This is a genomic window from Pseudomonas imrae, from assembly GCF_046352735.2.
Lineage (GTDB): Bacteria > Pseudomonadota > Gammaproteobacteria > Pseudomonadales > Pseudomonadaceae > Aquipseudomonas > Aquipseudomonas imrae.
The window spans coordinates 1,036,123-1,092,747 of the sequence record NZ_CP110853.2 but is presented as its reverse complement, the minus strand read 5'-3'; the positions used below and the strand labels follow the sequence as shown (position 1 = coordinate 1,092,747).

At 59.3% G+C, this 56,625-nt stretch carries 53 protein-coding genes and 1 pseudogene (2 of these 54 cut by a window edge); 25 read left to right on the top strand and 29 right to left on the bottom strand.

Annotated features, from left to right (window positions below; all coding sequences use genetic code 11):
• The 6 genes from OQ460_RS04865 to OQ460_RS04840 all read right to left on the bottom strand — a co-directional run.
• On the bottom strand, nt 1–1,964 hold the 5' portion of the coding sequence (locus OQ460_RS04865) for a TonB-dependent siderophore receptor (protein WP_410020753.1). 469 nt of this gene lie to the left of the window's left edge; the window shows 1,964 of its 2,433 coding nt (coding positions 1–1,964); the start codon lies at nt 1,962–1,964; its stop codon lies beyond the left edge, outside the window.
• 120 nt (nt 1,965–2,084) lie between these two features.
• On the bottom strand, nt 2,085–3,074 hold the full coding sequence (locus OQ460_RS04860) for a FecR family protein (RefSeq protein ID WP_410020752.1): 990 nt from the start codon (nt 3,072–3,074) through the stop codon (nt 2,085–2,087).
• Nucleotides 3,071–3,646 carry an RNA polymerase sigma factor gene (locus OQ460_RS04855; RefSeq protein WP_410020751.1) on the bottom strand — a complete coding sequence of 192 codons (576 nt, stop codon included), beginning with the start codon at nt 3,644–3,646 and terminating at the stop codon, nt 3,071–3,073. Before OQ460_RS04855 ends, OQ460_RS04860 begins: the two co-directional genes overlap by 4 nt.
• An 11-nt stretch (nt 3,647–3,657) precedes the next feature.
• Nucleotides 3,658–3,984, bottom strand: a complete 327-nt coding sequence (locus tag OQ460_RS04850; RefSeq protein ID WP_410020750.1) for a DUF3325 domain-containing protein — start codon at nt 3,982–3,984, stop codon at nt 3,658–3,660.
• Entirely contained in the window at nt 3,984–5,558 is a 1,575-nt protein-coding gene (locus OQ460_RS04845; RefSeq protein ID WP_410020749.1) for a PepSY-associated TM helix domain-containing protein, read from the bottom strand. The genes OQ460_RS04850 and OQ460_RS04845 overlap by 1 nt, the downstream gene beginning before the upstream one ends.
• Nucleotides 5,555–5,857 (bottom strand): DUF3649 domain-containing protein, encoded by a 303-nt coding sequence (locus OQ460_RS04840; protein WP_410020748.1) that lies wholly within the window; start codon nt 5,855–5,857, stop codon nt 5,555–5,557. Before OQ460_RS04840 ends, OQ460_RS04845 begins: the two co-directional genes overlap by 4 nt.
• Before the next feature lie 158 nt (nt 5,858–6,015).
• On the opposite strand from OQ460_RS04840, the gene OQ460_RS04835 reads away from it, so the two are divergent.
• The 3 genes and pseudogenes from OQ460_RS04835 to fecA all read left to right on the top strand — a co-directional run bounded on the left by OQ460_RS04835 (nt 6,016) and on the right by fecA (nt 9,869).
• The gene (locus OQ460_RS04835; RefSeq protein WP_410020747.1) at nt 6,016–6,504 is read left to right on the top strand and encodes a sigma-70 family RNA polymerase sigma factor; all 489 of its coding nucleotides are present in this window, start codon (nt 6,016–6,018) and stop codon (nt 6,502–6,504) included.
• Nucleotides 6,501–7,434, top strand: a pseudogene (locus tag OQ460_RS04830) (FecR domain-containing protein). Before OQ460_RS04835 ends, OQ460_RS04830 begins: the two are co-directional and overlap by 4 nt.
• 89 nt (nt 7,435–7,523) lie before the next feature.
• A complete protein-coding gene (gene fecA / locus OQ460_RS04825; protein WP_410020746.1) occupies nt 7,524–9,869 on the top strand; it encodes a TonB-dependent Fe(3+) dicitrate receptor FecA in 2,346 nt (781 codons plus the stop codon).
• A gap of 89 nt (nt 9,870–9,958) precedes the next feature.
• Here the strand turns inward: fecA and OQ460_RS04820 are convergent, their stop codons facing one another.
• Both OQ460_RS04820 and OQ460_RS04815 read right to left on the bottom strand, forming a co-directional pair.
• Complete coding sequence (locus OQ460_RS04820; protein WP_410020745.1) at nt 9,959–10,366, bottom strand: HPF/RaiA family ribosome-associated protein; 408 nt, start codon at nt 10,364–10,366, stop codon at nt 9,959–9,961.
• A gap of 212 nt (nt 10,367–10,578) precedes the next feature.
• Entirely contained in the window at nt 10,579–11,526 is a 948-nt protein-coding gene (locus OQ460_RS04815; protein ID WP_410020744.1) for a LysR substrate-binding domain-containing protein, read from the bottom strand.
• Nucleotides 11,527–11,663: 137 nt separating this feature from the next.
• Here OQ460_RS04815 and OQ460_RS04810 point away from each other — a divergent pair, with 137 nt between their 5' ends.
• From OQ460_RS04810 to OQ460_RS04800, 3 genes are all read left to right on the top strand, one after another.
• Nucleotides 11,664–13,040: an L-serine ammonia-lyase gene (locus tag OQ460_RS04810; RefSeq protein ID WP_410020743.1), complete on the top strand. Its 1,377-nt coding sequence runs from the start codon at nt 11,664–11,666 to the stop codon at nt 13,038–13,040.
• A gap of 59 nt (nt 13,041–13,099) precedes the next feature.
• Nucleotides 13,100–14,386: a serine/threonine transporter gene (locus tag OQ460_RS04805; RefSeq protein ID WP_410020742.1), complete on the top strand. Its 1,287-nt coding sequence runs from the start codon at nt 13,100–13,102 to the stop codon at nt 14,384–14,386.
• Between the two features lie 164 nt (nt 14,387–14,550).
• A complete protein-coding gene (locus tag OQ460_RS04800) occupies nt 14,551–14,868 on the top strand; it encodes a DUF3509 domain-containing protein (protein ID WP_410020741.1) in 318 nt (105 codons plus the stop codon).
• Between the two features lie 4 nt (nt 14,869–14,872).
• Here OQ460_RS04800 and OQ460_RS04795 read toward each other — a convergent pair whose 3' ends face one another.
• Entirely contained in the window at nt 14,873–15,319 is a 447-nt protein-coding gene (locus OQ460_RS04795; protein ID WP_410020740.1) for a phosphate-starvation-inducible protein PsiE, read from the bottom strand.
• A gap of 353 nt (nt 15,320–15,672) precedes the next feature.
• On the opposite strand from OQ460_RS04795, the gene OQ460_RS04790 reads away from it, so the two are divergent.
• Nucleotides 15,673–15,945 (top strand): YebG family protein, encoded by a 273-nt coding sequence (locus OQ460_RS04790; protein WP_410020739.1) that lies wholly within the window; start codon nt 15,673–15,675, stop codon nt 15,943–15,945.
• A 24-nt stretch (nt 15,946–15,969) separates the two neighbouring features.
• Here OQ460_RS04790 and OQ460_RS04785 read toward each other — a convergent pair whose 3' ends face one another.
• A complete protein-coding gene (locus tag OQ460_RS04785) occupies nt 15,970–18,198 on the bottom strand; it encodes an LTA synthase family protein (protein WP_410020738.1) in 2,229 nt (742 codons plus the stop codon).
• A 218-nt stretch (nt 18,199–18,416) separates the two neighbouring features.
• On the opposite strand from OQ460_RS04785, the gene nhaA reads away from it, so the two are divergent.
• A complete protein-coding gene (gene nhaA, locus OQ460_RS04780) occupies nt 18,417–19,592 on the top strand; it encodes a Na+/H+ antiporter NhaA (RefSeq protein WP_410020737.1) in 1,176 nt (391 codons plus the stop codon).
• Between the two features lie 52 nt (nt 19,593–19,644).
• On the opposite strand, the gene OQ460_RS04775 is transcribed toward nhaA, so the two are convergent.
• Entirely contained in the window at nt 19,645–20,664 is a 1,020-nt protein-coding gene (locus OQ460_RS04775) for a Leu/Phe/Val dehydrogenase (protein WP_410020736.1), read from the bottom strand.
• A 186-nt stretch (nt 20,665–20,850) separates the two neighbouring features.
• Here OQ460_RS04775 and OQ460_RS04770 point away from each other — a divergent pair, with 186 nt between their 5' ends.
• Both OQ460_RS04770 and OQ460_RS04765 read left to right on the top strand, forming a co-directional pair.
• Nucleotides 20,851–21,654 (top strand): SirB1 family protein, encoded by an 804-nt coding sequence (locus OQ460_RS04770; protein WP_410020735.1) that lies wholly within the window; start codon nt 20,851–20,853, stop codon nt 21,652–21,654.
• Between the two features lie 42 nt (nt 21,655–21,696).
• Nucleotides 21,697–22,521, top strand: coding sequence for a class I SAM-dependent methyltransferase (locus OQ460_RS04765; RefSeq protein WP_410020734.1), 825 nt, complete (start codon nt 21,697–21,699; stop codon nt 22,519–22,521).
• Here the strand turns inward: OQ460_RS04765 and OQ460_RS04760 are convergent.
• The 4 genes from OQ460_RS04760 to hmgA all read right to left on the bottom strand — a co-directional run bounded on the left by OQ460_RS04760 (nt 22,441) and on the right by hmgA (nt 27,144).
• Nucleotides 22,441–23,838, bottom strand: coding sequence for an MFS transporter (locus OQ460_RS04760; protein WP_410020733.1), 1,398 nt, complete (start codon nt 23,836–23,838; stop codon nt 22,441–22,443). The two genes, OQ460_RS04765 and OQ460_RS04760, sit on opposite strands and share 81 nt — an antisense overlap.
• Before the next feature lie 64 nt (nt 23,839–23,902).
• Nucleotides 23,903–24,538, bottom strand: a complete 636-nt coding sequence (maiA, locus tag OQ460_RS04755) for a maleylacetoacetate isomerase (protein WP_410020732.1) — start codon at nt 24,536–24,538, stop codon at nt 23,903–23,905.
• Nucleotides 24,539–24,550: 12 nt separating this feature from the next.
• Nucleotides 24,551–25,849, bottom strand: coding sequence for a fumarylacetoacetase (gene fahA, locus OQ460_RS04750; protein ID WP_410020731.1), 1,299 nt, complete (start codon nt 25,847–25,849; stop codon nt 24,551–24,553).
• A gap of 2 nt (nt 25,850–25,851) precedes the next feature.
• Complete coding sequence (hmgA, locus tag OQ460_RS04745; RefSeq protein WP_410020730.1) at nt 25,852–27,144, bottom strand: homogentisate 1,2-dioxygenase; 1,293 nt, start codon at nt 27,142–27,144, stop codon at nt 25,852–25,854.
• Nucleotides 27,145–27,308: 164 nt separating this feature from the next.
• Between hmgA and OQ460_RS04740 the strand changes: the two genes are divergently transcribed.
• The gene (locus OQ460_RS04740) at nt 27,309–28,097 is read left to right on the top strand and encodes an IclR family transcriptional regulator (RefSeq protein ID WP_410020729.1); all 789 of its coding nucleotides are present in this window, start codon (nt 27,309–27,311) and stop codon (nt 28,095–28,097) included.
• On the opposite strand, the gene OQ460_RS04735 is transcribed toward OQ460_RS04740, so the two are convergent.
• The 5 genes from OQ460_RS04735 to OQ460_RS04715 all read right to left on the bottom strand — a co-directional run bounded on the left by OQ460_RS04735 (nt 28,094) and on the right by OQ460_RS04715 (nt 35,988).
• On the bottom strand, nt 28,094–30,634 hold the full coding sequence (locus OQ460_RS04735; RefSeq protein ID WP_410020728.1) for a LuxR C-terminal-related transcriptional regulator: 2,541 nt from the start codon (nt 30,632–30,634) through the stop codon (nt 28,094–28,096). The genes OQ460_RS04740 and OQ460_RS04735 overlap by 4 nt on opposite strands.
• Before the next feature lie 174 nt (nt 30,635–30,808).
• A complete protein-coding gene (locus OQ460_RS04730; RefSeq protein ID WP_410020727.1) occupies nt 30,809–32,176 on the bottom strand; it encodes a DUF1329 domain-containing protein in 1,368 nt (455 codons plus the stop codon).
• A gap of 26 nt (nt 32,177–32,202) precedes the next feature.
• Nucleotides 32,203–33,993: a DUF1302 domain-containing protein gene (locus tag OQ460_RS04725; RefSeq protein WP_410020726.1), complete on the bottom strand. Its 1,791-nt coding sequence runs from the start codon at nt 33,991–33,993 to the stop codon at nt 32,203–32,205.
• A gap of 493 nt (nt 33,994–34,486) precedes the next feature.
• The gene (locus tag OQ460_RS04720) at nt 34,487–35,398 is read right to left on the bottom strand and encodes an SDR family oxidoreductase (RefSeq protein WP_410020725.1); all 912 of its coding nucleotides are present in this window, start codon (nt 35,396–35,398) and stop codon (nt 34,487–34,489) included.
• Between the two features lie 134 nt (nt 35,399–35,532).
• Nucleotides 35,533–35,988: a flavodoxin gene (locus tag OQ460_RS04715; RefSeq protein ID WP_410020724.1), complete on the bottom strand. Its 456-nt coding sequence runs from the start codon at nt 35,986–35,988 to the stop codon at nt 35,533–35,535.
• Nucleotides 35,989–36,138: 150 nt separating this feature from the next.
• Here OQ460_RS04715 and OQ460_RS04710 point away from each other — a divergent pair, with 150 nt between their 5' ends.
• Together OQ460_RS04710 and OQ460_RS04705 are read left to right on the top strand one after the other, a co-directional pair.
• A complete protein-coding gene (locus OQ460_RS04710) occupies nt 36,139–36,606 on the top strand; it encodes a PAS domain S-box protein (protein WP_410020723.1) in 468 nt (155 codons plus the stop codon).
• 58 nt (nt 36,607–36,664) lie between these two features.
• Nucleotides 36,665–37,270, top strand: a complete 606-nt coding sequence (locus tag OQ460_RS04705) for a hypothetical protein (protein WP_410020722.1) — start codon at nt 36,665–36,667, stop codon at nt 37,268–37,270.
• A 2-nt stretch (nt 37,271–37,272) separates the two neighbouring features.
• Here the strand turns inward: OQ460_RS04705 and OQ460_RS04700 are convergent, their stop codons facing one another.
• Nucleotides 37,273–38,232: a MerR family transcriptional regulator gene (locus OQ460_RS04700; RefSeq protein ID WP_410020721.1), complete on the bottom strand. Its 960-nt coding sequence runs from the start codon at nt 38,230–38,232 to the stop codon at nt 37,273–37,275.
• Between the two features lie 221 nt (nt 38,233–38,453).
• On the opposite strand from OQ460_RS04700, the gene OQ460_RS04695 reads away from it, so the two are divergent.
• The 6 genes from OQ460_RS04695 (at nt 38,454) to OQ460_RS04670 (ending at nt 41,467) form a co-directional block, all read left to right on the top strand.
• Complete coding sequence (locus OQ460_RS04695) at nt 38,454–39,014, top strand: antibiotic biosynthesis monooxygenase (protein ID WP_410020720.1); 561 nt, start codon at nt 38,454–38,456, stop codon at nt 39,012–39,014.
• A 58-nt stretch (nt 39,015–39,072) separates the two neighbouring features.
• Nucleotides 39,073–39,783 (top strand): dihydromonapterin reductase, encoded by a 711-nt coding sequence (folM, locus tag OQ460_RS04690; RefSeq protein WP_410020719.1) that lies wholly within the window; start codon nt 39,073–39,075, stop codon nt 39,781–39,783.
• A 20-nt stretch (nt 39,784–39,803) separates the two neighbouring features.
• Nucleotides 39,804–40,364 carry a GTP cyclohydrolase I FolE gene (gene folE, locus OQ460_RS04685; RefSeq protein WP_410020718.1) on the top strand — a complete coding sequence of 187 codons (561 nt, stop codon included), beginning with the start codon at nt 39,804–39,806 and terminating at the stop codon, nt 40,362–40,364.
• A gap of 2 nt (nt 40,365–40,366) precedes the next feature.
• Entirely contained in the window at nt 40,367–40,759 is a 393-nt protein-coding gene (gene folX / locus OQ460_RS04680) for a dihydroneopterin triphosphate 2'-epimerase (protein ID WP_410020717.1), read from the top strand.
• Between the two features lie 77 nt (nt 40,760–40,836).
• On the top strand, nt 40,837–41,133 hold the full coding sequence (locus OQ460_RS04675) for a DUF1244 domain-containing protein (RefSeq protein WP_410020716.1): 297 nt from the start codon (nt 40,837–40,839) through the stop codon (nt 41,131–41,133).
• Nucleotides 41,126–41,467 (top strand): HopJ type III effector protein, encoded by a 342-nt coding sequence (locus OQ460_RS04670; protein WP_410020715.1) that lies wholly within the window; start codon nt 41,126–41,128, stop codon nt 41,465–41,467. Before OQ460_RS04675 ends, OQ460_RS04670 begins: the two co-directional genes overlap by 8 nt.
• A gap of 63 nt (nt 41,468–41,530) precedes the next feature.
• Here the strand turns inward: OQ460_RS04670 and trxB are convergent, their stop codons facing one another.
• On the bottom strand, nt 41,531–42,493 hold the full coding sequence (gene trxB, locus OQ460_RS04665; protein ID WP_410020714.1) for a thioredoxin-disulfide reductase: 963 nt from the start codon (nt 42,491–42,493) through the stop codon (nt 41,531–41,533).
• A 293-nt stretch (nt 42,494–42,786) separates the two neighbouring features.
• Here trxB and cysZ point away from each other — a divergent pair, with 293 nt between their 5' ends.
• Nucleotides 42,787–43,542, top strand: coding sequence for a sulfate transporter CysZ (gene cysZ / locus OQ460_RS04660; protein ID WP_410020713.1), 756 nt, complete (start codon nt 42,787–42,789; stop codon nt 43,540–43,542).
• 63 nt (nt 43,543–43,605) lie between these two features.
• A complete protein-coding gene (locus tag OQ460_RS04655) occupies nt 43,606–44,784 on the top strand; it encodes a glycosyltransferase family 4 protein (RefSeq protein ID WP_410020712.1) in 1,179 nt (392 codons plus the stop codon).
• 952 nt (nt 44,785–45,736) lie between these two features.
• Here OQ460_RS04655 and OQ460_RS04650 read toward each other — a convergent pair.
• The 3 genes from OQ460_RS04650 to OQ460_RS04640 all read right to left on the bottom strand — a co-directional run bounded on the left by OQ460_RS04650 (nt 45,737) and on the right by OQ460_RS04640 (nt 48,075).
• Nucleotides 45,737–46,840, bottom strand: coding sequence for an NADH:flavin oxidoreductase (locus OQ460_RS04650; RefSeq protein ID WP_410020711.1), 1,104 nt, complete (start codon nt 46,838–46,840; stop codon nt 45,737–45,739).
• Between the two features lie 133 nt (nt 46,841–46,973).
• Nucleotides 46,974–47,456, bottom strand: coding sequence for a glutathione peroxidase (locus tag OQ460_RS04645; RefSeq protein ID WP_410020710.1), 483 nt, complete (start codon nt 47,454–47,456; stop codon nt 46,974–46,976).
• Between the two features lie 133 nt (nt 47,457–47,589).
• Complete coding sequence (locus OQ460_RS04640) at nt 47,590–48,075, bottom strand: FKBP-type peptidyl-prolyl cis-trans isomerase (RefSeq protein WP_017476012.1); 486 nt, start codon at nt 48,073–48,075, stop codon at nt 47,590–47,592.
• Here OQ460_RS04640 and OQ460_RS04635 point away from each other — a divergent pair.
• The 3 genes from OQ460_RS04635 to OQ460_RS04625 are packed head-to-tail and all read left to right on the top strand — an operon-like array spanning nt 48,044 to nt 51,442.
• Nucleotides 48,044–48,382, top strand: coding sequence for a DUF3565 domain-containing protein (locus tag OQ460_RS04635; protein ID WP_410020709.1), 339 nt, complete (start codon nt 48,044–48,046; stop codon nt 48,380–48,382). The genes OQ460_RS04640 and OQ460_RS04635 overlap by 32 nt on opposite strands.
• 60 nt (nt 48,383–48,442) lie before the next feature.
• A complete protein-coding gene (gene pta / locus OQ460_RS04630) occupies nt 48,443–50,542 on the top strand; it encodes a phosphate acetyltransferase (RefSeq protein WP_410020708.1) in 2,100 nt (699 codons plus the stop codon).
• Nucleotides 50,543–51,442, top strand: a complete 900-nt coding sequence (locus OQ460_RS04625; RefSeq protein ID WP_410020707.1) for an acyltransferase — start codon at nt 50,543–50,545, stop codon at nt 51,440–51,442. It begins immediately after the preceding gene.
• 105 nt (nt 51,443–51,547) lie between these two features.
• Here the strand turns inward: OQ460_RS04625 and cysN are convergent, their stop codons facing one another.
• From cysN to OQ460_RS04605, 4 genes are all read right to left on the bottom strand, one after another.
• Nucleotides 51,548–53,446, bottom strand: a complete 1,899-nt coding sequence (gene cysN, locus OQ460_RS04620) for a sulfate adenylyltransferase subunit CysN (protein ID WP_410020706.1) — start codon at nt 53,444–53,446, stop codon at nt 51,548–51,550.
• Nucleotides 53,447–53,499: 53 nt separating this feature from the next.
• A complete protein-coding gene (locus OQ460_RS04615) occupies nt 53,500–53,841 on the bottom strand; it encodes a four helix bundle protein (RefSeq protein ID WP_410020705.1) in 342 nt (113 codons plus the stop codon).
• A gap of 104 nt (nt 53,842–53,945) precedes the next feature.
• The gene (cysD, locus tag OQ460_RS04610; protein WP_410020704.1) at nt 53,946–54,863 is read right to left on the bottom strand and encodes a sulfate adenylyltransferase subunit CysD; all 918 of its coding nucleotides are present in this window, start codon (nt 54,861–54,863) and stop codon (nt 53,946–53,948) included.
• 201 nt (nt 54,864–55,064) lie between these two features.
• Nucleotides 55,065–55,823: a Nif3-like dinuclear metal center hexameric protein gene (locus tag OQ460_RS04605; protein ID WP_410020703.1), complete on the bottom strand. Its 759-nt coding sequence runs from the start codon at nt 55,821–55,823 to the stop codon at nt 55,065–55,067.
• A 101-nt stretch (nt 55,824–55,924) separates the two neighbouring features.
• Between OQ460_RS04605 and algW the strand changes: the two genes are divergently transcribed.
• Nucleotides 55,925–56,625: the 5' portion of a Do family serine endopeptidase AlgW gene (gene algW, locus OQ460_RS04600; RefSeq protein ID WP_410020702.1), read on the top strand. It continues 460 nt past the right edge of the window; 701 of the gene's 1,161 nt are visible here — the first part of the coding sequence; its start codon is at nt 55,925–55,927; its stop codon lies beyond the right edge, outside the window.

Here is a 56,625-nt window from a genome sequence, read left to right as displayed (position 1 = left end):
TAGACCGAGGTCGCGCCTTCGCCGACAGACACCAGCACGTTGCGCTTGTGGATATCAAACAACGCCGCGCTGGCAGTGATGCGCCCCGGCAGATCGAGCTTGGCCCCCAGTTCCCAGGACTTGGACTCTTCAGGGTCGATACTGCCGTCAATCACCATCTTGTTATCCAGCGGGGCGATGGTGGAGTTGGGTTTGAATGACTCGGTGTAGCTGCCGTAGAACGACAATTGGTCGGTATAGCGATACACCAGGCCCGCGCGGGGCACCCATTTCTGGCCATTGCTGTCGGTGTTGGCGGTGAACGGACGGCCCTTGCCGGCGTATTGGTCGTACATCTGGAAGCGTGCGCCACCCACCAGGATCCACTGGTCGGTGAGGTGGATCGCGTCCTGGAAGAACACGGAATCACTGCGCAGCAGGTCAGTCTGGTTACTGTCCGGCGCACTCACAGTGCTGCCCGCCACTTCACGACCGTAGACCGGATCGGTGTAGCTGAAGGTGCTGCGGCTGGCCTGGCGGATCAGATCGGCACGGTAGATCTTGCGGTACTCGTCATCCACCCCCAGCACCAGGTCATGACGCATGCCCGCCACGTCCACCGTGCCTTCAAGACTGACCGTGGTGAAACGGTCGGTGGTCAGGGCGCCCTGGGTACCGTCCATGCTGCGGTTCAGGGTGCCGTCGGCGTTGACCTTGCTCACGCGGACCTGGCTGGCGTCGTAGGTTTCGCGGTTCCAGCTGTAGCCGAAGTGGGCTTTCCAGGCGTCGTTCAACTGGTGATCGGCTTCGAAACGGTACAGATCGGAACGCCCTTCCATATTATTGAAAGGCTCGTCCATGCGCCGCGTGGCGGGGATGTCCAGCGGGTGATTGGTCTTGGGATCGATGGCAGTGCCACGGTCGAACGGCGAGAGGAATTCGCGGTGCTCGTAGGCAAAGAGCAACTGGGTATTGTCGCCGTACCAGGCCAGGGACGGTGCGATCAGGCTTTCACGGTAGGTACCGAAGTTGCGCCAATAATCTTCGTCTGCATGATCGACGATCAAGCGATAGGCCAGGCCGCTATCGCCAATCGGGCCGGTGGTGTCGAGGTTGCCGCCACTGCCATTCTTGCCGTCGCCAAAGGTCGAAGCGCGCGCAGTGAGCGCAGTGGATCGGGTCAACTCGGGCTTTTTGCTGACGATGTTGATCACGCCGCCCGGGTCCTGGATGCCGTACAGCAGCGACGCCGGGCCCTTGAGCACTTCGACACGTTCGGCGGTCTCGTTCAGCGCCCGGCCCTGCACCACCGGCATGCCGTCGCGCATGACCGAACCGTTCCGGTTGCCACCAAAGCCGCGCAACATCACCGCGTCCTGGGTGCTGCCCAAGGTATTGGACTGGGTGATACCGCTGATATTGCTCAAGGCGTCATCCAGGTTACGCGGCAGTTGATCACGCATCACCTGGGCCGGCACCACATTGACGGTCTGTGGCGTCTCCAGCAGCAAGCCCTGGGAACGCATCACCGAACTGGTGGGCGGCGGCTGATAGCTGGTCGTGGCCTGCTGCAAGTTGACGCCACTGATGGTGATAGCGCCCAGACTCAGCGCGCCCTCGCTGGGTACGGGCTCCAGGGCCAGGGTGCGGCCATCGATCTGACGGAACGTGAAGCCGGAGTTTTCCAGCAACCGTTGCATCGCCTGGACCGCACTCATGCGCCCACTTACTGCAGGGGCATTGAGGCCGTAGGGCGCCTCGTCGGTGTAGACCACGCTGATACCGGTCACACGACTGAAATCGCTCAAGGCCTGCGGCAACGGCTTGGCCTGGAGCGCAAAGCTGAACATCGCACTTTGCTGCTGCGCATCGAGCGCCTGCGCCACGCTCAAGGGCAGCAACGCCTGTGCACACATCGCCAGCAAAGAGGCACCCAGCCACTGTTTAACCGAACCGCTTGCTGCTGACTTCGCCCTGGACTTCATGCTTGAGAACCCGTGTGGAGAATGCTGTTAATGCGAATTGATCGCAGTTTCAAGCACTACACGGATGGGCCGCAGGTTTACCTCATCACAATCCTGAAATTATTTTATTTAACCTATGCACTAGCGCAGCACAATCACCCGGCCCAGCAAACTGTGCTGCTCAAACCCAAGCACCGCTTGCAGGGCATTGAGCACCGCCTGCGGGTCCTTGCTCGGGAAGCTGGCGCTGACTCGGCGGGCGCCGAGTTCATCATTGAGCAGCAGAATACGGCCGGGATAGTAACGACCCAGGTCATCGATCACGTCCACCAGCGGCGTTTTGTAATAGTTGAGCCAGCCATCGCGCCAGGCCAGGCGTGATTCGCTGTCCACCGCGTGCGGTTGCTCGGCACTGCCATTGGCGTAGGCCACTTGCTGGCCAGCGGTGAGAATTTGCTGAGCAGCCTGCGCGGATGGCGAGACGCCGACCCGGCCAGACAGCACCGTCACCTGCGCGCCTGCCGGTTGCAGGCGCACTTCGAACTGCGTACCCAGCACCCGCACCTCGCCACTGTCGGCCTGCACCACAAAGGGTTCACCGGTACGTGTCACGTTGAAAAAAACCGCTCCACGACGCAGTTGGATCTGTCGTTCACCGTGGCTGAAATCCACCGCAATCGCGCTGTCGGCGTCCAGGGTGACTTGGCTTCGATCCGCCAAAGTAACGGTTTTGACTTCCCCTGGCGCAGTGACGTAATCAGCGCCCAGGTCATCGACCCAACGCTGCGGCTGCCAGCCGGCGCCCACGGCAATTATCAACAACACGCACGCGGCCATGGCCAATGCGCCAGACCAGCGACGCCCCCTGGAGCGTTTCCCCGCGTCCATGGCCTGCAGGTATCCCTGCAAGGCCAAGGCGTCTTCATCGGCAAGCTTGCTCGCCGGTACTTCGCTCAATTCCCAAAGTACCTGGGCCTGGGCGTAGGCCTGGGCATGGGCCGGGTCGGCGCGCAGCCAGCGACTGAACGTGGCCTGGTCGCCACTGCTGGGCTGATCGTGAAGCAGGCTGAGCCAGGCCAGGGCGGCCTGTTCCTGATCGGGCGTCGGAGTGACGCGGACAGTGCTGATCACGGTGTTTTCCCTGGCGAACGTGGCGCACTGGGTTCATGAAGGCTGGCTTTGCAGGCTTCGAGGGCGCGCATCATATGTTTTTCCACGGCGCTTTGGGACAGGCCCATGGCCTTGGCGATTTCAGCGTATTTGCGCCCGTGAATGCGGTTGAGCAAAAAAATCTGCCGGGTACGTTCCGGCAGGCTACGCAAGGCCGCTTCCACGTGCCGCAAATCGTTACCGGCTTCCAGCGCAGCCTGGGGTTCTGAACCGTGATGGTCCTGGTGCTGCGGCAACCAGCCTTCATTGCCACGCACCCGCGCGCCTTCGCTGCGCAAGTGATCAATGGCGATATTGGCGGCGCAGCGCAACAGGTAAGTGCTGAGCTCTTCGACCTGTACCAGCGGCCGGCGCCAGAAGCGTAGAAACAAGTCCTGCACCAGGTCTGCCGCCGTCGCCCGGCATCCCACGCGTCGGCTGACCAAGGCCTCCATTTGCGAACGCTGGGACAGGAACACCTGCAGAAAATGCGCGCGCCCACCCGGCGATTCGGCGCGGTGCTGATCCGGGGATTCGGGAGGCGTCATGATCATCGACGGGGCGCTCAAAAGACCGCGAAGGCAGCGACCGGGCTGGCCAGCAGGCCCGCACCGGCCAGGATCAAGGCCAGCCTGGGTCGATACGGCAACAGCAGCACCAGCAACAACGCACTGAGCATCAACACCGCGCACCACTCCACCAGGCCTCTGCTCCAGCCGGCCAGATGCACCGCCGGCCAGATCGACACCAACAACAGTAACCAGCCGCCCAGGCGCAAAACCAGGCGCCGACGCGGCGATGGCTTGCGGTGCAACAGCTCGCCATGGTGGCGGTCCATGGACAGACACAACGCGCTAAAACCGGCGTAACACAGCAACAAGGCCAGCAGCATCAGTTCATCTCACCTTTGAGGGTCAAGCCATGGGTGCGCTCAGCCTTGGACTGGGTGGGCTGGCGGTGCTGCATTTTCCACGCAGCCCAGGCGAGGAAGATCCCGCTGCCCAGGCATGCCAGGTCAAAACCCGCCATCGCCCAATCGCCTTTGGCCAGGGACACGCCCAAGTGTTCGGAAGTGGTCAATGCGTTAAGCAACGGCACTGCCGCCAGCAGCAACGCGCCAACTCCCAACTGCTCGACCCAGGCCCGATGGCCGCGGCGCAGCATGGCGTGCAACAGCGTCAGACCCCAGGCCACAAAGAAGCTCTGCACTTCCCAGGCGGAACGCTCGGCAAAATGAGCGGGAAGCACGCGGTTGGCCCAGAAGAATGCCGCGATAGCGATCACCAGCCCGGACATGCTGGCGATGTTCAGCACTTCCACCAGTCGCAGCTCAAACGGCATCACGCCACTTTTCGCATGCTTGAGCTGGCGTTTGCCCAGCCAGATCACCAGCCCGGTGCCGATCATCACGGTGCTTGCCAAACCACAAATAAAGTACAACCAGCGCAACACCGGGCCGGCGAAATGGCCCATGTGCAGGCCGTAGAAGCTGCCGCCAATGGCCATCGGCAAGGATTGCCCGGCACTGGCACTGAGCACTTCGCCGCGGGTACCGCTGAAGGACACCGTGCTGCCGAAGTCATGCACGACCCGGTCAGACCCGGCGCGAAATACGTTGACCGACGCGTTCACATCCCCCGGATTGTTCACCGCCAGCCGCCCGACGTGCCCTCCGCCCCACCGTGCCTTGGCCTGTTCGACCAGTGGGCCCAGCGGCAATAGCTTGCCCGGCTGGCCAAGGGCCGGCGCATTGTTGGTGGACGGGAAAACGTCATTGAAGAATGCTCGCGTGTCGTCGCCGTATGACGCAATGATGCTCGCAGGCATGACCATGCTCATGAAGATCACCAGGCTGCTATAGGTGATCATCAGGTGGAACGGCAACACCAGCACACCTACCGCATTATGTCCGTCGAGCCAGGAGCGCTGGCCCTTGCGCGGGCGGAAGGTGAAGAAGTCCTTGAAAATTTTCTTGTGGGTGATGATCCCGGTGATCAGCGCGACAAACATCACCATCGCAGCAATCGTCGACAGCCAGCGGCCCCAGGGATGCGGCATCTGCAACTGGAAGTGGAAGCGGTAGAAAAAATCGCCTCCTCTGCTTTCCCGGGCCTGGACCTGCTCGCCAGTAAGCGGATCGATAAGTTTTTCGATGAAATTACCGCGCCTGCCGGGGTCGATCTTGTCTTGCCACATCACCGACAAACCGGGATCGCGATGGGTGGGCAGGTTAATGAACCAGCGGGCGGCGGTGGGTGCATGTTGCTGCAGGTAATCCTGGGCCACGGCCAGGCTGCGGGCATCGTCGACGGTACGCGCCGGTACTTCCGGCTGCATCCAATGGGTAATTTCGTCGTTGAAGTAGGCCAGGGTGCCGGTCAGGAATATCGCGAACAGCAACCAGCCGAAAATCAACCCGACCCAAGTGTGCAGCCAGGCCATTGCCTGACGGAAACCTTCTTTCATGCTCGGGTCATCCAATAGGCCAATCCCGCCAAGGCCGCCAGCACAGCACTCGGCACCAGTACCCCGAGCCAGGCGCGAGTGGCACTGCTGCAGGCAAAACACCAGATTACGGCCAGCAGATAGAACACGAACGAGCTCAACATGCCGCTGACCACTGCATCGGCACGGGACACCGGCAACCACAAGGTCATGCAGACGCTGGCCAGGGATGCCAGCAGATAACCGCCGACAACGGCCGCCAGCACCCGCGAAGCCACGGCCAGACGATAGGAAAGAGGAAGTGATGCTTTGCGTTTCATACTGGTGTCGCCTGATTCATCAGGCCGCGAGTCTAATGATAAATATTCTCATAAGCAAAAGAGAACGGATAAAGGGAATCCATTGATCTCGTGCTGATTGCCGAATACTGCCCGCGCCCACTACAATGCGAACAATTCTCGTTATCTGAAGCATGCAGATGCGGTCATCCACTCCCGTCGAAATTCTTTATCACGACCATCACTACTGGCTCACCGGCTGGCTGCGACGCAAACTCGGCTGCCCGCAAAGCGCTGCCGACCTGGCCCAGGACACGTTTATCCGCATCTTGAGCGCACGGGAAACACCAGCGCTGCTTGAACCCCGAGCCTTCCTGACGACTGTTGCCAAGCGCGTGCTGTACAACCATTACCGGCGCCAGGACCTGGAACGCGCCTACCTCGATACCCTGGCGCAAATGCCCGAACAGTTCGTGCCGTCGGAAGAAGACCGGGCGATCATCCTGCAAACCTTGATGGAGCTGGATCAACTGCTCGACGGTTTGCCGATACAGGTCAAGCGTGCCTTCCTGCTGTCGCAACTCGACGGTCTGACCTACGCGCAAATCGCTGCCGAACTGCGGATCTCCATCGCTACCGTCAAACGTCATCTGCACAAAGCAGCCATGCGCTGCTACTTCGCCCTATGAACGCTTCCGCGAATTTCTCGACCCAAGTCGCCGAACAGGCTGTGCATTGGTTAATGGAAATGCAGCAAGGCCCGCTCAATCCACGGCAACAGGCCAGCTGGCAGCAATGGCTGGATGCCCACAGCGAACATCAGCGGGCCTGGGAGCATATCCAGCGAGTCAACCAGCGTCTGCGCGGGATGCCTTCGCCGTTGGCTCATGCAGCCTTGAATGCGCCCAAATCCAGCAGTCGACGCCACGCGCTCAAGCTCCTGCTTATTCTGGGCGCAGGTTGCGCGGCGACCTGGGGTTTGCGCCAACAGCACCTGATCCCGCCGCTCAGCGCCGACTACCGCAGCCCGACTGGCCAGCGCCGCAAGGTGCAATTGGCCGATGGCAGTCAGCTGCAACTCAATACTGCCAGCGCGGTAGATGTGCAATTCGACGGTCCTCAGCGCCTGGTTCGCCTGCTCGAAGGCGAAATATTGCTCCGGGCACACACACCGTTGCAGGTCATCACTGGCCAGGGATTGCTCAGTGTCCAGGCGGCCCTGGTCAATGTGCGCCAGTTCAGTGCTCACACCCATGTGGCCGTCCTGGACGGACAAGTCGAGATAACGCCCCATGCCTACAGCGGCCTGCCACTGCCCCTGGAAAAGTCCCGGCAAGTGAACCTGACCCGCAACGCCTCGCGCCACCGACGCGAGTACCGGCGCCTGGGCCGATGGCATGCTGATGGCGGCACACATGCGCCTGGCGGACTTCCTCGACGAGTTGGGACGCTATCGTCGGGGCCAACTGCATTGCGATGCGCAAGTGGCCGACCTGCTGATTTCGGGCAGTTATCCGCTGGACGACAGCGAACGGATTCTCGACCTGCTGGAAATCAGCCTGCCGGTAAAAGTACGGCGTTTTACCCGTTATTGGGTAAACGTCGAAGCCCGTGCCTGAATTATTTTTTGCCACCGTGAGCCGTTTTCCATACCTGGCGTGACAGAGAAGGAAAGCCACCATGACTTTACCTTCTCAGGAACGCCTTCATGCCCCAGCAATCGACCCGCCTGACGCCACTCGCTCGCACGCTGCGCCACCTGTTGCTGGGCGCCAGCCTCAGTTTCGGCGCCCTGCCCTACGCCATCGCCGCCGAGACCAAGGCATATCACATCGCACCGTCTTCGCTGGAGGCGGCGTTGAATCAATTCGGTCGCGAAGCCGGCGTGCTGATCTCCTTTGGCTCCGAAGTGACTGCCGGCGCCAAAAGTCCGGGCCTGACAGGTAGCTACAGCACAGAAGATGGCTTGAGCACACTGCTCGAAGGCACAGGCCTGCAAGCCCGCGCCGAAGGCGGCAACGCCTATAGCCTGCAACCTCTGGATGCGCCAGCCACATTGCAGTTGGACACCTCCAAGGTAGTCGGTGACTGGCTGGGCGATGCCGCGCAAACCAACGTCTTCGAACATCCCGGCGCGCGCGATGTGATCCGCCGCGAGGCGTTCGAACGCCAGGGCGCCACTCAGGCGGGGGATGTGCTCAATCGCATTCCTGGGGTCAATGCCCCGCAAAACAACGGCACCGGCAGCCACGACATGGCGCTGAACTTCGGGATTCGCGGGCTCAATCCGCGCCTGGCATCGCGCTCGACGGTATTGATGGACGGTATTCCGGTACCCTTCGCACCTTACGGCCAACCGCAACTGTCCTTTGCCCCGGTCAGCATGGGCAACATGGATGCTGTGGATGTGGTGCGCGGCGGCGGTGCCGTACGGTATGGCCCGCAGAACGTGGGCGGCATCGTCAACTTCGTGACCCGGGCGATTCCCGATGAACCAACAGTCAAGGGCGGCTTGCAGACCGAAACCAGCCCGTCCGCAAGCCACGATGGTTTCAAGACCACCGGCAACCTGCTGGTCGGCGGCACTGCAGACAACGGCCTGGGCGGTGCGCTCCTGTATTCCGGCACGCGGGGTGGTGACTGGCGCGAACACAGCGACACGCAAATCGACGACCTGATCCTCAAGGGCCATTACCAACTGGACGACGCCAACAGCTTCAACGCCATGGCCCAATACTACGAAGGCCAGGCCGATATGCCGGGCGGCTTGAGTGCGGCGAACTACAAGGCCGACCCGTATCAATCCACTCGCCCCTACGACAAGTTCTGGGGCCGCCGCACGATGTTCAACGTGGGCTATCGCTATCAGCAAGACCGCCGAGAATTTACCGTCAACAGCTTCTTCACCAAGACCTTGCGCAGTGGCTACCTGGACCAGGGTTCCTTCTTGTCGCTGTCGCCACGCGAATATTGGGTACGCGGCCTGGAAACCCGCTTCGCCCAGGGCTTTGACCTTGGCCCGACCAGCCACGAAGTGGGCGTCGGCTACCGCTATATCAACGAAGCCGGGCATGAATTGCGCTACCGCACGCCGATCACCGCCAACCAGCAGATCCCTACCACTGACAGCCGCAACGACCGCGATACCCGTGGCGGCACCGAAGCCAACGCGTTTTTTCTCGATGATCGGATTGATATCGGCAAGTGGACCCTGACCCCGGGCATCCGTTACGAAATGATCAAGTCCCAGCAGACCAACAACCTGAGCAACGTCAAATACAAGGGTGACTACAACACTGCCCTGCCAGCGCTGAACGTGCTCTATCACTTGACCGAAGACTGGAACCTCTACGCCAACACCGAGGGCTCTTTCGGCAGCGTGCAGTACAGCCAGATGCCCAACCGCGTGAGTAGCGGCGAAGTCAAGCCAGAGAAGGCGCGCACCTGGGAACTGGGTACGCGCTACGACAATGGGACGTTACGTGCAGAAATCGGCGCGTTCCTGATCAACTTCGATAATCAATATGAAAGCAACCAGACCAATGACTCGGTGATCGCGCGGGGCGAAACCCGTCATCAGGGCATCGAGTCCAGCATCAACTACGCCCTTGATGGCTTGAGCCCGGCGCTGGCAGGTTTTGATGTGTATGCAAGCTATGCCTACGTCGACGCCACCATCCGCGAAGACGGCCCAAACAAAGGCAACCGCGTGCCTTTCTCGTCCAAGCACAAAGGCACCCTGGGCGTGGGCTACACCGAAGGCTCGTGGAAGTTGAATCTGGACAGCACCTACCAGAGCAGCCAGTTCGCCGACAACGCCAACACTCAGGCCGAAAGCGCCGACGGCAGCACCGGACGCATCCCCGGCTACATGCTATTCAGCAGCCGCGCCGCCTATGATTTCGGCCCCCAGATGGCGGATTTGAATGTTGCTGTGGGGGTGAAGAATATCTTCAATACCCAGTACTACACCCGTTCGTTCGATGACAACAACAAGGGCAAATATGTGGGCGAACCGCGCACGGTGTATGTGCAGACTTCGGTAGCGTTCTGACGAGCAAAAGATCCTCTGGAATGTACTAGCCAAAAAAACGGGCCTGCGTCTGCAGGCCCGTTTCTATTGGGTTGAAAAACTCTCAGCTATCAGCTGTTAAGCGCAGCCTGTTCGTTTTCCAGAAATTCCTCTTCAAGAGCGGCATCATCGACTTTATTGTTTGGCGTGCTTTTAGCAGCGCGAGGCTTGCCTTGCAGTTTGCCAAAAAGATGCTCCAACGCGTTATCGAGCTTGGTCGCCGCCCCGTCGATTGCCTGCTCCAGGGTATCGGCTTTGTGAATGACTGAAATGGGTTGATGGCCCTTTGGCCGTGCTTCCAGTCGGCAACTTAAATCGTGGGGGCCTGGCTTGTCGCCATTCTCATCCCGCAGGTAGACCTCAACGCGGGTCAGGTCCTCTTCATAATGTTCGAGCGTGCTCTCGATGGTAGTACGTACCCACTCCTCCAGTCGGATGCTGCTTTCAATATGGTTATCGCTATTGACTTGGATTTGCATAGTTCTTCCCTTATTTCAGCTAGCTCGCGAGAGGTCACAACTGCAACACCGGTACGGTGAAACCATGACCTCTTGATTACACAATTGGGCAGACGGCAAAACAATTCAAGCCCTTTGCAAAGATAAATCCCACATTACAAATTAAGTCTGACAACGGGTAAAAGCACTGTTATCGTCGGGAGTTACGTATAGGCTCCTATACGCAAAACTCTTTATAATTGCCCCTCTCCCAACGGGTGCAACCCGCGGAAAATCCCTGCCTCTTCCACCAGCCAGTCATGCACCGCCCGCACACCCGGATGACTCAGCGCACCCGGCGCATACAGCAGTACATAACGCTTGTGATTGGGTACCGCCAAACCGAACGGCACAATCAAGGTCCCGCGCTCCAATTCGTCATTGAGCAGGGTACGCCTGGCAATCGCCACACCCATGCCGGCGATGGCCGCCTCGATAGTCAGGTGGTTGCGATTGAACGTGTGCCCGCGCCGCACATCTGCGCCATCGTAGCCAATGGCATTCAGGTAAAACTCCCACTCTGCGTATTCATAACTGCCACGCCAGGCGGTGATGTCGTGCAACAGCGGGAAATGGGCCAGGTCTGCCGGACCATGGAGCGGCGGGCGACCGCGTAACAGGCTCGGCGCACAGACCGGGAAAATCTGCTCATCCAGCAGCGCTGTGGATAACAGGCCGGGGTAACTGCCGTCGTTAAGGTCAATGGCCAAGTCGAAGTCGCCCTCATGCAGGGCGATGCTGCTGTCTTCGGCTACCAGCCGCAGTTGAATATCCGGGAACCGTTGCTGCAGACGCGGCAGACGCGGCGTCAGCCATTTACCGAGAAAGGAAGGAATGGAGCGCAGCCGCAAGGTGCCGCTGATCATTCCGGCATCCAGACGCTGCAACTCGGCATCGATGCTGCCATAGGCCTCGCTCACGGTAATTGCCAATCGCTGCCCTTCGGCACTCAACTCCACGCCGCGCGCGCGTCGATGAAACAAACGAAAACCCAGGCGCTCTTCCAACTGGCGAATCTGCTGGCTGACAGCCCCCGGGGTGATATGCAGTTCTTCGGCGCAACGGGTAAAAGACAAATGCCGCGCGGCGCAGGCAAAAACATGCAGCCAGACATAAGTCTGAGCGTGGAGCGGACGAGCCATAGTGTTTAGTCCTGCTAAAGGGTTTCTTAGAATAATTCGTTGGTCAGTGCCGAGCCAGAGGGGCAGTATCGCGCCGATTCCGCTTGTCCTACAAAAAATGGCAGCGATTCCTACTCCATTATTTGCAAGGCTTTAGCATGGCTATCAGTGTTTTTGATCTTTTCAAAGTCGGCATCGGCCCGTCCAGCTCTCACACCGTCGGCCCCATGCGGGCAGCAGCGACCTTCGCCCAGGCCCTGCTGGACCAGCAATTGCTGGAACAAATCCGCCGCGTGGAAATCCGCTTGTATGGCTCTCTTTCCGCCACTGGAGTCGGCCACGCTACCGACCGCGCATGCGTGATGGGCTTGATGGGCGAATGGCCAGATCGCGTCGACCCTACCTCGATTGGCCCGCGTATCGAGCAATTGCGTGAGTCCGGCCAGCTGCTTCTGGCAGGTAAAGCGCTCATTACCTTCAACTGGCAACGCGATCTCCTGCTGCTGGACGAGAGCCTGCCCTACCACCCAAACGCCATGTCCTTGCATGCCTACGGGGAAGACGGCCTGCTGAGCGAGCAAACCTACTATTCGGTAGGCGGGGGTTTCATCATCGACGCCGCCGAAGCCGATTCCGGCACTGGCGCGGCAAGCGATGTTCAATTGCCTTATGACTTTTCCAGCGCCGCCGAACTGCTGGCGTTGTGCAACAAGCACGGCCTGCGGGTTTCAGAGTTGATGATGGCCAATGAACGGGCCTGGCGCAGTGACGAGGAGATTCGCAGCGGCCTGCTGCATATCTGGTCGGTGATGCGCGAATGCGTCGAGCAAGGCCTGCGCGACGAAGGCATCTTGCCGGGCGGCCTGGATGTACCGCGCCGTGCCGCAAAGCTGCATCGCAGCTTGCTGGAAATCGGTAAGCCGAATGTCATCACCTCTACGCTCTCGGCCATGGAATGGGTCAACCTGTTCGCGCTCGCCGTCAACGAAGAAAACGCCGCCGGCGGACGCATGGTCACCGCCCCAACCAATGGCGCAGCGGGAATCATCCCGGCCGTGCTGCATTACTACATGAAGTTCAACGCCGAGGCGTCTGACGACGATGTGGTCAATTTCTTCCTCGCCGCAGCAGCGGTCGGCATTCTGTGCAAGAAAAACGCCTCGATCTCCGGCGCCGAAGTCGGTTGCCAAGGCGAAGTCGGTTCAGCCTGCGCAATGGCCGCTGCCGGCCTGGCTGACATCCTCGGAGCCTCCCCGGAGCAACTGGAAAACGCCGCCGAAATCGGCCTGGAACACAATCTGGGCCTGACCTGCGACCCGGTGGGCGGCCTGGTTCAGGTGCCGTGCATCGAGCGCAACGCGATCGCCGCCGTCAAAGCCATCAATGCCACGCAAATGGCGCTGCGCGGCGACGGCAAACACTTCATTTCCCTCGACCGGGTGATCCGCACCATGCGCGACACCGGCGCCGACATGCATGACAAATACAAAGAAACTTCACGGGGCGGCCTGGCGGTCAGCTGGGTGGAGTGCTGAGGAGCACTTCTAACCGCCCCAACGTGAGCCCGCGCAAAAATAATAATGAGGCAATAACGATGACCGATGTACGTACACCCGCTGCCGAAAATCCACCTGTAGAGACCACTGTCACCACCGGTTGGAGCAAACACGACACCACCTGGATGTTGGGCCTTTACGGCACGGCCATCGGTGCCGGCACACTGTTCCTGCCGATCAACGCCGGTGTGGGTGGTTTCTGGCCGTTGGTCGTGCTGGCGTTGCTGGCCTTCCCCATGACGTTCTTCGCCCACCGTGGGCTGACACGCTTTGTGTTGTCAGGCAGATCCGGCGACATTACCGAAGTGGTGGAAGAACATTTCGGCATCGGCGCCGGCAAGCTGATCACCTTGTTGTACTTCTTCGCGATCTTCCCGATCCTGCTGGTGTACAGCGTCGCACTGACCAACACCCTAGGCAGTTTCATGGAGCATCAATTGCACATGACGCCACCGCCACGGGCAATCCTGTCGCTGGTGTTGATTCTCGGCCTGATGGCCATTGTGCGCTGCGGCCAGGGTGTGATCGTCAAGGCCATGAGCGTGCTGGTCTACCCGTTCGTCGCCGCCTTGCTATTGCTGGCAATCAGCCTGATTCCAAACTGGAACGGTGCGTTCTTTGCCTCCGCAGCCGAGGGCATGCCATTGCCTGCGTTCTTCAAGACCCTGTGGCTGGCGATCCCGGTGATGGTGTTTTCTTTCAACCACTCCCCCATCATCTCGGCGTTCGCCGTCGACCAGAAACGCGTGTACGGCCCGCAAGCCGAACGCAAGAGCAGCGGCATCCTGGCGATAGCCCACAGCATGATGGTGCTGACGGTGATGTTCTTCTGCTTCAGTTGCGTGCTGGCCCTGTCGCCGGCTGACCTGGCAGCGGCAAAGGCGCAGAACATCTCGATCCTGTCGTACCTGGCCAATCACTTCCAGACCCCAGTCATCGCTTATGCCGCGCCGTTGATCGCCCTGGTAGCGATCACCAAATCCTTCCTCGGCCACTACATCGGCGCCAGCGAAGGCTTCCAGGGGCTGATCGTCAAATCCCTGCGCAGCCGCAACCGCACCTTATCGGCGCGCTGGCTGGAACGCTGCACCGCACTGTTCATGGTGCTGACCTGCTGGGCCGTCGCCACCTTCAACCCAAGCATCCTGGGCATGATCGAAACACTGGGCGGCCCCATTATTGCCTGCCTGCTGTTTCTGATGCCGATGTACGCGATCCAGCGTGTGCCGTCTTTGCGCCGGTACTCAGGTCAGCTGTCGAATGTGTTTGTGGTGGTGATCGGTCTGGTCGCGCTGTCTGCGATCGTTTTCTCGTTTATGCCCTGAAACGGATCATCCATAGAAAGACGGCACGCCCCTTGCTGTACATCCAATGAGGACAACGGACCTTGTGAAAACCTCAGCGGGGGATTGCCGGTGATCGGGCAACACGAACTATTCCCGACACGGGTCGTCAATGACTGCATGCTCATATCAGGCGGTAACGCACCATGGACAACCCTTTTCAGACCATCACGGACACCTTCACGCCCAGGTATCGGGTGAACCTGAGCATCCAGCGCCCGGACGGCTGCATCATGCTGACCCTGTCCGACGACAGCGGCATCGTCGCCAAACGCATGATCAGTGCCGAACAGCGCAACAACCCGAAAAGGCTCAAGCGCCTGTTGCAAAGCGTGCAGTTCGGCATCGCCATTGAACAAGGGCACTGCGCCATCGACATCCTGGCAACGATGACCGATGACGACAACCACAAGCTCTTGCAGCGCAAGCCCGGCAGCCGACCACCCGTGGCCGCCGGAGTCTGACTCGCTATTCCGACTTTTCCTTGACCGACGGATAACGCGAAGATGCGAAGCGCACGACCAGGATCGCGAACGCCAACAGCAGGATCCCGCCACACAGGTAAATAATCCCCAGGTCCGGGGCATTGTGGTGGGACACATCACCGATCAGCAAACGGGTCAACGCGGTGATGGCTACGTAGAGCAGGAAGCGGATAGGCATGTGGTTGGTCTTGAAATAGATGCCGACCATCGCCCCCAATTCCAGGTAGATAAACAGCAGCAGAATATCGTCAACGCTGATCCCGCCTTTCTGGAGCATTTCGATAAAAGTCAGAATCGCCGCGTACGCGGTGATCGCTCCGATGCCAAAAAGCGCCAAATAATGAAATGCCTCCACCGCCAGGTTACCCAGCGAATCCGCATTCGCATGCAAGCTCTTGCGCAGCTTTTCCGCCCATCTCATTTCTGTCATTACTCACCACCACTGGATAAAAATTAGCCGACTTCTAACGCCGCCCGCCACGCTGATGCCGTGCGGATAATGCCCGTTCGGCGTGACGAAAGCTGTGCATGCAGAAAAAAGGCCAGGAATTGCAGAATAAGATGATGGCTGGATGATATGAGGCACTTCTCTTTTCCTCATGGCTCCGTGGCTGCGACAAACCTTATTTTCCGACTACATTAAAAAGCGACTACCCAAAGCCCGTGGATTGGCTTATGCTTTTAGCTGTATATAAATACAGTAATCGAAAGCCCGATAACGCACTTTCACACGCAAAACGGGGCTGATACCCCTTAATACTGCACCTGATGACGAGGCCAAAAATGGCTGTTGAAACCCTGTATCGCAGTACCCGCGACCTGGAGACTACATTCGTGGATCGTAAGCTGGCGGATGCCCATGACCAGATGCTCGAACTCGCAGAGTCATTGACCGACGTCCTGCTGAAAAACGTTGTGGGCCTGACAGAAAAGCAGGCTGAAGATGCCAGTATTTACATGGCAAAAAACCGAGCGATATTCGCCGCGGCATTCAAGAACAACGTGGGTGCCCTGGCAGAACTCAACGAAACGCAGGCTGAAACGCCCTCGGCTTGAGGGCTCCCAGCCATATGCGGTTATTTAGCCTGAGACGCCACTGTCAACCAGGCTCTCTTCTCGCTCCTCGGGGGCTTGTGGCAGCTCGGTTATCACACTGAAGTCACTTATTTCAATGGAACCCGAGCCGTAGCCCAGCAAGTGGAACGAAAACGCCTTGCGCAGCTTCGGATTGTCAAAATTGAAATCCATTTCCAGTGGTCGGTCGGCAGTAATGACCATTTCGTCTGGCAGGCCCAACTGGACATCCTGCTCAAGTTCTTTGGCCTTGAGCCGCACATAGACGTCCTGTTGCGGATCTACCGAGCGCACCGCTAGGCGTACGCGAGTATGCGAGCCCTCGGGCATTTCCAAATACTGGGCGCCTATGAGGTTATCAGCCCAATCATCCCTGATCTGCGCTGGCAGTGGGATAATCGCAGAGCTACCAAACTGCAGATGCTGATTCAACGGTGTCCGGAGCAATGAATGATCCAGCGCGGTCGCTCTGGCCGTAATTTGTCGGGCCCGCTGACCGCCGTACCGGCCGGTCAATGTCGCGCGATCGGCGATAAAACCTTCACTGGCGTAATACCGGCAGCGTTGTTGAAAGTCACACTCGGTGAACGTTCCCTTGCCATCGTGATAACGCAGCTTGCCATTGGTGAACGACATGATTTCACGACCTGTTTCATAGTCGCGAAACAGCGAGCGACCACTCAAGGCCGAGGGGACTGGCAAGGCAAAATAGTCGAGTATCGAGGCGCTCAGGTCGACATGGCCATAGACCCCGGACTTCACTTTGGGTAGCTGGCTCTGCTCTGGCGCCAGCATCAGGTTGAATCCCCAGGAGGACGCCAGGCGCACTCTCTCCAGGCCGTGGGATTCGTCCGAAGTGATCACCACCAAGGTATCTTTCAAAACGCCCTTGCGCTCCAGGCCGTCAAGGAATTGCCCAAGTGCATCATCCAGATACGCGACCGCAGCCTGCTTAGGACTGTCATAGCGCTGCAGGTAATCTTCAGGGGCCGAATAAGGCTGGTGGGTGCCAACGGTCAGCAGAGTCAGCATCCAGGGTTTTTTCTGTTTTTTCAGCTGGCCAACGTAGTCCAGTGCCCCTTCAAAGAACGCCTTGTCATCTTTGCCCCAGGGAAACTCCAGATAATTATTATTGGTGAACCATTCCAAGCCATGGGTAGCATCGAAACCGATGTGCGGCATGATTTTGTCTTTGGCCATGAAACGCAGGCCGGCACCCTGAAGGTAATGAGTGGCAAACCCCTTTTTGCGCAACTGGGCCGGCAGGCACGCCTTATTACGTTTGTTCTGGGTCAACATTTCGACCCCCTTGGGCGTGCCGTTGTCCAGCTTGTCGTAATCGCCGCACAGCATGGCGTACAAACCGCGAATGGTTTGATGGCTATGCAATACATAGTCCGGCGTATTCATGCCGCGTTCCGCCCAGCGACTGAGATTGGGCATGAGGTTTTCCTGATAGCTGCTATTCAGGGCCTGGCGGTTGACTCCCACATAGGCTCCGGGAATACCCTCCAGCGTGATGATCAGCACATTGCGCGCACTCCCTCGCGCCGTGAGCAGTTTCTGTCCGTCCAGATCAAGTTGAGTGAGCCCCGCCATTTGTGGGGGGACATCAACGGCGTCACCTTCCAGCCACTCTTCGGCGCGTATCTGCACATTGCCAACGCTGGCCGACAACAATTGATGTGGGAGATTGAACAAGCGCCATTGATCCTCTTCGGAGGGCGATAGGTGCTGAGCTCCCCAATGGGCGATTAGCAGCACCAACGGAACTGCATAGGCGCTTCGGGGCAAGCTCGCTGGCGAAGCGGATCGCCCCAGCCACAACGTCATCAGCCAAATCACTAGCCCAAGACCAAGGGCAGCCGCCAGCCACGGATGGGCAAAACCACTACCGGTAGAATTTTCCAGAAACTGGGGGTCAATCAGGTAGTGCACGTCCGAGGGAGTTGGGAGCCTGCCGACCGCACTCACCAGTTCGGCAGTCGCCAGCGTCATCCCCCCCCACGCCAGCAACACTGGAAGCGCTAGCCACCAGGGGCGGCGATATAGAAGAACGACAAGTAGGCTCGCAATACCCATATCCGAAAGGTAGCCGAGTGGGTTCGACCAACCCAGTGCCGCCCGCAGGCAAAAAGGCACGATCAAAACCAGCCCGACCAAAGCGATCAGGCGCGCATAAGGTTGGCGCAACCAGTGAAGGATGACATTCACAAAAAAAGCCCTTCCAGACATTAAATCTTCATATAAGTGTGCTGGATGGTATCAAGCGACGGCAGATTGGCGGGGATATTCGTCAAAAATGTGGAGAGTAGGGTCCATCAGCGCAGAGTCCAGTGCCTTGAAGGCAGCAAGCCCTGAGGGGCTATCGTATTGAATACTCATAGTTCGCGGACGTTTTGCGGGCTTACGGATGTTAATATATTACCTTTTTGCCCTCCTTAAGGATGTTGATGACCAAGCATCACGCTAAAGAAACCCCTAGAGCCGCCGCCATCCTGGCCCGTTTCCTGTCGTCGGAAGCCGCTGGCGGGCTTGTGCTGATGGGCGCAGCGCTGGCTGCTCTGATTGTGGCCAATTCGCCGCTCTCCCAGACTTACTTTGAGGCCTTGCGCAGTGTCTGGCTGGGTATGTCCATCGAACACTGGGTCAACGATGGCCTGATGGCGATCTTCTTCCTGATGGTGGGTCTGGAGATCAAGAGAGAAGTGCTTGCAGGTGGGCTTTCCACCTGGGGCCAGCGTGCTTTGCCAGGGTTTGGTGCCTTGGGCGGCATGCTGGTTCCTGCGCTGATCTATGTTGCTATCAACTGGGGTAACCCCCAGACATTGAGCGGATGGGCGATCCCTGCCGCAACCGACATCGCCTTTGCATTGGGTGTCTTGTCGTTGCTGGGCAAGCGGGTCCCGACGTCGCTGAAAGTGTTCCTCGCGGCGCTGGCAATCATCGACGACCTCGGAGCAGTGGTGATCATCGCCTTTTTCTACACGTCGGGACTTTCCATGCCGATGTTGCTGGCGTCGCTCGCGACCCTGCTCGTTCTGATTGCCATGAATCGACTGGGTGTAAAGCGCCTGTTCCCTTATCTTTTGTTCGGCGGCGTATTGTGGTTTTTTGTCCTGCAATCGGGTGTGCATGCCACGCTGGCGGGTGTTGCCGTGGCGTTGTGCATTCCCATGGGCAGACCCGAGGAAGAAGCCCGGTCGCCACTGCTGTTTCTCGAAGAGAAACTACATTTGTGGGTGGCGTTCATGGTGGTGCCCATTTTTGGCTTCGCCAACGCCGGGGTCTCATTGTCCGGTATTTCCCTGGCGAACCTGGTTGACCCGGTCCCGCTGGGTGTAGCGCTGGGCCTGTTACTGGGCAAGCAGATCGGCGTTTTTCTATTGGCTGCCCTGGCCATCCGCCTAGGCCTGGCGAAGTTACCGCAAGGGAGCAGTTGGCTGCAGCTTTACGGCGTCGCACTATTATGCGGCATCGGCTTCACCATGAGCCTGTTCATCGGCAACCTGGCCTTCGCCGGATCAGCTCATTTGATTGATGAAGTCAAAGTCGGGGTACTGATCGGTTCGATCCTGGCTGCAATTGGCGGCGTACTGGTCCTGCGTCGCGGCGGCGTCGTCAGGTAATCTCGCTCGAGGTTAGCCACAGTATTTTCGCAGCATCCGCAAATACTGTGGCCTAGGGGTACAACAAGCGTTCCGCCAGTTCATCCGCGACCCGCGCGGGGGAGCGTTTTTCTGCTTGAGCATGGGCGAATATCTCGGTCAGGCGCACGCCTATGTTCGATAGATGGGCCGTGATGGTGGCAAGCTCGGCGCCGCCGTGCTTGAGGGCCACGTAGATCAAGCCCCCGGAGTTGATGACATAGTCCGGTGCGTAGAGGATGCCCCGCCCTTCCAACTGATCGGCTACTTGCAGGTGGGTCAACTGGGCACTGGCAGAGCCGGCCACGGCTGCGCAGCGTAACTGGCGCACACTTTGCCGATTGAGCACCGCGCCCAGGCCACAGGGCGCAAGGATGTCGCAGGGGGTGCTGAGCAAGGCGTCATTGGCAATCGGATGGGCACCCAACTGTTCCATGGCCAACTGCACTTTACCCTGGTCAATATCACTGACCAGCAATTCGGCGCCCGCCGCGTGCAATTGCTCGGCCAAGGCAAAACCGACATTCCCCAGGCCTTGGATCGCCACGCGCAAGCCTTCCAGGTTGTCACTGCCAAGACGAGCCATGGCGGTGGTGCGGATCCCGGCAAATACCCCCATGGCCGCATGGGGCGAAGGGTCGCCGGCAGCCGTGGTGCTGGTGACGAAACGAGTCTGCTGGGCGATGCAGTCCATATCCATCACTGAGGTGCCACTATCGATGGCGGTAATGTAGCGACCGTCCAGTTGCTCGATACAACGACCGAAAGCCTCGAACAGGGCAGCACGGCTTTCCACATGCGCGGGGCGGATGATCACCGCATTGCCACCACCCACCGGCAAACCGGCCAGGACGGCCTTGTAGCTCATGCCCTGGGCCAGGCGCGCAGCATCTGCCACGGCGCTTTCGTCGTCGGGATAAGCCAGGTAGCGACACCCGCCCAGGGCAGGTCCCAGGCGGCTGCTATGAATGGCAATGATCGCCCGCAACCCGGTCACCGGGTCGACGCTCAGGTGCAGCGATTCAAGGCGGGTGCTGTGCATGAGAGCAAACATCGTCAAGCTCCCGAATCACTTGTTGTAGGCGCCAAGTATAGGACTCACGCCGAAAACCTGCTGAGGCACGCAGGAATAAGCCCGCCGATTTTGCAGGGTTTGCGACATAAACAAGAAGGTCGTTTCCCCAAGGACTAGACGAACATTCGCAGTAAGGCTAAAACAAGGCATCTGCCGGAGAACTCGATGAATCCCCGCCAAGCCCTTTTCGCCTGCCTGGACCGGTCCCCACCCGCGCTGTTCGAGGCTGCGCTGTGGATGGCGGCCGAGCACGATCCGAGCGTCGAGCCGCGCGCGATCCTGGCTGACTTCACTTTGCTGCAACAACAAGTCAGCCTGGATATGCCCATGCTTGCTCCTCAGGAACTGGGGCAACCGCTGCTGCGGCGGATGAACGATCTGGGCTTTGCCCAGGACGACTTCACCCCGTTGCGTCCCGCTGCAGCACTACTGGACAAAGTCCTGCAACGTCGACGCGGGCAACCGCTGGCCTTGGGGCTGATTGCGCTGGAGCTAGCGCGCCGCCTGAATATCCCGATGGTTGGAGTCAACTTTCCGGGCCACTTCCTGCTGCGGGTGAACGGCACCGACTATCTGTTGGACCCGTGCGGCGGTCGGCGCCTGTACCCCAACGACTGCCGTGAACTGCTGCAACGCCAGTACGGCCCCAACCTCGAGCTGCAAGCCGATCACCTGCACACTGCCGAGCCACGGCTCATCCTGCAACGGCTGTCACGTAACCTGCGCCAGCTGCACCTGTCCAACGACAACCACCTCGCCGCCCTGGTGGACGCCGAGCGTGTGCTGGAGCTGGGCAACGCCAGTGCCGCCGACTATCTGGCGCGGGCCAGCCTGTATAAGCACCTGGACTGCCCGAATGCCGAGCGCTTTGATCTTGAACATGCACTGATGCTCAGTGAAGACCCGGTCCAGCGCTTGCGCCTGACCGAGCGACTGGGGCATCTGCCGCCCAATTCTGTGGTGCATTGAACCACTTGGCGTAAGCTATAGCGCCCCAAGGATGAGGTTGTCATGCCCCTGCGCTCCCCCACCGAACGCTATCTCGAAGATTTTCACCAGCGCCTGCCAGGCACTACCAGCGCTGCTTTTGCCGACCTGGCGACAGAGAAACACAGCTGCTCCTACAGCGCATTGACCGCGCTGGTTCCCACCACAGGTGCTCCGCTGGCCGTACTCGACCTGGCGTGCGGTGATGGCTACCTGCTTTCACAACTGGCCCACCGGCAGCAACCCGGACTGCAACTGGTGGGTGTCGACATGAGCCAGGCAGAACTGGACGCTGCCCGTTCGCGCCTTCCCGGCGACGTCATCCTGCTCAAGGAACGCGCCCAGGCGCTGAGCGTTGCCACGGCGAGCATTGACATACTGCTGTCGCACATGGCGATCATGCTGATGGACGATGTCGAACAGGTATTGCGAGAAGTACAGAGAGTCCTGCGCCGCGACGGCACATTCGCGGTGCTGATCGGCAGGACATTTCTATTGGGCGCCGTAGGAACGGCGTTCATGCAGGCCTTTCGTCCCATCGCCGAGGAAGACCGGTTACCCACACTGCCCATGGGCGACCCAAGAACACGCAGCGAAGCGGGTTGGCAAGCCTTGTTGCGGACTCACTTCAGTGACATCAGCATTGAGGATATCGACGTCCATTGGCACCCCCAGCCAGAAGCGCTGTGGGGGTCGTTAAAAGACACCTACGATATCGACCGCCTGACAGCAGCCGCCAAAGCCCGCCTGAAAGAACGCTTCCTGGCCTCAGTCGCCGACCTTCGGCAAAACGACGGCACCGTGCCCACCGGTTGGGGGTTGCGCCTGATCACGGCCAGGCGCCGTTAAAGCATCCTTGGGCGCACGCACCTGAATGATCAACAACGCCGCAACCACCGCAGGGATCGCGCAGAAGAAGAAAATCTGCTGCACCGGCACATGCATTGCCAGCAACATGCTGCCCAACAGCGGTCCCAGGATCGAGCCAAAACGCCCGACGCCCAGTGCCCACCCCGTACCGGTGGCACGCACATGGGCCGGATAGAAGTTGCTGGCGAACGCGTTGAGGGTCAATTGGCCACCAATGATGCAGAAGCCCGCGGCAAACACAAAAGCCACCAGATAACGCGGATTGTCGTGATTAAGCCCCAGCAGAATCGTGCATACAGCCGCCGCCGCGAGTATCCCTGACAGCAGCCGAACCTTGCTTTTGAGGCGATCGGCAAACCACGCCATGCCAATGGCGCCCAAGGTGCCGGCAAACAGGAACATCGACGTCACCAGATTGGCTTCGTTCAAGCCCAGGCCGCTTTCCAGCAGCAGCGAGGGCAGCCAACTGATCATGAAATACAGCAGGATCAAGCTGACAAAAAACGTCGACCACAGCAGCAAGGTCGGACGTGCGTAACCATGGCGGAACAGCTCCACCACCGTCAGTTTGCTGCCTTGCTCCTGGCGATTCTGCTCTTCACTGGCCAACGGGGCTTGCCAACCCGGCAGCATTCGCTCGGTGACTTTCTGTAGACGCACATAGGGTGGTGCATCCCGCAGCAAACGCGGCAATGACTCAGGCAACCACCACACCAGAAATGGAAACAGCAGCAATGGCGTTACGCCGCCCGCGAGAAACACCGCCTGCCAGCCAAAGCTGTCGATAAACCCGGCAGCGACGAACCCACCCGCCGCGCCACCGAAGGAAAAACCGCACGCGGCCAGGGTCACCATCAAGGTGCGCAGGCGTGGCGGCGAATATTCGGACATCAATGCCATGGCACTGGGCATCGCGCCTCCCATACCGATGCCGCAGATAAAACGCGCGGCCATCAGCGTATTGAGAGAGTCGGCGAACACCATCAATACCGTGAGGCTGGCATAGATCAGTACACAGGCCAGCAGGATGCGTCGCACGCCAAAGCGGTCCGCCAATGGCGTCACCGCCAGCGATCCCAAGGTCAACCCCAACAGGTTGGCGCTGAATACCGGCCCGAACGCCGATTTTTCCAGACCCCAATCCGCTGCCAACGCCGGCACGACATAACCCAGGACTTGGGCATCGTAGCCGTCCGTCACCAATAACAACGCCAACAACAAGAGAATCAACCACTGGTAGCGCGACACCGGGCGGGTGTCGAGTGCCGCGCGAAAGCTGGCAATCTGATTGTGCATCGCAAGGACCTTTGTTGTTTTTATGGTGTTCCGGCCTTCGGAAGAGGCGGATACGTACAACGTGTCACGGAGTATCTGGCTGGTTCGCCGGATGAGCCTGCACAAATGCCGGATGCTGCGCCGCCAAAGCAGCTACTCGCTGGATTCGTGGGTACGTATCCAGCGCCACCTTGAACCGCTCAGCGGCATACAGTTGCGGGACCAGAAATGCATCGGCCAGCCCCGGTTTTTCGCCAAAGCAGAATCCCTGATCGCCAATCAACTGCTCAACCGCACCCAGTCCCTGGCTGATCCAGTGCCCGATCCATTCCAGCAGTTGCGCCTCATCATGCCCCCACTGGCGCAACAGGTTCTGCGTACTGGAGTTGTGCAAAGGATGAATGTCACAGGCGATGATCGAGGCCACGGCCCGCTCATGGGCACGGGTTTGCAGGTTTGTGGAAAACAGCGGCACCTGTGGATAACGTTCGTCCAAGTATTCAATGATCGCCGATGACTGAATCAACAGCTCGCCGTCGTCCGTGCGCAAGGCAGGAACACGGCCCTGGGGGTTGATCGCCAGATATTCAGGTTGGCGATTGGCACCGCCCACCGGTACCAGCAGATTGACCGGCACGGCGGTAAAATCCAGGCCCTTGAGTGCCAGGGCGATGCGTACCCGATAGGACGCTGTGGAGCGATAATACGTATAGAGTTCCATGCCCCTGCCCTCTTAGCGCGCCGCGATGACAATGCCCCGGCATTCGCCGAAACCGATGGAGGCAAAACCTTCGCGACTGCAGCGCGCGCGCAAGATGATTTCGTCGCCGTCTTCAAGGAACTTGCGAACTTCGCCCGAGGCCAATTCAATCGGCTTTTTCCCGCCTTCGGTGATTTCCAGCAGGCTGCCGAACTGCCCGGCTTCAGGTCCAGACAAAGTGCCCGAGCCGAACAGGTCACCAGCCTGCAATTGGCAGCCGTTGACGCTGTGGTGCGCAACCATTTGCGCGACAGTCCAGTACATATGCCGGGTATTGCTCAAAGTCAGGCGATGAGCCGGCAGGTTCTGCTCGCGCATCGAGGCGGTGGTCAGCAACACTTGCAGTTCGATATCAAACGCACCGGCGGCTTGGTCACGCGTGTCCAGCAAGTAAGACAACGGTTGCGGATCACCCTCAGGCCGCGCCGGCTGGGCCTTGCGGAAAGGTTCCAGCGCTTCAGCCGTTACCACCCACGGTGAAATGCTGGTGATGAAGCTCTTCGACAAAAACGGCCCCAGCGGCTGGTATTCCCAGGCCTGGATATCCCGCGCCGACCAATCGTTGAGCAGGCAGAAACCGGCGATGTGATCGGCGGCGTCACCAATGGCAATCGAATCGCCCATGGCATTGCCCTGGCCGATCCAGATACCCAGCTCCAGCTCATAGTCCAGCCGCGCACAAGGACCGAACGTTGGCTCAGTCTGCCCGGCCGGCAGGGTCTGGCCTTTGGGCCGGCGAACCTCTGTGCCGGAAAGACGGATCGTCGAAGCACGGCCGTGATAGCCGATCGGCACATACTTGTAATTAGGCAGCAACGGGTTGTCTGGACGGAACAGCTTGCCGACGTTTTGCGCGTGCTCGATGCCGACGTAAAAGTCAGTGTAATCGTTGATTTTCGCCGGCATGTGCATCTGGCAGTCGGCAGCCAGCGGCAGCACCTTGGCGCCCAATGCCTGCAGTTTTTCCTTGAACTTGCTGTCTTCGCCCAGCAGTTCCAGCAGGCGTTCACGCAAGGCGATCCGAGGCTCGCGGCCCAGTTCGAAAAATTCGTTCAACTGACCGCTGGCTGCAGCGTCGACGGCTCGGCGCGCCTGGCCTTCGAAGAAGTCCCGGGCGGCCTGCAGGTCGAAGATGTGCTCACCGATAGCCACGCCACTGCGCGGCGTCGATCCATCGCGACTGAACACGCCCAACGGCAGGTTTTGCAGAGGGAAATCCGCATGATTATTGGCCGAGGCTACCCAGCTGCGGGTGATGGTGGACTGCGTCATGGTTATCTCCGATTCGGGTTGAAGGTCGCCGGAAACGAGGACCAGCAAGCGTCGTAGTTGTTCTGCAATTGCGCGCATTCCAGGGCATATCGTGTAGGACGCAGCACTTGGCTGGTCTCGAACATGAAGGCCATGGTGTTATCGATCTTGTGGGGCGCCAGATCGGCAGCGATGGCCTTGGTGCAGGTCTCGCCATCCGGGCCGTGGGCGCTCATGCAGCTATGCAATGACGCGCCGCCCGGCAGGAAGCCTTCGGCCTTGGCGTCGTAGGCGCCCTGGATCAGGCCCATGTACTCGTTCATCAGGTTGCGGTGGAACCAGGGTGGCCGGAAAGTGTTCTCGGCCACCATCCAGCGCGGCGGAAAGATCACGAAATCGAGGTTGGCCAGGCCATGGACGCTGGTGGGCGAGGTCAACACCGTAAAGATCGAGGGATCCGGGTGATCGAAACTTACCGTACCAATAGTGTTGAAGCGACGCAGATCATATTTGTAGGGCACGTTGTTGCCATGCCACGCCACGACGTTCAGCGGCGAATGATCCAGCGTGCAGCCCCAGAGTTCTCCAAGGAACTTCTGCACCAGGGGCGTCGGCTGTGACAGGTCTTCGTAATGCGCGACAGGGGCGAGGAAATCCCGCGGGTTGGCCAGGCCGTTGCTGCCAATCGGTCCCAGGTCCGGCAGGCGCAGCGGCGCGCCATGGTTTTCGGCGACGTAGCCGCGCGCCAGGCCATCAAGCAACTCGACGCGAAATTTCATGCCCCGTGGCACGACCACGATTTCCAGCGGTTCTACGTCGATTATCCCAAGCTCGGTGGCGATGCGCAGGCGACCTTGCTCGGGAACGATCAACAACTCGCCGTCGGCATTGAAGAACACACGCTCCATGGAACGGTTGGCACGGTAGTGATAGATGCTGATACCGGAGGGTTTCTCCGACCCTGAGTTGGCAACCATACCTACCAGGCCATCGACAAAATCCGTCGCTTCACCGGGAAAATCCAGCGGGTTCCAACGCAGGCGATTGGGCGTCACCGCACCCAACGGGCCACCGGCCAACTGCCGTTCAAGCTTGACGAATGCCGGATGATTGGCCGACGGCTGAATGCGATACAACCAGGTGCGCCGGGCTTCGCTGCGGGGCATGGTGAAAGCGGTACCGGAGAGCAATTCGGTGTACAGCCCATAAGGCGCTTTTTGCGGGGAGTTCTGGCCAACCGGCAGGGCGCCGGGCAAGGCTTCGCTGGCGAATTCGTTACCAAAGCCCGATTGGTAGACCAAGGAATCAGGGGACATGGTGCCTCCTCGAGTGGAGTGGACAGCACAACGCCGCCCTCTTGAAGAAGCCTGCGCACGCTGTCGTTATTTTTATCGTAATCTAATTACGCATAACGTAATTTGATTGGTAATGAGCGTCAAGCTATAAAGACCGCCATTCGTCCCTGAGATACATGCCCTCCATGGAAAAGCCGCTCGCAACTCGCGACACCGGTAAACAGAAAGTCCGCTCGGCCGAGGTTGGTACCGACATCCTCAAGGCGCTGGCCGAACTGTCGCCCGCCACGTCCCTTTCGCGCCTGGCCGAACATGTGCAGATGCCGGCCAGCAAGGTCCACCGTTACTTGCAGGCGCTGATCGCCTCAGGCTTTGCCGAACAGAACGCCGCCACCAACCATTACGGGCTGGGCCGCGAAGCCTTGCGTGTAGGTCTTGCCGCACTGAGCAGCATGGATGTGCTGAAAGTCGCTGCCTTGCCGCTGGCGGAACTGCGCGATGAGTTGAATGAAACCTGCTTCCTGGCGGTATGGGGCAACCGGGGTGCCACCGTGGTGCATATCGAACCAGCGGTGCGCGCGGTCACGGTGGTGACGCAATTGGGCTCTGTGCTACCGCTGCTCAGCTCTTCCACCGGGCTGGTGTTCAGCGCGTTCCTGCCGCCCAGGGAGACCGTGGAATTGCGCGAGCAGGAGATCCAGGCCGGCGTCGCCCATTCGCTGGCGGACAATCAGGCCTACGCGCAGACCTGTGAACAGATTCGCCAGCGCGGCCTGCACTTTGTCCACGGCTTGCTGATGCCTGGGGTCGATGCATTGTCGGCGCCGGTGTTCAATGCCATGGGACATGTCGCAGCGGTGTTGACGGTCGTCGGGCCGACATCGTTGTTCCATGCCGATGAACACGGGCCGGCGGCCGAGCAGTTGTTGGCCGCAAGCCGGGCAGTGAGTTGGCGCATGGGCTACCAGCCCTAAACCATCAGGCCCAGGGTCTTGGCCTTGGCCACGGCCTGGGTACGCCGTTCCACCCCAAGTTTGCTGTGAATCCGGCGCGCGTGGGTTTTTACCGTGTGCAGCGAGATGAACAACTGCTCAGCGATTTCCAGGTTGGAGTTACCCAACGCAATCAGTTGCAACACCTCCAGCTCGCGCTGACTGAGGGGGCTGCCTCCCGCCACAGCCACATTCTCGCAAGGCTCCAGTCCCAGTTCGCTCAACAACCCCGGCTGACGCAAGCGCAGTTCGCGGATCGCTTGCTGTACCTGACAACGGCCCGCCAGTTCCAGGCCGGCTTGCAGCGAGCGCACCGCCAGGGCTCGATCTCCCGTCTGCCAGGCAACCTCCCCCAACACCAGCTGCAACTCCCCTTCCAGGCACTGCATGCCCCGCTGGCGCGCAGTTTCCAGCAACGCGGCGAGCCGCAGGATGGGCTGATCGGCGCGGCGCAGTTTAACTTGCGCCAACACCAGCAAGTACTCCAGCCTGGGGATCAACTCCAGGGTGGCGGGCGGTGCCTGCTTGGCCGCCGGTCCCTGAAAGTGACGCAGCACCCGGCTGACAGCTTCCAGGGTCAGTTCGGCCCGCCCTTGCTGCAACCAGAAGTGCCCACTGAGCAACAGCAACACCGCCCGGTACACCGTATCGGGCACTTGCCGTTGCTGCATCAAACGTTCGGCATCGCGCAACTGGATAAAAGCCTGGCCGTAATCACCGCGGTTGGCCGCCAATATCGCGAGCCCGAGAAAGCCGTAAAGCGCGCGTTTGTCCTGGCTCTCCAGGCATATCTGCAAGCCTGATTCAAGACATTCGGCAGCCAGGCTGTCATGCCCCTGGCGCAAGGCCAGATGCCCACGCCGCAAAGCGATCCGGCCCATCAGCGGACCGGCCTTGAGACGTTGCTGAACCAGCATTGCCTGAACACTTTCCAGCAGGCTCTGGGCCCGATACGGCGCACCACGCTGCTCCAGCAATTGCGCGTGATCCAGTTCAAGCACCGCTTCCAGCAGCAGCGAACCGTGGGATCGCGCCAGACACAGCGCCTGACGATTCAGGGACTGGGCCACATCCAGCTCACCGCGCAACAACGCCTGCTGCGTAAGCCCGGACAGGCACATCAGCCGAGAGGTCCAGGCGCTGTCCGGCAAATCATCCAAGGCTGCAAGAAAGTGCTCGCGGGCGCATTTCGCCTCCCCCCCCAAATGCAACAGCCAACCCCACTGCGCCTGCCAACGCGCCACCAGATGGCGCTGCAACGACGCCGAGGGCTGCGGAGTAAAGCGCGCCAACTGATCGATACACTGCGCAGCCTGTTCGAAGCGCCCTGCAAACAACAACGCAGCAGTGACCAACCCTACCAATTGCGCCGACCCCAGCATCAGTTCGTCACCATGTTGCTCATGCAGGCGCAACAACAGCACCGCGTTTTGCTGGCGGAACAGATCTTCAAAGCTGAAGTGCTGCAACAAGCTGACCGCCACTTCGTACTCCTGCGCCAGCAAGGCTTGCTCAAAGGCCGCCTGCCAGTCCTGCGCGGCGGTGAACCATTGGCAGGCGCGCCGATGCCAGGAACGCTTGGCCGGCCAGGGTTCGTCCTGTAGCAAGCGGGCCAGGGGCGCGAACACCTGCAGCCACTCCGGCGAATCTTCCCAGGGCTCGATAAACGCGCCCAACGCCTGCAAGTCCCGCAGGTAACTGGTGCCGTCGCCAAAACCGAACAAGTGCTCGCACAAGCCTGGATTGAACCGTGGCAAATGCGCCAGCACGCGCCAGGCCTCGGCCAACTCCTCGGGCAGACTGCTGAACAGCTCGTGCTGCAAATAGTCGAGCAATGTCTGGGAGCGCCCATGCCAGGCGCCGCTATCAGCCGGGTGATCGCACTCCAGCAGGACGACACGTACGCCGGCGCACCAGCCGGCGCTGAACTGCAGCACCTTGTCGACGGTTTGCCCGGGGCTGGCTTGGTGGCCGATCAACTGCTGGACTTCATCCCGATCAAATGCCAATTCCGCGCCATTGCATTCCCACAACTCATCATCGAGCAGCAACCGCGGCCAATTGCAGGCTGGCCGGCGTCGCGCGCCCAGCCACCAGGTCAAGGAGGGACTGCTGGCCGCCAGCAGGCGATCGAGCAACGCATCCAGCGCGGGGGCCGGAACCCGGCAATAGTCGTCGAGAAACAGCCAGGCTCGCGCCTGCCAGCGGCTCAGGTCGAGCAGCAACGTGGCCTCATCGACAAATCGCAGGCCCAGGCCCTGGGCCAGCCGCTGACAGAGGTCGAGCGGGCCCAGGGCCATGCCATTGAGGGGCAACCAGGAAACCGGCACACCGGCCGGCGCCTGCAACGCGCATTCGGCCAGCAGCGCGCTCTTGCCGCTGCCGGCTGGCGCACAAAGCAATTTCACCCGCGACTCTGCTGCCAGCAGAGGTTCGGTCAGGCGCGGGCGCAACACATGATGGGAAGACAAACGTGGCATGAATCCAGGACGATCCAGACAACGGGTCATGGCAGTCATTACAGCGTCCCTTTTTTATTTTTATGCGGCGTGCGGCCTACCGTAGCCCTGTGATGGCTGGTTGTTGAAGAAGTATTCAGCGGGCTGATTGGCGGACATAAAAAAGCCGGGCCTGAAAAGGAGCCCGGCGGAAGTCATGCAGGGGCTCGAGTGCCAAACCCCTGCCATCAAGTATCAGCGAACGCCGGAAGCCCGCAGCGCCGCCGGTGTGTAATTCGCTGCCTTGGCGTCAAAGCCGAATACAAAGCTGCTTTTCTCCTCGTTCTTCATGCCCAGGGCGAGGTAGCGGCCGGCGATGATGTCGTACAGGGTTTCGACGGTGTAGGCCGGCGTCTGGTGGTTGTAGTAGAACTGCGCATGCCCTTCGGCCACTCGCCACAGTTGGCCGCGCCCGTCGTAATGGTCCACCAGTGCCACCTGCCAACTGTCCTCGTCGATGTACATGTGACGCTTGGCGTAGATGTGCCGCTCGCTTGGCTTGACCGTGCCTACCACTTCCCAGACACGGTGCAGCTCGTAGCGGGTCAGGTCCTGGTTGATGTGCCCGGCCTTGATGATGTCGTCGTACTTGAGGGATGGAGAGTCCAGCTTGTAGCTGTTGTAGGGAATGTACATTTCCTTCTTGCCCACCAGTTTCCAGTCATAACGATCTGGCGCGCCTGAGAACATATCGAAGTTATCCGAGGTGCGCAGGCCATCAGATGCGGTGCCCGGCCCGTCGTAGGCCACTTGTGGCGCACGACGCACCCGACGCTGGCCGGCGTTGTAGATCCAGGCCAGGCGTGGTTCCTTCACTTGGTCGAGGGTTTCATGCACCAGCAGCACGTTGCCTGCCAGGCGCGCCGGCGCCGTTACCGACTGTTTGAAGAAGGTCAGCACGTTGGCGCCCTTGGCCGGGTCCATGTCCGGAATCAGTTGCGGCACTGCCACTTCTTCTTCAAAGCGGATCGGCGTGTAGCTGCCGTTGGTCTGCGGAGTAGCCTGGGTGATGATGCGCCGCAAGTTACCGCCGTGGTAACGGGTGATGTGGTTCCACAGCACTTCGACCCCGTTCTTCGGAATCGGGAACGCGTAGTAACGGTTGCCGGTGAAATTCTCCAGGCCGTTTCCGTCGTTGATCGACTTGACGTTGAGCGCACTGCGCTTGATCGAGGCGTAGATATCTTCCGGCAGATTGACCGTGCGATGAGTCGGGTATACCGGGATCTTGTAGGTTTGCGGGTAACGCTTGAACATCGCGACCTGGCCGTCCGACAGCTTGTCCTTGTACTGGTCGACGGTGGCGGAAGTGATCACGAACAACGGTTTTTCATTGGCAAATGGGTCGGCCAAAAAGCCCTTGCTGTCGACTGCACCGGCGTTTTTCGGGATGCCGCCAGTCCAGGCCGGGATCGAACCGTCGGCGTTGCCGGCCTTTTCGGCGCCCACTGGCGTCAAGGTGGTGCCCAGCTTGGCGGCTTCCTCCGGTGACACGGCGGCCATCACGTTGGCGGCCAACAGGCTGAAGGCCAACACGCTGCACTGCAAAATCATCTTATGCATAATCTCTTGTCCTTCTTTAAGCCAAATCAGAAGTTCACGCCGAAGCTCAGGGCGAGGAAGTCGCGATCGGTCAGGGTGTTGTAGTCACCGCCAAAAAAGTCGGTGTAGCTCAGGCTTGCGGTGTAGGTGTTGCGGTAGTCCGCATCGACGCCCACGCTCAGAGCCTTGGCCCCTTCGTTGAACAAGCCATTGGGACCGTAGCCCTTGACGTCATGGGACCAGGACAGGTTGGGCTTGAAATTGATCCCGGCGACCACGTTGTTGTAATCGAGAATCGCCCTGGCGCGATAACCCCACGAGGTGGCAGTCACAAAGCCATCGGTGTCCCCGCCAAAACCGTATTGGCCGTAGACCGAGTCCCGGCCGTAGCGCAGTTTGGTTTTCGCTTCCAGTCCGCCGACCCGCACGATGGCCGCCTCACCCACCAGCGTCAGGCGTTCGGCGCCCAGGACCTGGTCGAAGAACTGCGTCATGGTGGTCTGGAACTGGGTAATTTCCTTGCGCCGATAGCCCGTGTTGTCAGCGCCAAACGAGCTACGGATCGGCGATGCGCCATTGCCGGTAATCGGGTTGAGCAGCGCCAGCGTCAGGTCCGTGGTGTTGAGTTGCACGGGGGCGTTGGGGCGATAGCTGATCTCTCCAGTCCAGGCGGTGCCGGTAGGCAAGGTCGTGGCGAAACTGGCCCCGTAGAGGCGGATGTCTTCCGGGTATTCAAGGTAATACTGGCCCCGTCCGAGCATGACGCTTTGCGCCAGGCCCGCACCGGAACCCGGTGCCAGACCGTTGGCCGCGTTGACGATGCTGCCAATCGTCGCCAGGTTGGTATTGGCCGTGAGGGTGCCCACTGTCGGCGTACGGCTGTGGTAGTTCATGAAGTACAAGCCGTATTCGGTATCGTCGCCCAGCCAGCGCAGCGCCATGCCAAATTGCCCGGAATCCCGCGCATCGCGGTCGCCGGCGCGGCGGACGATCACGCCTTCATTGGTTACGCCAAAGCCCTGGCCAAATGCCGCGGCCACCGGTTGCAGGGGGCGGATCGCCGGGCTGCCGACGGTGTAATTGTCGGTGCAGCCATCCGCCGCTACGTCACCACCAAAGAAGGTGCCGCAGTTATCCAGTACCGTCTGGTCCCACTCCAACTGGTAGAACCCTTCTACCGTCAGTTGGTTGGTCAGGCCCTGGGAGGCAAAGAGCATATTGACGGGTATCAGCCCTTCCTTGATCTCGGCTCCCGGACGGCGAAAGGCTGAAACATCTACAGGGTTGATGCTATTGATGGAGTTGCCGATAAAGGTACTTTCGCCCCAACTGACCACCTGTTTACCGGCACGCACGGTACCCGGCAGGTCGCCCAGGGAATAGTTGTGATAAACGAAGGCATCGAGGATCTGCGCACCGCTGGATTTGGAACCCTCCTTGCGGTTGTGATCGCTGATCTGCTTGAACTCACGGTTTTCATCCTTGAGCTCGAAGTCGTACCAGTACTTGCCACGCACAAAGACGCCGGTGTCGCCGTACTTGAGCTCCAGGTCGTGCAGGCCCTTGAAGATTTTGGAGAAGGTTTCGCCCTTCTTGAAGTTCAAGCGCCCGTCGTCCCCGGTGGAAGCCTGGCCACTGCCACCATTGACGGTGCCTACCAGCTTGCTGTCGGCATCACGCATGCCCCAACTGGCACCTACCGACAGCGAGGAGTCGAACTGCCCCTCAATCTCGCCGATGTTGAACGAAACAGCCTGCGCCTGCGCGCAGCAACCCAAAGCAACCGCAGCGGCCAGCGCCTGTGGCCTGAAGATGGCGCGCATTGTTGTTTTTGTCATGCGTCTTCCCCGGTGGTGTGACAGAAGGCCCCACCCTACTGCCCGGGATCGGGAGCGATAAGCGCACCAAGGAGGTATTCGTTTTGTCGCTCAAAAGGATTAGAGGACGCTCTGGCCGCGGTTCTACCGGCGCTATCGACAGGATGGATGAAGGGTTATCAGGAGCATGGATGAGAGAGCACAGCTGCTTACGACTATTGCCGTTCCGGTAACAGTCCTTGTCTTGAATCAGTATTTTTCATTTTGCTGCGTAGGACTATTCTTATCGGGCTTTCAGGGCAAACCAGCACTTCCACAACTCGGAAGGAAAGCCAGTTTTTAAATGGATTGAGCCAACCATTCAATCTGTTACCGGTGTTCACTGACGTTGATTTGTAGCTCCTTGATCCAACGTCTTGCTTCGGCCGCTGTGTATGCAGCGGCCTTTTTTATGCCTGAAATAAACCGAGGCGCCGTAGCGCCTCGTTTTGATTAAATAGTGTTCATGCAACGATCAGAGGCTGTACTTCTGCAGGTTATCCATCATTTCCTTCAACGCTTCGATATTGTCCCCGGGATGGGCTGCGCCTTCAAAGTCGCAGATTTGCTGCCAGTGGGCCGCCACATCATCCGGCGAAAACCCGGCCTCGGGATTGAATCCGACTCCCAGGCTACGTTCCCAGCGGGTTTTGCCGATCCAGCCACCCCCGACCTCGAACAACCCGCCGGTTTCCTGGCACGCTTCACTGCCCAGGTAGACCACCAGCGGGCTGACCAACTCCGGCTTGAGCCGCTCGAAAACCTGCGGCGGGATCAAGCCTTCCGTCATCCGCGTGCCACCCGTCGGAGCGATGGCATTCACCAGGATGTTGTTCTTGCGGCCTTCCAATGCCAGGGTCCGGGTCAGACCGTACAAGCCGAGCTTGGCCATGCCGTAGTTGGACTGGCCAAAATTCCCGTAGATACCTGAGGTGGACGCGGTGAAAATCACTCGGCCATAGCCTTGCTCGCGCAAATGAGGCCAGGCGGCGCGGGTCACTTTATAAGCGCCTTCGACGTGTACCCGGTAAACCAGATCCCAGTCGCCGTCGTCCATTTTATGGAAAGTCTTGTCCCGCAGGATCCCGGCATTATTGACCAACACGTCGATGCGGCCAAAAGCGTCGAGGGCATGCTGTACGATCTTTTCACCATCTGTGACCGAATCGTAATTGGCCTCGGCAATCCCACCGGCCTCACGAATCTCGGCTACCACACGGTCTGCCGCCGAAGCGTTCGCGCCCTCACCCTGGGTCGAGCCGCCAAGATCGTTGACCAGTACCCTGGCCCCGTGCCGGGCAAACAGCAACGCATGCGCACGACCCAATCCGCCACCAGCCCCGGTGACGATCACGACCTTATCTTGGAACTGCACAGACTCACTCATACGGAACTCCAGCGACAACAGTGGACGATGCGTCGAGTGTCAGTCACCAGGCACCGGGTCACAATAAATACGGGCGGACCTGAATAGTGCGCGATAAGGCTCAGGGATGATCGCCTGGCAATAAACCGCTGCGATCAGGCTTTCAGCGCTTCTACCAACTCAGCCAGCCAAGGCTCGGCATCCGACTCCGGGGTCACGCTTTCGCTGGCATCCAGACGCAACATCGGCAGCACTTCGTGCACGCCAAGTTCGGCAAACAACTCACGCATCTGTTCGCCGCCACCACAGAAAGTGTCGCCGTAGCTGGCGTCGCCCAGGCCGATAACGGCTCCCGGCAAACCGCGCCAGGCGGCTGGCAACTGGTCACGAATAGCCGAATACAGCGGCATCAGGTTGTCCGGCAACTCGCCCATGCCGGTGGTAGAGGTCACCGCCAGAAACGCGTCAGGCGTGAAGGTCTGGATATCGGCCAGGGTTGCCCGAGCGTTGTACCACGCCTCAAAGCCAGCTTTTTCGAGAATAGTCGCGGCATGGCGGGCAACTTCTTCAGCCGTGCCGTACACCGAGCCGGAAAGAATGGCGACTTTCATCAATCTGATCCTTGGTTGAGTGAAAGACTGGGATATTAACAGTTGGCGCCTCGCCTTTCAGTGATCAGCCTGAACATTGCACGCTGCTTTTGGCCAGGTTGTAGGCTTGTCTTACACTGCTGCTCCAAAAACAAGCGATGGGACTGCTCGATGATTAACGCCAAGCTGATGCAAATGGTGATCAACGCCTCCAACGACGGGATTGTTGTCGCAGAGCGGGAAGGCAAGGACAAGCCATTGATTTATGTGAACCCGGCGTTCGAACGCCTGACCGGCTATAGCCTGGACGAAATTCTTTATCAGGACTGCCGCTTCCTGCAGTCGGGGGACCGTGACCAGCCGGCCTTGGCGGCAATTCGTGACGCCTTGGACAACGGCGGCAGTTGCCGGGAAATCCTGCGTAACTACCGCAAGGACGGCACGCACTTCTGGAATGAACTGTCATTATCGACGGTTTACAACCCGGCGGATAAACAGACGTACTTTGTCGGTGTGCAAAAAGATGTGACCACGCAGGTCAAGGCCCAGCAGCGCGTAACGCAGTTGGAAGCCCAAGTCGCACAGCTCCAGGCCAAGCTGCAGGCACTCGAGGCGACGAGCGGATCTAACAAACTTTAGAAAATCGGGTCTCTTGAATAATAATTACTTTAATCACGTCTTTCCTTGAGCCACATCAATGCAACGCGACGCGCTTTTGACCCAGGATGAACTGGATTTCATCCAGACCATGCACCATAACCCGCAATTGAATGTACGGGACGTCTCGTCGAGCCTGACGGTCAACGGCGGCGCGCAGATCCGCGATCTGCTCACCCGTCTGGTGGCGCATGAGCAAGTAACCATCCAGGCGCAATTCGACAACCAGCAAATGACGTTCCCGCTGCAATTGGTAGAGGACGAGTTTCACGCCGTACACCTGCGCCTGGGCGTACCGAGCATTTTCGAAGACGGGCCGATGATCCGCCCGTGGCGCCTGGCGCTCGAGGAACCGGTGGCCCTGGAAAACATCAAGGGCCAGCCGGGTTCGTTATTTGTGCACGAAGTGTCGTTCAAGGGCGTGCTGCTGGAAATTCGTGGCCGGAGCAACCCGCCAAAGACTTTCTCCCTGTGGTTCAGTCCTTCGGGTTATGAGCGTATCGCCGTACGTGGCACCTTCGAACGCGAGACAAGCCGAGGCTTGTTTGCCTATCGCTTGAACCAAAGCGATGTAGACGAAACCGAGCGCCTGCGCCAGTTCATCCTGCAACAGCATCGCCTCGCCCACCCAGAAGTGCACGCCTGATATCAGGTATCCAGGGAACCCTGGATAAATTGCTGCAAGCGTCGCGACATCAGATGCCCGTCATTACCCAGGCTGCCAATAGCCGTGCCTGCCAGTTGCGGCTCGACCATGTCCGAGGCATCACCCGCCAGCAGCATCGGACAATCGAGAGTCAACTCAAGTCGCACCAAACGACTTGGCAGGTTCGCGCCCGGTGAATGATTGGAGAACACCACCAACGCTTGAGGCCGGATCTTTTCGCAGACCAGTGTCAACTCGTCGAGTGGTTGGCCCATGCTCAATACGCGAACAGACAGCTCATCACCGCCCATCAGTACCCCAGCCACCAACAACTCCAGCTCACGGCATCCCCCAGCGATGGCGGACAATAAGATCCGCGGCTTTTGCAAGGCATAGGCCATTTGCAGACGCTGCAACATCCGGGAGCGCATGAAACAGTCGAAATAGAGCCACTCACTGGCTTGGCCAAAACGCCCTTGATGGCGCCACAACTGAAGCCAAAGCGGCATCAAAATGTCCTGCAAGGCCACCGATGCCGGGTAGCTCGCGAGAATCTGGCCATACAAGCTGTCCAACTGACGATCGTCAAATGCGCTAATAGCCTGGTGCAACTGGCGCTGCCAATCAGTCCAGTCGTGCTGGGTCGCGCCTTCACTCACATTACGCACAGAAGCAGCCTGGGCATCGTCGCGAGCGAGAATCCTGCCAACCTTGCTGACCGCAACACCACGCTCGATCCAACCAAGGATCTGGTGGACAGTCTCGACATCCTTTCGCGAGTACAGGCGATGCCCGCTTTCGGTGCGTACTGGCTGGATCAAACCATAGCGCCGTTCCCACGCTCGTAGCGTGACCGGGTTGACGCCAGTCAACCTCGCCACTTCACGGATAGGGAACAGCACGTCCGAATCAGGCGCGCCGATAAGAGAGGAGAGAACAATCGGAGCAGTAATAACGGCCATTAAAATGCACAACATCCTTGTGAAATAGCATTATTTTGAAGCTATTTAACGCTTTTAAGCATGTTTTTCCAATACTTTGGCCATCCGACCAATGTCGCTGGCGTATTTCGCCGATTCAGGAATAATCCTTGCCTGTTTTTTTGCGTCGCCGCCCTATCCCGCGGCTTCGCCAGGTGCGCCACCTACCCGGTACAGCGTTGCCGCCTATTCGGAGATACACAATGTCTGCCTTACCCGTCACCTTGCTGGTTGCACGCCGTGTGGCCAAAGGTCGTTATCAGGACTTGATGAGCTGGTTGCATGAAGGTGAGCAATTGGCCACCGACTTCCCTGGCTACCTGGGTTCCGGCGTGCTCGCACCACCTCCCGATGACGACGAATTCCAGATTATTTTCCGCTTCGCCGACGAACAGACCCTGCATGCCTGGGAGTTCTCCGCCTCGCGCAGCGCCTGGCTCGATCGCGGCAGCGAGCTGTTCGCCAACCCATCGGAGCAAAGGGTCAGCGGTATGGATGGCTGGTTTGGTGCCGCAGGCCAGCGTCCGCCACGCTGGAAACAAGCGGTTGCGATCTGGCTGGCGTTTTTCCCGGTGTCGCTGCTATTCAACTTCGGACTTGAACCGCTACTGGCCGAGCTTGGCATGTTCAGCCGTGTGCTGGTCAGCACGTTGGCCCTTACGCCCTTGATGGTCTACTTATTCATTCCTCTGTCGACTTATCTGCTGGCACGCTGGTTGAATCCGTCACCATTACGGGTCAAACCCTGCGAAACAGCCGCTTGAGCCCATTTGAGGGTCGGTCGCTGGTATAGTTTTAGCCTGCCAGTGACCCGAGCCTGCCATGACTTCTACTCCTGCCCCGATCCTGATCACCGGCGCCGGCCAACGTGTCGGCCTGCATTGCGCCCTGCGCCTGTTGGACGAACAGCAACCGGTGATCTTCAGCTACCGCAATGAGCGCCCCGGAGTACAACGCTTGCGCGACCGGGGCGCAATTGCCGTGTTTGCCGACTTTTCCTGCGAGGCCGGGATCCTGGCCTTTATTGCCCAATTGAAGACCCATACCCAGAGCCTGCGGGCAATCATTCACAATGCCTCGACCTGGGCCACGGAAACCCCAGGCGACGAAAGTCGCGCCTTTACAGACATGTTCAACGTACACATGCTTGCGCCCTACCTGATCAACCTGCATTGTGCGGACTTGCTCCAACGCTCCACGCCCGCCGACATCGTGCATATCAGCGATGACGTCACCCGCAAGGGCAGCCGCCAGCACATGGCCTACTGCGCAACCAAGGCCGGGCTCGAAAACCTGACACTGTCCTTTGCCGCGCACTACGCACCACAGATCAAGGTCAACGGCATCGCGCCGGCGATGGTGATGTTCAATGAGAACGACGACGACGCCTACCGCGCCAAGGTCCTGGCCAAGTCGGCACTGGGTATCGAACCCGGAGCCGAGGTGATTTACCAGAGCGTGCGCTACCTGCTGGATAACCCTTATGTCACCGGCACCACCCTGACCGTCAACGGCGGGCGACATATCAAATAAGCCGTTTGCGAGGATGCTGTATGACTTTGTCCCTGCCCCACCACTACCATGAGATTCTCAAGGGCCTGGGTGAAGACCCGGAGCGCGAAGGTTTGCTCGACACGCCGAAACGCGCGGCCAAGGCCATGCAATACCTGTGTCACGGCTACAGTCAAAGCGTCGATGACATCGTCAATGGGGCTCTGTTCGCCTCCGACAGCGACGAGATGGTAATCGTGGCCAACATCGAACTGTATTCTCTGTGCGAACATCACATGCTGCCCTTTATTGGCAAGGCCCATGTCGCCTATATTCCTACGGGCAAGGTGCTGGGGCTGTCGAAGATTGCGCGACTGGTCGACATGTTCGCCCGGCGCCTGCAGATCCAGGAGAACCTCACGCGGCAAATCGCCGACGCCATCCAGGGCGTCACCCAGGCGGCCGGCGTGGCGGTGGTGATCGAAGCCCGTCACATGTGCATGATGATGCGCGGCGTGGAAAAACAGAATTCAACCATGAACACCTCGGTGATGCTCGGCGCTTTCCGCGAGTCGAACACCACCCGCATGGAGTTCCTGCAACTGATCGGACGGAGCAAGTAGCAATGCCACAACTGCAACCAGGCATGGCGCGCATCCGGGTCAAGGACCTGCGCCTGCGTACCTTTATCGGGATCAACGAGGATGAAATCCTCAACAAACAGGATGTGCTGATCAACCTGAGCATCCTGTATGCCGCACAAGAAGCGGTGCGCGACAACGACATCGATCACGCGTTGAACTACCGCACGATCACCAAGGCCATCATCGCCCATGTGGAAGGCAACCGCTTTGCCTTGCTGGAGCGCCTGACCCAGGAGCTGTTGGATCTGGTGATGAGCAATGCGTCAGTACTTTACGCCGAGGTCGAAGTCGACAAGCCCCATGCGCTACGATTTGCCGAGTCAGTGTCGATAACGCTCGCGGCAAGCCGCTCAGCTGCCAGCGGCAAGCTATAAGCGGCAAGCTTACCGCCGCCCCATTCCACTTGCAGCTTGAAGCCTACCCACTTGAAGCTGTCTCGAAGAGACCCTCTATGACCGACCAACAACGCCTTGAACTTGAAGCAGCCGCCTTTCGCCGATTGGTTGCGCACCTGGACAGCCGCAAAGATGTACAGAACATCGACCTGATGAACCTCGCCGGTTTCTGCCGCAATTGCCTGTCCAAATGGTACAAAGCCGAAGCCGATGAGCGTCAGGTCGAGGTCAGCCTCGATGACGCCCGCGAGGTGGTATACGGCATGCCGTACACCGAGTGGAAAGCCCAATACCAGAAAGAAGCCAGCGCCGACCAACAGGCGGCGTTCGCCAAAGGAAAAACCCATGACTGATTTGACCACCCTGCGTGCCAGCCTCAACAGCGGCGAACACGTTTTTGCCGATACCCTGGCGTTTATCGCCGCCGGTTACGACTATCAGCCGCAAGCGTTCACCAACGGTGCAGTGGAAAACGCCGCAGGGCAGAACGAGGGCTCGTGCAAGACCTTGAGCCTGGCGCTGCTGGAAGGCTTGAGCGATCAGGAGGTGCTATTGGCGTTTGGCGAACATTACCGCTCGGTGCTGGCCACGCCTGAGGGCAGTGATCATGGCAATATTAGGGCGTTGATTGAGCATGGGTTGTCGCAGGTTAAGTTTGCCGCACAGCCACTGACCCGCAAATCCTGAGTCAAACAGGCATCGCACGTATAAAAAAACCGGCCTCGCAGCCGGTTTTTTATTTCAACAGTTTCAGAACGAAGCGTTCTGCAGCCCGTCGAGGTAACGCTCGGCATCCAGTGCGGCCATGCAACCGGCACCGGCCGAGGTGATGGCCTGGCGGTACACGTGATCGGCCACGTCACCGGCGGCGAAGATACCTTCGAGGTTGGTGGCGGTGGCATTGCCTTCACGACCGCCCTGCACTACCAGGTAACCGTCTTTGGCTTCCAGCACGCCTTCGAACAGCGAAGTATTTGGGGTGTGGCCGATGGCGATGAACACGCCGTCGACTTTGAGCTCGTCAAAGCTGCCGTCGTTGTTTTTCAGGCGAGCACCCGTCACGCCCATATTGTCACCCAGTACTTCATCCAGGGTAGCGTTGAGCTTGAGGATAATCTTGCCTTCGGCAACCCGCGCATGCAGCTTGTCGATCAGGATCTTCTCGGCACGGAAAGTCTCGCGACGGTGAACCAGGGTCACGGTACTGGCGATGTTAGCCAGGTACAACGCCTCTTCCACCGCAGTGTTGCCGCCGCCAACCACAGCCACTGGCTTGTTGCGGTAGAAAAAGCCGTCGCAGGTGGCACAGGCGGAAACACCTTTGCCCATGAACGCTTCTTCCGACGGCAGGCCCAGGTATCGAGCGCTGGCGCCAGTGGCGATGATCAGGGCATCACAGGTATAGACACCGCTGTCCCCGATCAGACTGTATGGCTTTTTCGAGAAATCGACAGCGTTGATGTGGTCAAACACAATTTCGGTTTCAAAGCGCTCGGCGTGTTCTTTCATGCGCTCCATCAGCACCGGCCCGGTCAGGCCGTGGACATCGCCCGGCCAGTTGTCGACTTCGGTGGTGGTAGTCAACTGACCGCCCGCCTGCATGCCGGTGATCAGCAGTGGCTTGAGGTTGGCTCGGGCGGCGTAGACCGCAGCGCTGTAACCGGCAGGACCGGAACCGAGAATAATCACTCGCGAATGACGGGTATCAGACATGAATCACTCCTATCGACCGCCCGGACAACAAGGCAGCTGGAATAAAAAAGGACTGCGAAGCACTTGGGGAAGGCTTGAACTCGCGACGTCCTGAAAATAATGGATGCAGCGTATCGAGGTGGGCAAGATTAAGGAAATACGGAATAACAATCCAGCTCATAGGTGGTCTCTATCCTGTGACCACGAATAATCGATACCTTTGTTACAGTTAATGTCGACATGCTGACCGCGCTTTCGCCCTGCTGGCAAAGCCGGTAACGTCGGCGCGTTCGCCCCCTTGTCTGGAGTTATCAATGCCCGCCCCTGTTCTCTCAGGCCCACAATACCTGCGCGAAGGACTCAAACTGGTGCTCAGCCCTGGCCTGCGCCTGTTTGTCCTGCTGCCGTTGGCGATCAACCTGACGCTGTTTGTCGGTTTGATTTATTTCGCCGGCCATCAGTTCAGTCTGTGGGTCGACACCCTGATGCCCACGCTGCCCAACTGGCTGAGCTTCCTCAACTACATCCTGTGGCCATTGTTCGTGGTGCTGGTAGTGCTGATGGTGTTCTTCACCTTTACCATGCTTGCCAACATCATCGCTGCCCCCTTCAACGGCTTTCTCGCAGAAAAAGTCGAAGTGGTGGTACGCGGCACCGATGACTTCCCCGCCTTCAGTTGGGGCGAGCTGTTTGCCATGGTTCCGCGCACCCTGGCCCGGGAAATGCGCAAGCTGGGCTATTTCCTGCCACGGGCGATCGGCCTGTTTATCCTGTCGTTCATTCCGGTGGTCAACCTGGTCGCTGCACCGCTGTGGTTGCTGTTCGGTGTGTGGATGATGGCGATCCAATACATCGACTACCCGGCGGATAACCACAAACTGGGCTGGAACGAGATGCTTGCCTGGCTTCGGCACAAACGCTGGCAGAGCATGAGCTTCGGCGGCATCGTTTACCTGGTGTTGCTGGTCCCGGTGCTCAACCTGCTGATGATGCCGGCAGCGGTGGCAGGTGCAACGTTGTTCTGGGTGCGCGAACAGGGCGCCGAGGCGATGCTGGTGAAGAAGACCTGAGCCGTCACAAATCCATCATCCCGATGACACAATGACGACATGGCCCGCGTCGACACTGGGGCCATGACGACCGCTCTGCTGCACATCACGCTGATCACCGAAACCTTCCCGCCAGAAATCAACGGGGTGGCCAATACCCTTGGCCGCCTGTGTGACGGCCTGCGCGCCCGGGGTCATCAGGTAGAACTGATCCGACCACGCCAGGGTAGCGATCAAAGCCGGCCCAATGATGATGGCCTGATGCTTTGTCGCGGCTGGCCGCTGCCAGGCTATCCGGGCCTGCAATGGGGCCAGTCGTCGATGCACAAACTGCTGCGACGCTGGAAGCGCCAGCGTCCGGATGTGTTGTACATCGCGACCGAAGGTCCCCTGGGCCTGTCGGCACTACGGGCGGCGCGACGCTTGGGGATCAGCGTAGTCAGTGGTTTCCATACCAACTTTCAGCAGTACTCCAGCCAGTACGGCCTGGGCATGTTGAGCCGGCTGCTGACTCACTACCTGCGATGGTTTCATAACCGCTCGACCTTGACCCTGGTACCTAGCGTCAGCCAGCGCCTGGAGCTTGAGCGGCGTAATTTCGAGCGCCTGGGCATGCTCGCACGAGGTGTCGACAGCCAGCTGTTTCATCCGGCCAGGCACGATAAAGCCTTGCGCGAAAGCTGGGGCCTGGGCAATGACGATATCGCCGTGCTGTATGTCGGACGCCTGGCTCCGGAGAAAAACCTTGGCCTGCTCAAACGCTGTTTCAACTCGCTGCACGCGACTTATCCACAGCGCCGGCTAAAACTGATCATCGTCGGCAACGGCCCGCAACGAGGGATGCTGGAGAAAGAACTGCCCGAAGCGATCTTTTGCGGGGTCCAGCGCGGTGAGGAACTGGCCCGACACTACGCGTCCGGGGACCTGTTTCTATTTCCCAGCCTCACAGAGACCTTTGGCAACGTTGTACTCGAAGCCATGGCCTCGGGCCTGGGTGTGGTGGCATACGATCAGGCCGCCGCGACACAGCATATCCGCCACGGTTACAACGGCGTGTTGGCGATGCCGGGGGATGAAGATGCGTTTTGCGATGCAGCCAATTGGCTACTGGAAGAGCGCGAGAATTTACGTCGGGTACGTCTCAATGCCCGGCAACATGCCAGCCGTCAAGGGTGGCCAGCGATTATCGAGCAGTTCGAGAGCCAGTTACAAAGTGTTTGCGCTGAACATTTCCCCTCTGCACGACTACCTCTATCACGCTGATTGCGCTGTAAGTGGCGTCAGTAACTTTACCGACGTTGCCCTCTATCCCCCGAAACTACGTCGCGGGGTTGGTATATCCATAAGCAACTGACAACTGACCGTTACCCATGACTGCATATAACGGGAACGCGACGCGACTCATTACCCACCCAAGAGAAGCCGCTTAGCAAAGCGGCGTCTGCTTGAGTACGGGAAATATCCTAAAACAAGCAGGGAAATCAACACAAAACCCATGTAGAGATCAACGATGTTTATACAGAATCACGGATCAAACGCTTACAGGGCTGCCGACTTCAGGCCTGATGCTCCCGCTACGACACCCCCGCGGGAACAACAAGGCCGGCAAACCTATGAGAATGCTCCGCACGGCGCTCGTTTCGACCATCAAAATACACGGTCCAATGCAAATCCCGCTCAACCGACAGGCCCCCAAAATGGCTGGAACCCTGCGCGCCCTACGCAACATAACGGTGGCGGCTGGAACCCTGCCCGTCCAACGCAAAACAACGGTGGCGGCTGGAACCCGACTCGCCCCACGCACCAAGACGTCGGCGGCTGGAACCCTGCCCGTCCAACGCAAAACAACGGTGGCGGCTGGAACCCGACTCGCCCCACGCACCAAGACGTCGGCGGCTGGAACCCCGCCCGTCCAACGCAAAACAACGGTGGCGACTGGAACCCGGCACGCCCTACCCCGCAAGACGGTAATGGCTGGAACCTGACTCGTCCCACGCAACATGTCGGTGGCTGGGACAGCCAACAACCACAATCAGGGGCTCGCACCTCTTACGCCTACGGGTAATCCTCACCGATTATTTCCTGCTTCGGGCTGGAAAGTCTTGAAGGCAATAGGTACGCCTTTAACGCTTGCGCGAAACGACTGAATACCTGAAACATCGGTATCCGGCCGGGTATCTCGATACCCGGCCTCCCCCAGAAAACACAACTGCGCTTACACCAAAGTCATCAGCGCCTCACGGCTGAACGGCAAGATATCGCCCTCACGCCCCTCGCGCACTTTCACGGCCCAATCCGGATCCACCAGCAGCGCACGACCTACAGCCACCAGGTCGAACTCATCATTGTTCAGACGCTCCAGCAGTTTTTCCAGGCTCGCCGGCTGCGCCACTTTATCGGTGTTGACCATAAACTGCAGGAACTCACCGTCCAGGCCAACACTGCCCACGGTAATAGTCGGTTTACCCGTGAGCTTGCGCGTCCAACCAGCCAGGTTCAGCTCGCAGCCTTCAAACTCCGGCTCCCAGAACCTGCGGGTTGAACAGTGGAAAATATCCACCCCCGCATCAGCCAGCGGTTTGAGAAACTCGCCCAATGCCTGGGGCGTTAGCACCAGGCGGGCGGTGTAATCCTGCTGCTTCCACTGTGAGAAACGCAGGATGATCGGGAAACCGGGGCCTACCGCCGCACGCACGGCCTGGATAAGTTCGATGGCAAACCGCGAACGCTTGGCCAGGCTGCCGCCATATTCGTCTGTGCGCTGATTGCTGCCCTCCCAAAAAAACTGGTCGACCAGGTACCCGTGGGCGCCGTGGATCTCTACGCCATCCATGCCGATGCCTTGGGCATCTTTGGCAGCCTGGGCAAAAGCACCGATCACGTCCTGGATATCCTGGACAGTCATGCCATGCACCACGACCTTGCCGTCCTTGAGCTTTTCCATCGGACCGTAGCCCGGCACACTGGCGTCCGGCTCGGTGCCCACACGGCGCACGCTGCCGACATGCCACAACTGCGGGACGATCTTGCCGCCCTCGGCATGAACCGCATCAACGACCTTCTTCCAGCCCGCCAGGGCGGCTTCACCGTAGAAGTGCGGGACGTTCGGGTAGCCATTGGAGGCCTGGTGATCGACAACAGTGCCCTCGGTAATGATCAGGCCTACACCGGACGCAGCACGACGGCGGTAATACTCGATCACTTTGGAATTGGGCACACCGCCTGGGGAAAACGAGCGGGTCATCGGCGCCATGACCACGCGGGTCGGCAACTGCAGTGCGCCGAGCTGGAAAGGTTGGAACAACGCTTGGACAGACATGGAGGCACTCCGCGTGAATGATTTTATGACGCGGATAATATGGCGCGCAATGCGCAAGCGATAGCACTATTGATCACAGTGATTAACGGGTAAAAGCGTGAGGAGAGCCTCAGTGGCTCTCCATAGGCGGGTATCAACCCAGGGCTTTTTCTATGGCCTGAATGATAGAAGGATCGTCAGGCGCTGTACGCGGGGAGAATCGCGCCAATACCCGCCCATCTTTGCCCAGCAGGAACTTTTCGAAGTTCCAGGTGATGTCTCCGGGAAACTCGGCGCCCTCACCCGCCAGCAGGCGGTAGAGCTGATGACGCTCAGGGCCGTTCACATCGAGCTTGCTACCCAGGGGAAAGGTCACGCCGTAGTTGAGGCTGCAAAATTCCTGGATTTGTTGCTCGGTGCCCGGTTCTTGCCCTGCAAACTGATTGCACGGCAGCCCAAGCACCGTGAAGCCTCGGTCTTTGTATTGCTGGTAGAGGTTTTCCAGCGCCGCGTACTGCGGAGTCAAACCACACTTGGAGGCGACGTTGACCACCAGCACGACTTGCCCCTTGTAAGGCGCCAAAGGCAGATCCTGACCATCCAGGGCTTTTAGTTTAAGGTCGTGAAAAGCACTCATGACGAACTCCAGATTGCCCATGTTCTTCGTAACAAGCATTTGAGATTACAACCGCCACGCCGGCAAGAACAGCCGCCGCACAAAAAAGGCGCCCGAAGGCGCCTCTATTCAACTGACAGGGTAAACCCGTCAATCAATGGTGGTGACCACCTTCGCCGTGTACGTGGCCGTGAGCCACTTCTTCCTGGGAAGCATCGCGGATGGCGACGATCTTGACCTGGAAGTTCAGGCGTTGACCGGCCAGCGGGTGGTTGCCGTCAACGGTGACGTCGTCGCCGTCCAGATCACGAATGGTCACGATCTGCATCTGGCCGTCCGGCGCGGACGCGTGGAACTGCATGCCCACTTCCAGTTCGTCGACGCCTTCGAACATGCTGCGGCTCAGGGTGCTGACCAATTCAGCGGAGTACTCGCCGTAGGCATCTTCAGGTTCTACGGCAACGGTCAGTTCATCACCAACCTCTTTGCCTTCCAGGGCCTTTTCCAGGCCAGGGATGATGTTACCTGCGCCTTGCAGGTAGACCAGCGGCGCGCCGCCGGCGGAGCTGTCGATGACCTCACCAGCGTCGTTGGTCAGGGTATAGTCAATGGAGACAGCCTTGTTGGCGGCGATCGGCATGGGGCGAGACCTTTTGCATAAGAATGAAGAACGGACAAGTCTAAACAAGGATTTGCCCGAAAGCGAACAGAACCCGGACAGACGGGGTCGATCTACTGACCCGACGGTCATCGGTTTTCATCAGGACGACGCCCGGCACTGGGTTGTCGAACTGTCCTGTGGCCATACGCAGCACTTGCGCCACCAACCGCCGTGGCAATCCCGGGCGTGGGTCATGGATCCTGCGCAACGCCGTAAAAAAATAGGTCAACCCTTTGCCTGTGGCTGGTGTGCGCAGAGCCCGGATGACGATAACCTTGGCACCTGATTCCCGGCAGGCGCTCATTCATGGAGCGCCACCAAAGCCATGCAACTCCAGAGAATACGCATGCAGACTTTTTTTATCGCGCCCACCGATTTCGGTGTGGGCCTGACCTCCATCAGCCTCGGGCTGGTGCGTACCCTCGAACGGGCCGGACTGAAAGTCGGCTTCTTCAAACCGATTGCCCAGCCCCATCCGGGCGATACAGGGCCCGAGCGCTCCACCGAACTGGTGGCACGCACCCACGGCCTGAAACCACCGCAGCCCCTGGGCCTGGCCCATGTCGAGCGGATGCTCGGCGATGGCCAGCTGGATGAACTGCTCGAAGAAATCATCACGCTTTATCAACAGGCCGCCGTGGGCAAGGACGTGCTGATCGTCGAAGGCATGGTGCCGACCCGCAGCGCCAGCTATGCGGCACGGGTCAACCTGCATCTGGCAAAAAGCCTGGATGCTGAAGTGATCCTGGTTTCGGCACCGGAGAACGAGGTATTGACCGAACTGTCTGGTCGGGTCGAGTTGCAAGCACAGTTGTTCGGCGGCCCGAAGGACCCGAAGGTGCTCGGTGTGATTCTCAACAAGGTGCAAACCGACGAAAGCATGGAAGCCTTCGCCGCGCGCCTCAAAGAGCATTCGCCGTTGCTGCGCAGTGGCGATTTCCGCTTGCTGGGGTGCATTCCATTCCAGCCGGAGCTCAACGCGCCACGCACCCGCGATGTAGCCGACCTGATGAGCGCCCAGATCCTCAACGCCGGCGACTACGAAACCCGGCGCATGACCAAGATCATCATCTGCGCGCGCACCATGCGCAACACTGTGGAACTGCTCAAGCCGGGTGTCTTGGTGGTGACCCCGGGGGACCGCGACGACATCATCCTCGCCGTCAGTCTCGCCGCCATCAATGGCGTGCCGCTGGCCGGCCTGCTGCTGACCAGCGACACGCTGCCCGACCCTCGGATCATGGACCTGTGCCGTGGCGCATTCCAGGCCGGGCTGCCGGTGCTCTCGGTGAGCACCGGCTCTTACGACACCGCCAACCAGCTCAACAGCCTGAACAAGGAAATCCCGATTGATGACCGTGAGCGTGCGGAGATCATCACGGATTTCGTCGCCAGCCACCTGGACGCTCGCTGGCTACACCAGCGTTGTGGCACGCCACGGGAGATGCGCCTGTCGCCGGCGGTGTTCCGCTATCAATTGATCCAGCGCGCCCAGGCCGCCAACAAGCGTATCGTCCTGCCTGAAGGCAGCGAGCCGTTGACCGTGCAAGCCGCTGCCATCTGTCAGGCCCGCGGCATTGCCCGCTGCGTACTGCTGGCCAAGCCGGCCGACGTCGAAGCGGTGGCCCGTGCCCAAGGTATCGAATTGCCCGAAGGTCTGGAGATTCTCGACCCGGATCTGATCCGCGAGCGCTATGTCGAGCCGATGGTCGCACTGCGCAAGAGTAAAAGCCTCAACGCGCCGATGGCCGAGCAACAACTGGAAGACACCGTGGTGATCGCCACCATGATGCTTGCGCTGGATGAGGTGGACGGCCTGGTGTCCGGGGTTATCCACTCCACTGCCAATACCATCCGCCCGGCCCTGCAACTGATCAAGACCGCGCCGGGCTGCACGTTGGTGTCATCGGTATTTTTCATGCTGTTCCCCGAACAGGTGCTGGTCTACGGCGACTGCGTGATGAACCCACACCCAAGCGCGGCGGAACTTGCAGAAATTGCCCTGCAAAGTGCCGACTCGGCCGCCGCGTTCGGCATCACCCCGCGGGTGGCAATGATCAGCTATTCCAGCGGAGATTCGGCCAGCGGCGAAGAAGTGGAAAAAGTCCGCGAGGCCACCCTGCTCGCCCACGAACAACAAAGCTCGCTGCTGATTGACGGCCCGTTGCAATACGACGCCGCCGCCAACGAAAACGTCGCCCGGCAACTGGCGCCCAACAGCCTGGTGGCGGGCAAGGCCACGGTTTTTGTATTCCCCGACCTCAACACCGGCAACACCACCCACAAAGCGGTACAACGCAGTGCCGATTGCGTCAGCCTGGGGCCGATGCTCCAGGGCCTTCGCAAACCGGTCAATGACCTGCCACGTGGCGCGCAGGTGGACGATATTGTCTACACCATCGCCCTGACTGCGATTCAAGCCGCCAACCGACCTATGGACGCCTAAATGCTGGATTTTCTGCCTGCCGCCCTGCGCGGGGTAATCGCCTCGCTGTTATTGGCGTTGAACACGATCTTGCTGTGTTCGTTCCTGTTTATCGTTGCACTGTTCAAGGCGCTGCCGTTCGCCAAGCGCTTCAGCGAATGGCTGATGAACCACACCCACGAGGCCTGGATCAGCAATAACAAGGCCTGGATGAACCTCGTGCAACGCACGCGCTGGCACCTGAAAGGCCTGGAGAGCCTGGACTATCAGCACTCGTACCTGGTGACCAGCAACCACCAGAGCTGGGTCGATATCATGGTGCTGCAATACGTGCTCAACCGTCGTATCCGCCCGTTGAAATTCTTCCTCAAGCAGGAGTTGATCTGGGTTCCGGTAATAGGTCTGGCTTGGTGGGCCTTGGGCTTCCCGTTCATGAAGCGCTACACCAAGGCCTACCTGGAAAAGCACCCGGAGAAGAAAGGCAAGGACCTGGAAACCACTCGCAAGACCTGTGCGAAGTTTCGCGACAACCCGGTGGGGATTTTCAATTTTGCCGAGGGCACGCGTTTTACCCCTGGCAAACATGCCCTGCAGAAGTCGCCGTTTCGCTACCTGCTCAAGCCCAAGGCCGGCGGGATTGCGTTTGTGCTGGATGCCATGGGCGAGCAGTTGAAGTCACTGGTGAACGTGACCATTCACTACCCTGCCGGGCGTCCTGGGTATTGGGATTTGCTGTGCGGGAATGTGAAGGATGTAGTCGTCCAGTTTGAAGAAGTGCAAATCCCGGCTGAGTTCATTGGCAAGAACTACGAGCAGGATGGGGAGTATCGGTTGGCATTCCAGGGTTGGATCAATCGGTTGTGGGAAGAGAAAGACGCGCTTCTCGGCCAACTTCACACTGATTACCCATCCCGTCACTGATCAAAATGTGCGGGCCAGCTCCCACATTTTTTGACCGTGCCAATCCTGAGTATGTAAAAAGCCCGCCACCGAGTGATCGGTGGCGGGCTTTTTTGTGCGGCGAGGTTAGATCGCGCCGCGCTGGCGCAACAGCTCCAGCACTTGCTTGACGCACTCTTCCAGCGATAGCGACTGGGTGTCGAGTACCAGGTCGGCATTCAACGGCACGTCGTACGGGAACGACTCGCCAGGGATGTTATCCCCGCCTGCCGCGTACAACCCTTGCGGGTCACGCTCGGCGCACACCAGCGGCGAAGCCTGCACATACACGGTCAGCAGGCGGTCACTGCCGATCAGGGCCTTGGCCTGTTCACGGCCTTCGGCATCCGGCGCAACGAAGGCAGCCAGGGTCAGCAGGCCGGCTTCGTTGAACTGACGCGCCACGTGAGCAGCACGACGCCAGTTCTCGGTACGCCCGGCACGATCCTGCGGCAAACCTTTGTTCAGGTCATGACGCAGGTTCTGGCCATCCAGCACAAACACCGCACGCCCCATGTCGAACAACTTGCGCTCGACGGCGTAGGCCAAGGTGCTTTTGCCAGCACCCGACAGGCCGCTGAACAACACGGTGGCCGGCTGCTGGCCGAAGCGCTGCGCGCGCTCTTCGGTGGCGACGTGGGCCAGCTTGCCGTGTTGCGCGGCACTGCCATGGTTGACCGGTGGTGCGATGATCATGCCCGCCGCCACAGTGCCGTTGGTCAAACGGTCAATGACGATGAACGCACCGGTGGTGCGGTTGCTCGCATAACCGTCCAGGGCAATCGCCGCATCGAGGCTGACCTTGACCCGGCCAATCTCGTTCAACTGCAATGCACTCGCCGGGCCTTCTTCCAGCGTATTGACGTCTACGCGATGGACGATGCTGGTGATGGAGCCCGGCACATAGCTGGTGGCGCGCTTGATGTCGTATTTCTTGCCCGGCAGCATCGGTTCTTCGGCCATCCATACCAGCATGGCGTCGAAGGCGTCGGTCACTTGCGGCACGTTGTCAGCGTGTACCAGCAGGTCGCCGCGGGAGATATCAATCTCGTCTTCCATGGTCAAGGTCACAGCCTGGCCGGGACCGGCGTGCTCCAGTTCACCTTCGAAGGTGACGATGGATTTGACGCGGCTGCTCTTGCCCGACGGCAGCACCACCACTTCGTCGCCTTTATGCACGACGCCGCTGGCCAGGGTGCCGGCGAACCCACGGAAGTTCAGGTTCGGACGGTTGACGTACTGCACCGGGAAACGCAGGTCGGTGTAGTTGCGGTCGTTGGCGATCTCGACAGTCTCGAGAATCTCCATCAGCGACTGGCCGGTGTACCAGGGCGAGCGCTCGCTCTTGTTCACCACGTTATCGCCCTTGAGCGCCGACATCGGCACAAACGCCATGGTGCTCGGCTTGAACGCAATGCCCTCGGCAAACTTCAGATAATCGGCCTTGATCGACTCGAACACGCTTTGGTCGAAGCCGTTGAGGTCCATCTTGTTGATCGCAATCACGATGTGCTTGATGCCCAACAGCGAAGCGATAAAGCTGTGACGACGGGTCTGGGTCTGCACGCCATAGCGCGCATCCACCAGAATGATCGCCAGGTCACAGGTGGATGCGCCGGTGGCCATGTTGCGGGTGTACTGCTCATGGCCGGGGGTATCGGCGATGATGAATTTGCGTTTGGCGGTGGAGAAATAGCGGTAGGCAACATCGATGGTGATGCCCTGCTCACGCTCGGCCTGCAGGCCGTCGACCAGCAATGCCAGGTCGATGTCGTCACCGGTGGTGCCGACTTTCTTCGAATCGCGGGTGATGGCTTCCAGGTGATCTTCGTAGATCATCTTGGAGTCGTGCAGCAACCGCCCGATCAGCGTGCTCTTGCCGTCGTCGACGTTGCCACAGGTCAGAAAGCGCAGCATTTCCTTGCGTTCATGCTGGCCCAGGTAGGCGAGGATGTCCTCGCTGATCAAATCAGATTGATGGCTCATTGTGTTCAAGCTCCGAGCTGTAAGCTTCAAGCGGCAAGCTAGTCGGCGTACAGCTAGTCAGAAATTTTGTTGATCAGGCCGCAGAGCATTTTTGAAAGCTCGCGAGTTTCAGCAATCCACTTATCAGCCAGCGGTTGGGCGATGTAAGCAATGTCACTGCCGATGAGAATCTGTGTCCGTAACTCTCCACAAGAAGCCTTCGCGATCCAAAGAAAACGTACCTTTTCTTTGGCGCTGCAACGCTCCATTCCCTCAGCAATATTGGAAGGCACTGAAAGTGCTGAGCGCGTGATTTGGTCCTTGAAACCCAAATCCCTGCATTGAGCCAACTCTCGGTAGATACCCACCGCTAGACACTTACTTCTCTGCCAAACAACCAACTTCTCGAAATCCATTACGAGTCACTCGATCGCGGCTCGCAACGACCGGCTGCAAGCATCAAGCCACAAAATTACGCATACCGCCTTTAACTTGCAGCTTGCCGCTTGTAACTCGAAGCTTAAAAGTACCCCTGCCGTTTTTTATCTTCCATGGAGCCTGCGCCATCGTGGTCGATGACCCGGCCCTGGCGCTCGGAAGTTCGCGTCAGGAGCATTTCCTGAATGATGTCCGTCAGGCTTTCGGCCTCGGACTCCACGGCGCCCGTCAACGGGTAGCAACCAAGGGTACGGAAACGTACTTTCTTTTTGACGATTCGGGCTTTGTCTTCGGCGGACAGGTGTTCGAGGATGCGGTGGTCGTCGATCATGATCAACGTGCCGTTCTTCTCGATCACGTCGCGTTCGGCGGCGAAGTACAACGGCACAATCGGGATGCCTTCCAGATAGATGTACTGCCAGATGTCCAGCTCGGTCCAGTTGGACAGCGGGAACACGCGGATCGACTCACCCTTGTTGACGTTGCCGTTGTAGACGTTCCACAGCTCCGGGCGCTGGTTTTTCGGGTCCCAGCGGTGCTTGCTGTCGCGGAATGAGTACACGCGCTCTTTGGCGCGGGACTTCTCTTCATCGCGACGGGCGCCACCGAAAGCTGCGTCGAAACCATGCTTGTCCAACGCCTGCTTGAGGCCTTCGGTCTTCATGATATCGGTGTGCTTGGCGCTGCCGTGGGTAAACGGGTTGATGCCTTGTGCCACGCCGTCCGGGTTGACGTGAGTGATCAGCTCCAGGCCGAGTTCTTCAACCATACGGTCGCGGAACTTGTACATCTCCTGGAATTTCCACTGGGTGTCGACGTGCATCACCGGAAACGGCAGTTTGCCCGGGAAAAACGCCTTGCGCGCCAAGTGCAGCATCACGGCGGAGTCTTTACCGATCGAGTAGAGCATCACCGGGTTATCGAACTCGGCGGCGACCTCGCGGATGATGTGGATGCTTTCCGCCTCCAGCTGTTTGAGATGCGTCAGTTTGTCGACCATGGCTACTCACGGAAAAACGATCTTATGGACGGCCTGCGGGCCGTGTTCGAGCGAGGCATGCTAGCACAGCACCTGCTTCTAATCAGGGAGCCAGCTAGATCGAAACGATATATGAATATGCCCCGAGGTTTGGCTGCGCGGGCCGGTCGACCCAGTCAAATATGGAGCTCGACAGCTCGCGCATTCATCTTGTGGTGAGGCTTAGATCGGGTTCGGGCAATCGATAAACAGATGTTCCAGGGCAAAACGCCGCGCCAGGTAGTCGCCCAGCGCCTGCACACCGTAACGCTCGGTGGCGTGATGGCCGGCGGCGATGAAGCTGATGTCGTTTTCCCGAGCACTATGAAACGTCTGCTCCGAGGCCTCGCCACTGAGGTACAGGTCGACACCGGCCGCCACGGCCTGGTCGATATAACCCTGGCCACCGCCGGTGCACCAGCCCACCCGGCGGATCATCGCGCTGCCTTCGATCAGCAGGGGTTCACGTCCCATCGACTCCCGGACACGGCGGGCAAAATCCCGCGCCGACAGAGGCTCGGCCAGAGAGCCCACCAGGCCGACAACCTTGAGGTTGTCCGGGTCCAGCGGACCTTCGACCGTGATGTCCAGTTGGCGCGCCAACTGCACGTTGTTACCCACTTCCGGATGCAGGTCCAGGGGCAAGTGATAAGCCAGCAAGCTGATATCGTGCTTGAGCAGGGTCTTGAGGCGGCGCTGCTTCATGCCGGTGATGCAAGGGTTCTCACCTTTCCAGAAGTACCCATGGTGCACCAGCACCAGGTCAGCCTGGGCCTCTACGGCAGCGTCCAGCAGCGCCTGGCTGGCCGTCACGCCGCTGACGATACGCAACACCTGCGGCCGGCCCTCCACCTGCAGGCCATTGGGGCAGTAATCGGCAATTTTCGCGCTGCCAAGGTAACGGTCAGCCTCTTGGACAAGGGTGCTGAGAGCGACGGCCATAAAAGACTCCTAAATATCCCGTTCGGAGGCGCTCGCGCCTCGTATAATGCGCGACATTATGGGCGCTCTCCCGCCCCCTGCAACCTGTCAGGATGTACTTGATGCTCAAGGCGCTGCGTTTTTTTGGATGGCCATTGCTGGCCGGCGTGCTGATCGCGATGTTGATTATTCAGCGTTATCCCCAATGGGTTGGCCTGCCAAACCTGGACGTCAACCTGCAACAGGCACCGCGAACCAATGCGGTGCAGCAAGGCCCGGTCACTTATGCCGATGCGGTGATCGTCGCGGCGCCTGCCGTGGTCAACCTGTACACCACCAAGGTCATCAACAAACCGGCGCATCCGTTGTTCGAAGATCCGCAGTTTCGCAGGTTTTTCGGCGACAACTCACCCAAGCAGCGACGCATGGAATCAAGCCTGGGTTCAGGCGTGATCATGAGCCCGGAAGGCTACATTCTCACCAACAATCACGTGAGCACAGGCGCCGACCAGATTGTCGTGGCCCTGCGCGATGGCCGGGAGACCCTGGCGCGAGTGGTGGGCAGCGATCCGGAAACCGATCTTGCGGTATTGAAAATCGATCTGAAAAACCTGCCGGCCATCACTATCGGTCGTTCCGAAGGCCTGCGGGTCGGTGATGTGGCGCTGGCCATCGGCAATCCGTTCGGGGTCGGCCAGACCGTGACCATGGGTATCATCAGTGCCACCGGGCGCAACCAGTTGGGCCTCAATAGCTACGAAGACTTTATCCAGACCGACGCCGCAATCAACCCCGGCAACTCGGGCGGTGCGCTGGTGGACGC

Bases quoted from the DNA above. Each gene is read 5' to 3' on its own strand.
- OQ460_RS04855 (WP_410020751.1), bottom strand. From the start codon at position 3,646: ATGATCATGACGCCTCCCGAATCCCCGGATCAGCACCGCGCCGAATCG.
- OQ460_RS04850 (WP_410020750.1), bottom strand. From the start codon at position 3,984: ATGCTGCTGGCCTTGTTGCTGTGTTACGCCGGTTTTAGCGCGTTGTGT.
- OQ460_RS04845 (WP_410020749.1), bottom strand. From the start codon at position 5,558: ATGAAAGAAGGTTTCCGTCAGGCAATGGCCTGGCTGCACACTTGGGTC.
- OQ460_RS04840 (WP_410020748.1), bottom strand. From the start codon at position 5,857: ATGAAACGCAAAGCATCACTTCCTCTTTCCTATCGTCTGGCCGTGGCT.
- OQ460_RS04835 (WP_410020747.1), top strand. From the start codon at position 6,016: ATGCGGTCATCCACTCCCGTCGAAATTCTTTATCACGACCATCACTAC.
- fecA (WP_410020746.1), top strand. From the start codon at position 7,524: ATGCCCCAGCAATCGACCCGCCTGACGCCACTCGCTCGCACGCTGCGC.
- OQ460_RS04820 (WP_410020745.1), bottom strand. From the start codon at position 10,366: ATGCAAATCCAAGTCAATAGCGATAACCATATTGAAAGCAGCATCCGA.
- OQ460_RS04815 (WP_410020744.1), bottom strand. From the start codon at position 11,526: ATGGCTCGTCCGCTCCACGCTCAGACTTATGTCTGGCTGCATGTTTTT.
- OQ460_RS04810 (WP_410020743.1), top strand. From the start codon at position 11,664: ATGGCTATCAGTGTTTTTGATCTTTTCAAAGTCGGCATCGGCCCGTCC.
- OQ460_RS04805 (WP_410020742.1), top strand. From the start codon at position 13,100: ATGACCGATGTACGTACACCCGCTGCCGAAAATCCACCTGTAGAGACC.
- OQ460_RS04800 (WP_410020741.1), top strand. From the start codon at position 14,551: ATGGACAACCCTTTTCAGACCATCACGGACACCTTCACGCCCAGGTAT.
- OQ460_RS04795 (WP_410020740.1), bottom strand. From the start codon at position 15,319: ATGACAGAAATGAGATGGGCGGAAAAGCTGCGCAAGAGCTTGCATGCG.
- OQ460_RS04790 (WP_410020739.1), top strand. From the start codon at position 15,673: ATGGCTGTTGAAACCCTGTATCGCAGTACCCGCGACCTGGAGACTACA.
- OQ460_RS04785 (WP_410020738.1), bottom strand. From the start codon at position 18,198: ATGTCTGGAAGGGCTTTTTTTGTGAATGTCATCCTTCACTGGTTGCGC.
- nhaA (WP_410020737.1), top strand. From the start codon at position 18,417: ATGACCAAGCATCACGCTAAAGAAACCCCTAGAGCCGCCGCCATCCTG.
- OQ460_RS04775 (WP_410020736.1), bottom strand. From the start codon at position 20,664: ATGTTTGCTCTCATGCACAGCACCCGCCTTGAATCGCTGCACCTGAGC.
- OQ460_RS04770 (WP_410020735.1), top strand. From the start codon at position 20,851: ATGAATCCCCGCCAAGCCCTTTTCGCCTGCCTGGACCGGTCCCCACCC.
- OQ460_RS04765 (WP_410020734.1), top strand. From the start codon at position 21,697: ATGCCCCTGCGCTCCCCCACCGAACGCTATCTCGAAGATTTTCACCAG.
- OQ460_RS04760 (WP_410020733.1), bottom strand. From the start codon at position 23,838: ATGCACAATCAGATTGCCAGCTTTCGCGCGGCACTCGACACCCGCCCG.
- maiA (WP_410020732.1), bottom strand. From the start codon at position 24,538: ATGGAACTCTATACGTATTATCGCTCCACAGCGTCCTATCGGGTACGC.
- fahA (WP_410020731.1), bottom strand. From the start codon at position 25,849: ATGACGCAGTCCACCATCACCCGCAGCTGGGTAGCCTCGGCCAATAAT.
- hmgA (WP_410020730.1), bottom strand. From the start codon at position 27,144: ATGTCCCCTGATTCCTTGGTCTACCAATCGGGCTTTGGTAACGAATTC.
- OQ460_RS04740 (WP_410020729.1), top strand. From the start codon at position 27,309: ATGGAAAAGCCGCTCGCAACTCGCGACACCGGTAAACAGAAAGTCCGC.
- OQ460_RS04735 (WP_410020728.1), bottom strand. From the start codon at position 30,634: ATGACTGCCATGACCCGTTGTCTGGATCGTCCTGGATTCATGCCACGT.
- OQ460_RS04730 (WP_410020727.1), bottom strand. From the start codon at position 32,176: ATGCATAAGATGATTTTGCAGTGCAGCGTGTTGGCCTTCAGCCTGTTG.
- OQ460_RS04725 (WP_410020726.1), bottom strand. From the start codon at position 33,993: ATGACAAAAACAACAATGCGCGCCATCTTCAGGCCACAGGCGCTGGCC.
- OQ460_RS04720 (WP_410020725.1), bottom strand. From the start codon at position 35,398: ATGAGTGAGTCTGTGCAGTTCCAAGATAAGGTCGTGATCGTCACCGGG.
- OQ460_RS04715 (WP_410020724.1), bottom strand. From the start codon at position 35,988: ATGAAAGTCGCCATTCTTTCCGGCTCGGTGTACGGCACGGCTGAAGAA.
- OQ460_RS04710 (WP_410020723.1), top strand. From the start codon at position 36,139: ATGATTAACGCCAAGCTGATGCAAATGGTGATCAACGCCTCCAACGAC.
- OQ460_RS04705 (WP_410020722.1), top strand. From the start codon at position 36,665: ATGCAACGCGACGCGCTTTTGACCCAGGATGAACTGGATTTCATCCAG.
- OQ460_RS04700 (WP_410020721.1), bottom strand. From the start codon at position 38,232: ATGGCCGTTATTACTGCTCCGATTGTTCTCTCCTCTCTTATCGGCGCG.
- OQ460_RS04695 (WP_410020720.1), top strand. From the start codon at position 38,454: ATGTCTGCCTTACCCGTCACCTTGCTGGTTGCACGCCGTGTGGCCAAA.
- folM (WP_410020719.1), top strand. From the start codon at position 39,073: ATGACTTCTACTCCTGCCCCGATCCTGATCACCGGCGCCGGCCAACGT.
- folE (WP_410020718.1), top strand. From the start codon at position 39,804: ATGACTTTGTCCCTGCCCCACCACTACCATGAGATTCTCAAGGGCCTG.
- folX (WP_410020717.1), top strand. From the start codon at position 40,367: ATGCCACAACTGCAACCAGGCATGGCGCGCATCCGGGTCAAGGACCTG.
- OQ460_RS04675 (WP_410020716.1), top strand. From the start codon at position 40,837: ATGACCGACCAACAACGCCTTGAACTTGAAGCAGCCGCCTTTCGCCGA.
- OQ460_RS04670 (WP_410020715.1), top strand. From the start codon at position 41,126: ATGACTGATTTGACCACCCTGCGTGCCAGCCTCAACAGCGGCGAACAC.
- trxB (WP_410020714.1), bottom strand. From the start codon at position 42,493: ATGTCTGATACCCGTCATTCGCGAGTGATTATTCTCGGTTCCGGTCCT.
- cysZ (WP_410020713.1), top strand. From the start codon at position 42,787: ATGCCCGCCCCTGTTCTCTCAGGCCCACAATACCTGCGCGAAGGACTC.
- OQ460_RS04655 (WP_410020712.1), top strand. From the start codon at position 43,606: ATGACGACCGCTCTGCTGCACATCACGCTGATCACCGAAACCTTCCCG.
- OQ460_RS04650 (WP_410020711.1), bottom strand. From the start codon at position 46,840: ATGTCTGTCCAAGCGTTGTTCCAACCTTTCCAGCTCGGCGCACTGCAG.
- OQ460_RS04645 (WP_410020710.1), bottom strand. From the start codon at position 47,456: ATGAGTGCTTTTCACGACCTTAAACTAAAAGCCCTGGATGGTCAGGAT.
- OQ460_RS04635 (WP_410020709.1), top strand. From the start codon at position 48,044: ATGGAGACAGCCTTGTTGGCGGCGATCGGCATGGGGCGAGACCTTTTG.
- OQ460_RS04640 (WP_017476012.1), bottom strand. From the start codon at position 48,075: ATGCCGATCGCCGCCAACAAGGCTGTCTCCATTGACTATACCCTGACC.
- pta (WP_410020708.1), top strand. From the start codon at position 48,443: ATGCAGACTTTTTTTATCGCGCCCACCGATTTCGGTGTGGGCCTGACC.
- OQ460_RS04625 (WP_410020707.1), top strand. From the start codon at position 50,543: ATGCTGGATTTTCTGCCTGCCGCCCTGCGCGGGGTAATCGCCTCGCTG.
- cysN (WP_410020706.1), bottom strand. From the start codon at position 53,446: ATGAGCCATCAATCTGATTTGATCAGCGAGGACATCCTCGCCTACCTG.
- OQ460_RS04615 (WP_410020705.1), bottom strand. From the start codon at position 53,841: ATGGATTTCGAGAAGTTGGTTGTTTGGCAGAGAAGTAAGTGTCTAGCG.
- cysD (WP_410020704.1), bottom strand. From the start codon at position 54,863: ATGGTCGACAAACTGACGCATCTCAAACAGCTGGAGGCGGAAAGCATC.
- OQ460_RS04605 (WP_410020703.1), bottom strand. From the start codon at position 55,823: ATGGCCGTCGCTCTCAGCACCCTTGTCCAAGAGGCTGACCGTTACCTT.